At 42.3% G+C, this 57671-nt stretch carries 54 protein-coding genes and 1 riboswitch (2 of these 55 running past the window's edge); of the genes, 17 read left to right on the forward strand and 37 right to left on the reverse strand.

Annotated features, from left to right (window positions below; all coding sequences use genetic code 11):
- The 15 genes from NQZ91_04840 to yaaA all read right to left on the reverse strand — a co-directional run.
- Positions 1-663, reverse strand: the 5' portion of a protein-coding gene (locus NQZ91_04840; GenBank protein ID UUM58697.1) for a glycosyltransferase. Its footprint begins 243 nt before the window's first position; only the first 663 of its 906 coding nucleotides appear in the window; it begins with the start codon at positions 661-663; its stop codon lies off the left edge, out of view.
- Positions 663-1739: an EpsG family protein gene (locus NQZ91_04845; protein ID UUM58698.1), complete on the reverse strand. Its 1077-nt coding sequence runs from the start codon at positions 1737-1739 to the stop codon at positions 663-665. The genes NQZ91_04840 and NQZ91_04845 overlap by 1 nt, the downstream gene beginning before the upstream one ends.
- Positions 1726-2898 carry a glycosyltransferase family 4 protein gene (locus NQZ91_04850; GenBank protein ID UUM58699.1) on the reverse strand — a complete coding sequence of 391 codons (1173 nt, stop codon included), beginning with the start codon at positions 2896-2898 and terminating at the stop codon, positions 1726-1728. The genes NQZ91_04845 and NQZ91_04850 overlap by 14 nt, the downstream gene beginning before the upstream one ends.
- 15 nt (positions 2899-2913) lie before the next feature.
- Positions 2914-3330 (reverse strand): glycerol-3-phosphate cytidylyltransferase, encoded by a 417-nt coding sequence (gene tagD / locus NQZ91_04855; protein ID UUM58700.1) that lies wholly within the window; start codon positions 3328-3330, stop codon positions 2914-2916.
- A 16-nt stretch (positions 3331-3346) separates the two neighbouring features.
- Positions 3347-4450: a CDP-glycerol glycerophosphotransferase family protein gene (locus NQZ91_04860; GenBank protein UUM58701.1), complete on the reverse strand. Its 1104-nt coding sequence runs from the start codon at positions 4448-4450 to the stop codon at positions 3347-3349.
- Between the two features lie 257 nt (positions 4451-4707).
- Complete coding sequence (locus tag NQZ91_04865) at positions 4708-5841, reverse strand: glycosyltransferase family 4 protein (GenBank protein ID UUM58702.1); 1134 nt, start codon at positions 5839-5841, stop codon at positions 4708-4710.
- Complete coding sequence (locus NQZ91_04870; GenBank protein UUM58703.1) at positions 5841-6443, reverse strand: acetyltransferase; 603 nt, start codon at positions 6441-6443, stop codon at positions 5841-5843. Before NQZ91_04870 ends, NQZ91_04865 begins: the two co-directional genes overlap by 1 nt.
- Positions 6440-7057, reverse strand: coding sequence for a sugar transferase (locus NQZ91_04875; GenBank protein ID UUM58704.1), 618 nt, complete (start codon positions 7055-7057; stop codon positions 6440-6442). Before NQZ91_04875 ends, NQZ91_04870 begins: the two co-directional genes overlap by 4 nt.
- A gap of 12 nt (positions 7058-7069) precedes the next feature.
- Positions 7070-8320 (reverse strand): aminotransferase class I/II-fold pyridoxal phosphate-dependent enzyme, encoded by a 1251-nt coding sequence (locus NQZ91_04880; protein UUM58705.1) that lies wholly within the window; start codon positions 8318-8320, stop codon positions 7070-7072.
- A 464-nt stretch (positions 8321-8784) separates the two neighbouring features.
- The gene (locus tag NQZ91_04885) at positions 8785-10581 is read right to left on the reverse strand and encodes a polysaccharide biosynthesis protein (GenBank protein UUM58706.1); all 1797 of its coding nucleotides are present in this window, start codon (positions 10579-10581) and stop codon (positions 8785-8787) included.
- Between the two features lie 26 nt (positions 10582-10607).
- Complete coding sequence (locus NQZ91_04890) at positions 10608-11309, reverse strand: tyrosine-protein kinase (protein UUM58707.1); 702 nt, start codon at positions 11307-11309, stop codon at positions 10608-10610.
- Positions 11310-11318: 9 nt separating this feature from the next.
- The gene (locus tag NQZ91_04895) at positions 11319-12008 is read right to left on the reverse strand and encodes a Wzz/FepE/Etk N-terminal domain-containing protein (protein UUM58708.1); all 690 of its coding nucleotides are present in this window, start codon (positions 12006-12008) and stop codon (positions 11319-11321) included.
- 15 nt (positions 12009-12023) lie between these two features.
- The gene (locus NQZ91_04900) at positions 12024-12752 is read right to left on the reverse strand and encodes a tyrosine protein phosphatase (GenBank protein ID UUM58709.1); all 729 of its coding nucleotides are present in this window, start codon (positions 12750-12752) and stop codon (positions 12024-12026) included.
- A gap of 1 nt (position 12753) precedes the next feature.
- Complete coding sequence (locus NQZ91_04905; protein UUM58710.1) at positions 12754-14196, reverse strand: LCP family protein; 1443 nt, start codon at positions 14194-14196, stop codon at positions 12754-12756.
- Positions 14197-14318: 122 nt separating this feature from the next.
- Positions 14319-15050, reverse strand: coding sequence for a peroxide stress protein YaaA (gene yaaA, locus NQZ91_04910; GenBank protein ID UUM58711.1), 732 nt, complete (start codon positions 15048-15050; stop codon positions 14319-14321).
- A gap of 110 nt (positions 15051-15160) precedes the next feature.
- On the opposite strand from yaaA, the gene NQZ91_04915 reads away from it, so the two are divergent.
- Positions 15161-16411 carry a PLP-dependent aminotransferase family protein gene (locus NQZ91_04915; protein UUM58712.1) on the forward strand — a complete coding sequence of 417 codons (1251 nt, stop codon included), beginning with the start codon at positions 15161-15163 and terminating at the stop codon, positions 16409-16411.
- A gap of 124 nt (positions 16412-16535) precedes the next feature.
- On the opposite strand, the gene NQZ91_04920 is transcribed toward NQZ91_04915, so the two are convergent.
- A complete protein-coding gene (locus NQZ91_04920; protein ID UUM58713.1) occupies positions 16536-17381 on the reverse strand; it encodes a DegV family protein in 846 nt (281 codons plus the stop codon).
- A 129-nt stretch (positions 17382-17510) separates the two neighbouring features.
- On the opposite strand from NQZ91_04920, the gene NQZ91_04925 reads away from it, so the two are divergent.
- On the forward strand, positions 17511-17915 hold the full coding sequence (locus tag NQZ91_04925) for a TetR/AcrR family transcriptional regulator (protein UUM58714.1): 405 nt from the start codon (positions 17511-17513) through the stop codon (positions 17913-17915).
- 172 nt (positions 17916-18087) lie between these two features.
- Here the strand turns inward: NQZ91_04925 and proC are convergent, their stop codons facing one another.
- The 4 genes from proC to NQZ91_04945 form a co-directional block, all read right to left on the reverse strand.
- On the reverse strand, positions 18088-18873 hold the full coding sequence (gene proC / locus NQZ91_04930; GenBank protein UUM58715.1) for a pyrroline-5-carboxylate reductase: 786 nt from the start codon (positions 18871-18873) through the stop codon (positions 18088-18090).
- 9 nt (positions 18874-18882) lie between these two features.
- Complete coding sequence (locus NQZ91_04935; protein UUM58716.1) at positions 18883-20121, reverse strand: glutamate-5-semialdehyde dehydrogenase; 1239 nt, start codon at positions 20119-20121, stop codon at positions 18883-18885.
- Between the two features lie 9 nt (positions 20122-20130).
- Positions 20131-21207: a glutamate 5-kinase gene (gene proB / locus NQZ91_04940; protein UUM58717.1), complete on the reverse strand. Its 1077-nt coding sequence runs from the start codon at positions 21205-21207 to the stop codon at positions 20131-20133.
- Between the two features lie 93 nt (positions 21208-21300).
- Positions 21301-23763 (reverse strand): bifunctional DnaQ family exonuclease/ATP-dependent helicase, encoded by a 2463-nt coding sequence (locus NQZ91_04945; GenBank protein UUM58718.1) that lies wholly within the window; start codon positions 23761-23763, stop codon positions 21301-21303.
- A gap of 103 nt (positions 23764-23866) precedes the next feature.
- Between NQZ91_04945 and NQZ91_04950 the strand changes: the two genes are divergently transcribed.
- Positions 23867-24502 (forward strand): MBL fold metallo-hydrolase, encoded by a 636-nt coding sequence (locus NQZ91_04950; protein UUM58719.1) that lies wholly within the window; start codon positions 23867-23869, stop codon positions 24500-24502.
- Between the two features lie 44 nt (positions 24503-24546).
- Here the strand turns inward: NQZ91_04950 and ftsX are convergent, their stop codons facing one another.
- From ftsX to NQZ91_04995, 9 genes are all read right to left on the reverse strand, one after another.
- A complete protein-coding gene (gene ftsX, locus NQZ91_04955) occupies positions 24547-25476 on the reverse strand; it encodes a permease-like cell division protein FtsX (GenBank protein ID UUM58720.1) in 930 nt (309 codons plus the stop codon).
- Positions 25469-26146 (reverse strand): cell division ATP-binding protein FtsE, encoded by a 678-nt coding sequence (gene ftsE, locus NQZ91_04960; protein UUM58823.1) that lies wholly within the window; start codon positions 26144-26146, stop codon positions 25469-25471. Before ftsE ends, ftsX begins: the two co-directional genes overlap by 8 nt.
- A 125-nt stretch (positions 26147-26271) precedes the next feature.
- Positions 26272-27367, reverse strand: a protein-coding gene (gene prfB / locus NQZ91_04965; GenBank protein UUM58721.1) for a peptide chain release factor 2 whose coding sequence is annotated in 2 segments (ribosomal slippage) — positions 26272-27294 and positions 27296-27367 — 1095 coding nt in all. Because the reading frame shifts where the segments join, the coding sequence is not laid out codon by codon here.
- A 35-nt stretch (positions 27368-27402) separates the two neighbouring features.
- Positions 27403-28530, reverse strand: a complete 1128-nt coding sequence (gene queG, locus NQZ91_04970) for a tRNA epoxyqueuosine(34) reductase QueG (protein ID UUM58722.1) — start codon at positions 28528-28530, stop codon at positions 27403-27405.
- A 38-nt stretch (positions 28531-28568) separates the two neighbouring features.
- Positions 28569-29060, reverse strand: coding sequence for a VanZ family protein (locus NQZ91_04975; protein UUM58723.1), 492 nt, complete (start codon positions 29058-29060; stop codon positions 28569-28571).
- A 187-nt stretch (positions 29061-29247) separates the two neighbouring features.
- Positions 29248-29661, reverse strand: a complete 414-nt coding sequence (locus NQZ91_04980) for a TM2 domain-containing protein (protein UUM58724.1) — start codon at positions 29659-29661, stop codon at positions 29248-29250.
- Between the two features lie 91 nt (positions 29662-29752).
- Entirely contained in the window at positions 29753-32437 is a 2685-nt protein-coding gene (locus NQZ91_04985) for a cation-translocating P-type ATPase (protein ID UUM58725.1), read from the reverse strand.
- Between the two features lie 211 nt (positions 32438-32648).
- On the reverse strand, positions 32649-33035 hold the full coding sequence (locus tag NQZ91_04990) for a DUF1934 domain-containing protein (protein UUM58726.1): 387 nt from the start codon (positions 33033-33035) through the stop codon (positions 32649-32651).
- Entirely contained in the window at positions 33013-33930 is a 918-nt protein-coding gene (locus NQZ91_04995; GenBank protein UUM58727.1) for a sulfite exporter TauE/SafE family protein, read from the reverse strand. Before NQZ91_04995 ends, NQZ91_04990 begins: the two co-directional genes overlap by 23 nt.
- Before the next feature lie 100 nt (positions 33931-34030).
- On the opposite strand from NQZ91_04995, the gene NQZ91_05000 reads away from it, so the two are divergent.
- From NQZ91_05000 to NQZ91_05030, 7 genes are read left to right on the forward strand one after another with little or no spacing between them, the layout of a single operon-like run.
- Complete coding sequence (locus NQZ91_05000) at positions 34031-35344, forward strand: HD domain-containing protein (GenBank protein UUM58728.1); 1314 nt, start codon at positions 34031-34033, stop codon at positions 35342-35344.
- On the forward strand, positions 35334-36143 hold the full coding sequence (gene yidA, locus NQZ91_05005; protein UUM58729.1) for a sugar-phosphatase: 810 nt from the start codon (positions 35334-35336) through the stop codon (positions 36141-36143). The genes NQZ91_05000 and yidA overlap by 11 nt, the downstream gene beginning before the upstream one ends.
- Positions 36143-37360: an aminoacyltransferase gene (locus tag NQZ91_05010; GenBank protein ID UUM58730.1), complete on the forward strand. Its 1218-nt coding sequence runs from the start codon at positions 36143-36145 to the stop codon at positions 37358-37360. Before yidA ends, NQZ91_05010 begins: the two co-directional genes overlap by 1 nt.
- Positions 37360-38595: an aminoacyltransferase gene (locus tag NQZ91_05015; protein ID UUM58731.1), complete on the forward strand. Its 1236-nt coding sequence runs from the start codon at positions 37360-37362 to the stop codon at positions 38593-38595. The genes NQZ91_05010 and NQZ91_05015 overlap by 1 nt, the downstream gene beginning before the upstream one ends.
- Positions 38596-38604: 9 nt before the next feature.
- Positions 38605-39834, forward strand: coding sequence for an aminoacyltransferase (locus NQZ91_05020; protein UUM58732.1), 1230 nt, complete (start codon positions 38605-38607; stop codon positions 39832-39834).
- 59 nt (positions 39835-39893) lie between these two features.
- Positions 39894-41072, forward strand: a complete 1179-nt coding sequence (locus NQZ91_05025; protein ID UUM58824.1) for an aminoacyltransferase — start codon at positions 39894-39896, stop codon at positions 41070-41072.
- Between the two features lie 26 nt (positions 41073-41098).
- Entirely contained in the window at positions 41099-42739 is a 1641-nt protein-coding gene (locus NQZ91_05030; protein UUM58733.1) for a polysaccharide biosynthesis protein, read from the forward strand.
- A 53-nt stretch (positions 42740-42792) separates the two neighbouring features.
- On the opposite strand, the gene tpiA is transcribed toward NQZ91_05030, so the two are convergent.
- Positions 42793-43545, reverse strand: a complete 753-nt coding sequence (gene tpiA / locus NQZ91_05035) for a triose-phosphate isomerase (GenBank protein ID UUM58734.1) — start codon at positions 43543-43545, stop codon at positions 42793-42795.
- A gap of 192 nt (positions 43546-43737) precedes the next feature.
- On the opposite strand from tpiA, the gene NQZ91_05040 reads away from it, so the two are divergent.
- Positions 43738-44691 (forward strand): DDE-type integrase/transposase/recombinase, encoded by a 954-nt coding sequence (locus NQZ91_05040; protein UUM58735.1) that lies wholly within the window; start codon positions 43738-43740, stop codon positions 44689-44691.
- Positions 44692-44860: 169 nt separating this feature from the next.
- Here NQZ91_05040 and tuf read toward each other — a convergent pair whose 3' ends face one another.
- The 7 genes from tuf to NQZ91_05075 all read right to left on the reverse strand — a co-directional run bounded on the left by tuf (position 44861) and on the right by NQZ91_05075 (position 52826).
- Positions 44861-46057, reverse strand: a complete 1197-nt coding sequence (tuf, locus tag NQZ91_05045) for an elongation factor Tu (protein ID UUM58736.1) — start codon at positions 46055-46057, stop codon at positions 44861-44863.
- A gap of 123 nt (positions 46058-46180) precedes the next feature.
- Positions 46181-47134, reverse strand: a complete 954-nt coding sequence (locus NQZ91_05050) for an anti-sigma factor (protein UUM58737.1) — start codon at positions 47132-47134, stop codon at positions 46181-46183.
- Positions 47121-47618, reverse strand: a complete 498-nt coding sequence (locus NQZ91_05055; protein ID UUM58825.1) for an RNA polymerase sigma factor — start codon at positions 47616-47618, stop codon at positions 47121-47123. Before NQZ91_05055 ends, NQZ91_05050 begins: the two co-directional genes overlap by 14 nt.
- A 122-nt stretch (positions 47619-47740) precedes the next feature.
- Positions 47741-50437 (reverse strand): phosphoenolpyruvate carboxylase, encoded by a 2697-nt coding sequence (ppc, locus tag NQZ91_05060; protein ID UUM58738.1) that lies wholly within the window; start codon positions 50435-50437, stop codon positions 47741-47743.
- Between the two features lie 8 nt (positions 50438-50445).
- Positions 50446-51678 carry an FtsW/RodA/SpoVE family cell cycle protein gene (locus NQZ91_05065; GenBank protein ID UUM58739.1) on the reverse strand — a complete coding sequence of 411 codons (1233 nt, stop codon included), beginning with the start codon at positions 51676-51678 and terminating at the stop codon, positions 50446-50448.
- 270 nt (positions 51679-51948) lie between these two features.
- Positions 51949-52341 carry a DUF4430 domain-containing protein gene (locus NQZ91_05070; protein UUM58740.1) on the reverse strand — a complete coding sequence of 131 codons (393 nt, stop codon included), beginning with the start codon at positions 52339-52341 and terminating at the stop codon, positions 51949-51951.
- A complete protein-coding gene (locus NQZ91_05075) occupies positions 52338-52826 on the reverse strand; it encodes a hypothetical protein (protein ID UUM58741.1) in 489 nt (162 codons plus the stop codon). Before NQZ91_05075 ends, NQZ91_05070 begins: the two co-directional genes overlap by 4 nt.
- Positions 52827-53048: 222 nt before the next feature.
- Here NQZ91_05075 and NQZ91_05080 point away from each other — a divergent pair, with 222 nt between their 5' ends.
- From NQZ91_05080 to lysS, 6 genes are all read left to right on the forward strand, one after another.
- The gene (locus NQZ91_05080; GenBank protein UUM58742.1) at positions 53049-53894 is read left to right on the forward strand and encodes a glycoside hydrolase family 25 protein; all 846 of its coding nucleotides are present in this window, start codon (positions 53049-53051) and stop codon (positions 53892-53894) included.
- A gap of 9 nt (positions 53895-53903) precedes the next feature.
- A riboswitch (TPP riboswitch) is annotated at positions 53904-53999 on the forward strand.
- Between the two features lie 48 nt (positions 54000-54047).
- Positions 54048-54605, forward strand: a complete 558-nt coding sequence (gene thiT / locus NQZ91_05085; GenBank protein UUM58743.1) for an energy-coupled thiamine transporter ThiT — start codon at positions 54048-54050, stop codon at positions 54603-54605.
- Between the two features lie 83 nt (positions 54606-54688).
- On the forward strand, positions 54689-55531 hold the full coding sequence (locus NQZ91_05090; GenBank protein ID UUM58744.1) for a DUF368 domain-containing protein: 843 nt from the start codon (positions 54689-54691) through the stop codon (positions 55529-55531).
- A gap of 11 nt (positions 55532-55542) precedes the next feature.
- A complete protein-coding gene (locus tag NQZ91_05095; protein ID UUM58745.1) occupies positions 55543-56022 on the forward strand; it encodes an aminoacyl-tRNA deacylase in 480 nt (159 codons plus the stop codon).
- A gap of 1 nt (position 56023) precedes the next feature.
- The gene (locus NQZ91_05100) at positions 56024-56647 is read left to right on the forward strand and encodes a histidine phosphatase family protein (protein UUM58746.1); all 624 of its coding nucleotides are present in this window, start codon (positions 56024-56026) and stop codon (positions 56645-56647) included.
- 89 nt (positions 56648-56736) lie between these two features.
- Positions 56737-57671: the 5' portion of a lysine--tRNA ligase gene (gene lysS, locus NQZ91_05105; GenBank protein ID UUM58747.1), read on the forward strand. The gene runs 556 nt beyond the window's last position; the window shows 935 of its 1491 coding nt (coding positions 1-935); its start codon is at positions 56737-56739; its stop codon lies beyond the right edge, outside the window.

The following is a 57671-nucleotide window of genomic DNA, read 5'->3' on the forward strand; positions in this document are numbered from 1 at the left end:
ATCATTTCTGGAAAAGACTCTTTTACCAGTTGCATTATTTTCGTGTACTCTATGTTGCAACAAAGGTAAATCTAAGTAATGGATTGTAGAGAAACAAACACCCATAATCTGAAAAAATCTATCATGGCCAATTTGCGGATTCCATAATTCAGAATATTGTATTAGAAAATCCTTTCGGAAGCACATTGCAGCTCCGACACCTTTTGAATAAATAAAATGTTCATCAAAGTAAAACTTATCACTAACAAGTTTTCCAGAATAATTATTTTGACGTATGGGCTGTAAGTCCCGATTTACATATTCCACTGCTGACATTAAAATAGTTAGATTATGACGTTCCATCATATCCATCATATTTTCTATTTTTTTCAAATCCCAAACATCATCCTGATCAGCAAAAAAAACTATTTCATTCGAAACATATTTTATTCCATTTACAAATGAAGTTGCCCAACCTAGATTAGAAGAATTTTTCACAACTTTAATATTTTCATGTTTTTCCTTATAAGATTCTAATATTAACAAAGTATTCCCATCATCAACTGAACAATCGTCAATCAAAATGATTTCATCTGCTTGCCTTGTTTGATTGATTATTGAATCTAACTGCTCTTTCAAAAATAAACTACCATTGTATGCAGATAAAAGTACTGTACTCTTCATTAATTTCCCCCATATAAAATCCAATTACTTTCAATAAACGGCTTAACTATACTATAATAATAATCTGAATATACTGAATTATATCCCATTAATAATGCTAAAAAAATTAATGCTCCATAAACCACAAATGTCGTGTTAATATTCTTTTTCTCAAGAGAATAAACTAAACCACTAACAAAAGTCAAAATTTCAATATTTCTCGTAAGCCTCCCTAAAGTTAGTTGAAACTTAAATAAGGGAAAGAACACAAATGCATAAACATGAATAAATAAAATTTTTCGTAACATTTCTTGACATTTCAATCCTTGAACGACAGACAATCGATATAGAAAATATACGAATGAAGTACTAAGAAGATGAATGCTAATTGGATATAAGTGCCCAAAGTTTGTCCGAGAATTTAAATATGATAAATAACTTGATAATTGAAGAATTGGTAATAATTTCGATAAACTTGATCCTATAAAATCTGCAATTGGCAACAAGGAAATGATAATAAAAAAGGAGAAAAAAAACAAATAGAATTTCATTTTCTCATTATCTATTATCCTATCATAAAAAAATAATAATGGTAAATAAAGGATAAAAACACTATGAAAACTAGTAGCTCCAATCAAACAAATAAAAAAATTTAATTTTCCAAATTTATTATCTGTAATTAAATATGAGATGGCTAACAGTAAAAATGTCATCCCAATAAAATTATAGGTTTGTGTTGAATCAATCATCATTAGTGACAAGGAATAACATAATATCATCATCAAATTACTGACATTCAACTTTTTTAAAAAGATGTAAAAATTTGTCAATCCCAAAAGATATAGTATCAACCTAAAATTTCTAAATGAAATCCCCAAAGATTGTGCGAAATTTTTCATGACCTCGTAGCCAAACGCACCATCAGAGTGCCTATCAAAACCAGTCATTGAATAACTATAAATATAGTTACTGATATCAGGATTATTAGAATTCCCTCCCATTAATATAAGTATCAACATTAGAAAAGCTAACACCAATAAATTACTTATTTTAACTTTAAAAACTAATGAACTTGTAGTTTGATTAATCCTCCTCAAAATCTGACTCCTTTTTTAATTCACTCAAAACGTATTTATAGTAGTTGTTTCTTTTACTATCTAATTTGTCAATTTGATAATTTTTAGAATGCTGAACATTTCTTTCAATGATTAATCTTTTATTTTCTGGGGACAAGGATAGAAAATCCATTATCTTATTAAATATGTCCTTTGCACTCTTTGGTTTCACTAAGTAATCTTTATGAATAAGCTCCGGAATTCCACCTACATCAGTACCAATACAGATCATTCCCTGACTCAAAGCTTCAACAACAGATCTACCAAGTGCCTCGGTTAAACTAGGTTGGACATAAAAATCAATATTTTTCATATTTCTAATTATTTCATCGTGTGCAATTCCACCCAAAAATATAATCTGATCTGATACTCCATTTTTTAAAGCTACCTCTTTTAAATAACTTAAATTTCCGTTACCTGCTAAATATAGTCTTACTGTGATCCCTTGCTGATTTAATAGTGGAATAGCCTTAATAATATACTCTTGACCTTTATACTTTACATCAACTGCACCAGCATGCATAATTGAAATTGATGAATAGCTCTCCCGTATTATTTCAGCAGTCTTTTTTTCTAATTCAGGTTCGGAAATTGGATTTACAATGCAGTCAGAAATTCCTACTGAATAATTTTTACACGGATATCTACTTTGTAGAAATTTTTGACTCACATACAATGCAAAATCTGCATTTAATACTGTTCGTCTTGTCCTAAAAAAAGAAAAAAAAGCAAAGGGTTTCGCCATTATTGAGTGAAACCACAGACTATCGAATGCATCACCAATGACTTCAACGAAGTACGGGATATTATTTCTCATCGCTACTCGAGCTGCTATATCAGCTAACTTCGATGGGGATCTAACAATAATTAAGTCAAACCCTAATAATTCCTGATTAAAATCAACATCTAATAAACCAAATATTATTTGATTTCGACTACCTACAATTTTTACATTTACTGATGAATCTATTATTGAAGTGGATCGAGGAGCAATCCCTTTATCCTTACCGTCCATTCCAAACAAGGTAATTTCTCCAAAATATTTTTGATATCTCTCGAGAACAAAATTTATACCATTATCAATTTTATAATCTTTTCCATCATAAAAAATTCTAGCGGATGTTACAATTGCCGTTTTCATATTTACTAATTCCTATTATTGGTTATTACTTGCAATGTGCTTCTCATTAAGTTCTTTCTTTATTTGACTAGTACTGATTTCTGGTGTTCGGGACAAATAGACAACTTCAACACCTTTCTGTGTTAAATAGTCGAATTTTCCCTTCCAGTCATCACCAATCACAAAGGTATCAATATGAAAATCATTAACATCGGTCATTTTTTGTTCCCAGCTTAATTCAGGTATAACTAAATCAACATATCTAATCGATTCTACTAACAATTTCCTTTTTTCATATGAAAAATAACATTTCTTATTTTTTTCTTCAAAATTAAATTCATCTGTGGAAATAGCAACAATTAAGTAATCTCCTAATTCTTTTGCTCTTCGAAGTAAATTGATGTGCCCGTAATGTAATAAATCAAATGTTCCGTATGTAATAACACGTTTCATAAATTGAATCCCTCGCTTATTCTAATAATTTTTCATATAAATAATCAATTGTTTTTTCTGTAGCATTTCCAAAAAAATTAACATAGTTTTTTCGAAAAGCTACAGTACGTAATTTTTCAGCATCGTAATCCATTTTTTTTATTATTTCAATTAATTCATCCTCATTAGATGAACCATTTATAAATTTTCTAATATCAAAATACAGACCCCTTTCACTACTGTATTTTTCAAAGTCATAAGTATAATGGAACATCGGCTTTCCAGTTATTGAAAAATCAAAAAAAACACTTGAATAATCTGATACCAGGCAATCAGCAATGGAGAATAAATCATTCAAAACTGGATAGTTTGTAACATCTATGATTTGAGTCGAGCCACTAAAATCTAACACTCGTGATACCTCATAATGAGCTCTGATTAGTATTACATACTCCTCCAATTCGCGTATCCATTTACTACTATTAAAAGGTGGGGCCATCAAGATTCCTGTGGTAATATTTCTTTCATACTCACGAAACGTTGGACAGTATAAGATTATCTTTTTGTTACTTTTTATACCTAATTCTCTTTTGATGGCATTAATTTTATCCTTATTAATATTTTGTAACATATCATTTCTTGGCAAACCCACTTCAAGAAATACTTTATGAGGTAGATTAAACGAGCGAGAAAAAATTTCAGTCTCATAGTAACTTTGAGATAACATAATATCAGTATTATTTTTCCCAATAATAGCAAAAGATTTATTATCAGAGGGTAAGTCACTTCCCATAAACTTAATCGGTGTACCATGCCAAGTATTTAAATAGATAGTATTATTTTTCTTGAAATTTAGACCTCTCTCCATTGAGGAGTTTGTTATCCAAACTTTAGCAGACCCAGCGACAATAAAATACTTTAGTGAATCTGTTTTTACTTTCTTTACATTAATATTATTAAAATCTTCTGGTTTATGAAATGCCCAAACTAACTCATAATTTTTAAAACGATTATCAAGTTTTATTTTTTCGTATAGTACCCTAGGACTATCATCAAAATTTCTACCCGCAAAAGAATTAAATAATATTAAATTATTATTTCTAGGAATAAAAAATAGAAAACTTTTAATTAAAAAACTCATTAGATAATAGTAGAAATAATAAATAACTTTATTATACTTTAATAAATATATGATTTTCTTTTTCATTAATCTCAATCCGTATCTTTCTTCAAATAAGTATGATACTTATTAAAAAAACAATATTATTGAAAACTATTTCATTATTAATAATATTTTTTTCAATATCATTCGAAAATGTACAGCCATTATCCAATAATTATGGAATTATCAGTACAAAGTATTTATATTAGAGGAAAACTGATAACCTGCACACTTACTTAGAAAAGCTTAGAAGTATTTTTTTTAACATAGAACTTTAGTAATTCTTTACAAATATTATCTTTAGAATATTTATTACTGAGAACACGAGACTGTTTAGAAAATTTGATATATTCTTCTCTATTATTCATTAAATAATTGATTTTGTTTACAAATGTGTCCAAATTCATTGAGAGAATTCTATACCCATTAACACCATCAGTAACTAAGTCACGATTCCCTCTGCAATCTGTTACTATTATAGGTAAACCAGTCGCCATTGATTCAATAATATTGACTGGTAGTCCTTCTCTCTTTGAACTAGATAATGCTATATCAGAAGCTTTTAGTAAGTCAGGGATATCTTTTCGGTATCCAAAGAATAAAATATTTTTTCCAAGTTTTTTTTCCTTAACAAGCTGTTTTAATTTAGATTCAAAAGGACCACTACCAACAATTAATAGGATAGCATCGTTTCGTTGTCTGCAAAGTGATTCCATCATATTAACTAATATTTGTTGATTTTTATTCGCATTTAATTCTCCAATACAAATTAAATACCTCTTGTCTTGTTCCAACCCCAACTTTTGTCTTACAATTTTTTTTTCTTCGGCAGATGCTGGATAAAATTTCTCCAAATCAATACCAACACCAGGAAGTAATTGTAGATGTTTCATCCTAAACTTATTTTGTGCAATAGTATAGTCTTCAATGTTGATTGTTATCAATGTATCTGTATAACGTGAAAGTATTTTTTCGATTGGATAATATAATAGCCAATTTAACAGGGGACCGCCCTTAAGAAAATGAAATCCGTGGGCGGTATAGAATACTTTCGTATTTTCTAAGCCTCTACATGCCAAACGCACAACAGCAGATGCTATTGGTGTGTGTGTGTGAACAATATCGTACTCTTCCTGCCTAACCAATTGTCTTACCTGCTGAATTAAGGCAACGAAATCATTCTTAATTAGACTTCTATTAAATTGTAATTCAAAAAATTCTCTTGTGTTATTTATCAATTCCTGACTTAATGGTTGTTCGAGTTTACATGCAATATCAACCGTATGACCAGCTTTTTTTAATTCGTCTATATGAGGAACTAAAAAAGAATTTAATGTATTTGAAATTGTTGTAACGTAAAGTATTTTCATCAATTAACCTTCCTACAAGGATTCCCAACATAGGTTCCCGAACGATCAATGGAGTAAATGACAACTCCACCTGCTCCTACGATTACTTCTTTACAAATCGAAATAGATTGAATAATAGTGCTTCCAATTCCTAGCCACGAACCGTGACCAATTGAGACATTTCCCGCAATATGACAACCCGGTGAGAGATGTACAAAATCTCCAAGTTTACAATCATGATCAACTGAAGATGCAGTGTTTATTATACAACCTCTCCCAATTGTTACATCTGAATTTATTACTGCACCAGCCATAATAACTGTACCAGCATGAACATCAACTCGTCTTGAAATTACAGCTGAGGGATGAATCAAAGTCGCAATTCTATCTTGAGGCAACATACATTGTTTACTAGCTCTAATTTTGTTATCACCAATTGCTACAATGAATTCAAAGTCAGATAATTCTTCAATGATTTGTGACGTACCTACAATTGGATAACCTGCGCATTCACCAGTAGAATAATCATCTAAAAATACAATTTCATTGTAGCCATTTTTTTCAGCAATATCAGCAACTACTTTTCCATGACCACTAGCTCCAATAATCGCAAGTTTTTTCATTTGTTTCCTTTAAATTCTTCCATTGTTACCGACTCAGTTGAGGAAATTCCATTTCTTTGTAATACAGCTCGGATCGTTTGAAGAATAATTCTAACATCACCAAAAAAGGTAACATTTTTTACATATTCAACATCCTTCACAAATTTTTCTTCCCAACTTAAAGAATTTCGACCATTAGCTTGAGCATAGCCTGTCAATCCAGGCCTAACCTCATGTCTTCTTGCTTGCTCTTCGGAGTATAATGGTAAGTATTTGGCCAGTAAAGGTCTTGGACCTACTATACTCATATCCCCCTTCAATATATTAAAGAGTTCAGGCAGTTCATCTAAACTAGTAGATCTAAGCCACTTCCCAAATGAAGTTAGTCGGACTTTATCTGGCAATAGTTGACCACGCTCATCTTTTTCATCAGTCATCGTCCGAAACTTATACATTTTGAAAATCTTTTCATCTTTGCCCGGTCTTTCTTGCTTAAACAAGACTGGTGAACCTAATTTAAAATATACTAGAATACAAACCAGAAAAATGATCGGAGATAACAAAACAAGCGCTATTAAAGACAGGGTAAAATCTATCAAACGTTTAAAATATTTTTCGTATAATCCTTTATTCATTTTTCCTAATTTCTATTCAAAGCAAGCTTTTATGGTTTCAATAATGATATCCTGTTCCTCTACAGTCATTTTATTATCACTAGGAAGGCATAAACCTCGTTCAAAAAGGTCTGTTCCTACATCTGAATAGTCCCCTTGAATGTAGGCATTTGTTTGAGCTCTGCCATTTCCATTCTTTGTAACAAATGGATTCATTCTAAAAATCGGTTGAGTATGCATCGGTTTCCAGATTGGGCGACCTTCCGCATTGATTGTATTTAATGCATCTAGTATTTCTGACGGAGTTGTTTTCCCTTTCTCAGATGTGTAGAGGACATCATTGTCCGAACGCACCTGTTTTGCCATGGATTCTGGATTAATAGTCAAACAAGATAACCAATAATTCGGTACTGAATTACATGAATCAAATGGATTCAGTTTGATTGGTAATCCCTTCAATCCTTCTTGGTAACGTTCGTAAATGGCTTTTTTCTGTGCAATATGGTCATCTAAATAGGGCATCTGTCCACGAACAACACCAGCTATAACATTACTCATTCGATAATTGTAGCCAATTTCTTCGTGTTGGTACCAAGCAGCCTGTTCACGAGCTTGCGTTGACCATTTTCTAACTTTATTAGCTGCATTCAAATCATTTGTCAATAAGGCTCCACCACTAGATCCCGTAATAATTTTATTTCCATTAAAAGAAATAATAGAATGGCGTCCAAAGGTTCCTGTTTGTTTCCCCTTATAAGTTGCACCCAGAGATTCCGCCGCATCTTCGACTAAAATTGCTCCGTGTTTATCACAAATGGATTTAATTTCATCAATCTTTGCTGGCACTCCATACAAGTGGACCAATACTACAACTTTGACATTCGGATAGAGTTCAAATGCTTTCTCCAATGCATCCGGATCCATATTCCAAGTATCATACTCAGAATCAATAAAAACCGGTATCCCACCCTCGTATGTGATAGGATTCACAGTGGCTGAAAACGTAACATCCGAACAAAAAACATAGTCGCCACTCTTTATTCCAGCCAATTTCATAGCTAAATGTAAAGCAGATGTTCCAGATGAAAGTGCAACTACTTGTTCACTGTTTGTATATTCCTTTACCATTTCTTCTAGAGCATAGATATTTGAGCCAGCCGTTGTCATCCAATTGGTGTCAAAGGCTTCCTTCATGTACTCTAATTCATCACCATGCATGGTTGGCGAAGCAAGCCAAACCTTATTCTTAAAGGGTTCTACTTCTCTTGAAAAATCAAATGCCATTTTATCTTATCTCCCTTGATAACGTGTATTTACTTAATCCTAAAATACTCCAAATACTGCTTGTATCGATCCTGTGCAGCTTAGCCACGAAAAGAACATACTTTATCTCATCTCCAATGATAAAAGGAACATACCCATGCTTGAGACCTTCCTTAACCAGAATCAGTCGGCCCACTCGACCATTACCATCTTGAAGAGGGTGGATAGGTTCAAAACGAACATGAAAGTGAAGACTATCCTCAATTGGTCTCATAAACATACCGTGTCTGGTCATACGTCAGTTTTCTACCTTCTAACTGGTTTGAGTTGAAAGCCAGCTCTTTCTGAACCTTATGGTAAAGACTATCTTGACACTGTTTTCTTTTCTCTCAATAACGTATGACCCACCTCATGAACGTATTTCAACCTTCCTAGAATCTAAATATTATGTAAACTCTAGGAAAGTAAAAATAACTTTTACTTTCTTAATCTTGTCGTGCAAAGTCAATTAGGGTTTTCTTCAATTCGGTCTTATCCAGGGACAGTAGGCGACTGATGAAGTCTTGGACTTTTTCCTTATCTTGATTGGTCACCCGACCAACGAAGATCTTTTCGTAAACTTGTTCACTGATCCGCTCTTCTGTTGACAAGAGCTCCTCGTAGAGCTTTTCACCAGGACGAATCCCAGTCTCTACAATTTGAATCTCTTCTTCCGTGTGTCCACTGAGTTTGATGACTTTACGGGCCAAGTCCAATATGTGTACAGGCTCACCCATGTCCAGGACAAAGACCTCGCCACCATTGGCCATGTAGCCAGCCTGGATGACCAATCGACTGGCCTCCGGAATGGTCATAAAGTAGCGGGTCATGCGGAAGTCCGTGACCGTCACTGGCCCACCTTTCTTGATCTGTTCCTTGAAGAGCGGAACCACACTACCCCGACTACCTAATACATTCCCAAATCGGACAGCTACAAACTGGGTCTTACCGTCTCCATTCAAGCCGGTTACAATCATTTCAGCCACACGTTTGGTCGCTCCCATAACATTGGGTGGATTGACCGCCTTATCCGTTGATACCATGACAAATTTGTTAACACCTGCTTCTTTTGCAGCCTCTGCCACATTCTTGGTCCCAAAGATATTGTTTTTAACCGCTTCATGTGGATTGAACTCCATCAGAGGAACATGCTTATGTGCCGCTGCATGATAGACAACGTGGGGCTGGAATTCCTTCATGACCGAGAACATCAAGTCTCTGTCTTGGATATCGGCTATTACAGGAATGAGTTCTACTTCTGCACCATAGAGACTCACCATCTCCTGATGAATCAGATAGATCGAATTTTCCCCGTGACCCACCAAAATCAGACGATCCGGCTTGAACCGTGCCACCTGTCTACACAGCTCCGAACCGATAGAACCTCCGGCTCCAGTAACCAAGACCGTCTTATCCTTGAAATAACTGCGTAATTTTTCCTGATCCAAGACCACTTCAGGGCGGCCCAACAGATCTGCAATATCAATCTCCTTGAGGGAGCTAACTGAGATATTGCCCGCAACGATGTCCTCTATACTAGGCATGGAATTGACCTTAACGTTCACTGAATTACAGATCTCGACTAAGGATTCTCGCTCTTTACCGGGTAATGATGGAATAGCGATGGTGACTTGTTCAATCTCCAAATCCTTGACCAAGGCTGGTATGTCGTTGCGATTTCCGATTACCTTAACGTTGCGAATATAGCTATTGAGCTTACTTGGATCCGCATCCACAATACCTACCAATTCAAAATCCAATTTTCGTTCGATAACTGTATTGATGAAAAGCTGTCCTCCGTCACCGGCACCAACAACCAGAGTACGAACTGGCCGTCGTGTATTTGACTTGGACTTAGACTTTCTATCATGGATGGCACGCCAAGTTAGACGGGGTACCACCATCAAGACAAAGGTCAAAATACTTGAAGTGAGAATAAAGCGATAGGAAAACGTTTGCCATAGGTAGAAGGATGAGAGCAAGAGAAAGCCATAAGCCATCGCTACGCTCAATCCAATCTTAAAGAGCGACTCATAGTCAGTGTAGCGTGTAATGAGTGAAAAGACTTTCAGGTAAATAGATAGGGCTAGGTAGACAATGGTCACTAGAACAAATCCAACTTTCAGCTGTTCATTCGGCATGTCTATAATAACCCCTAAAAAGAGCTTACTCAATACAAAGGATAGGGCAATCGACACGAGATCGAATCCCAATAAAATAATTCGTTTTATTGATCGTGACATATCTCTCAATTACCGATTGATTCGGGCTATTTCTTTCCGTAGTTTCCATAATTGCCATAGGCACCATAAGCACCGTATGAACCGTATTTTTCCAACTTGGTGTCAAATTTATTTAAGATAACACCAAGGAATGGAGTCCCTGTTTGCTCGAGTTGTTCTTTGACTTTTTGTAGAGCTTTCCGTTTGATTCTTCCAGCTTCTGCCACTGTCAGTACGGCATCACACTTTTGAGCAATGATGGCTGCATCAATGACCATACCAAGTGGCGGACAGTCGACGATGACATAGTCAAAATAGCGACGAAGGGTCGCAAGGAGGTTTTCGAAATTCTTGCTTTGCAAAAGAGCTGTCGGGTTAGGCGATACCTTCCCTGCCTCGATGACGGTCAAATTTGGAATGTCTGTATCACAGAGTCCTTGGGAAAGGTCCGTCGTTCCTGCCAAATAGTCCGTCAAGCCCGTAATCTTGGTTTTTGGCTTAAAGAAGCCAGACATGACGGAATTTCGAATATCGGCATCCACCAATACAGTCTTATAGCCCGCACGCGCATAGGCCACTGCTAAACTGACTGAAGTGGTTGACTTACCTTCATTGGATTGAGCAGACGTAATGGCCACTACCTTGATATTCTCCCCACTCAACTGGATGTTGGTTCGGATTGCATTGAAATACTCTTCCGTCTTCTTTAAGAATACTTTTTTATTTCCTGATGTTTCTAATACTGCCATGGTTCTCTCCTATTTCAATTTGGCTACATCTGGTACTACACCAAGCAATGGTAAGCCCATTTTTTCTTCAATGTCCTCTGGGCGTTTGATGCGATCATCCAAGACTTCTTTCACCAAAACCAAGGCTACTGCAAGAAAAGCACCAACCAGGAAGCCAAAGACAATATTGCGTTTTGTATTTGGAGTCGACGCTGTTTTTGCTGGTCGAGCCTCTTCGAGTGTTGTTACATCACTAACCTTGGTAACGTCGATGATTTTCTGGGCAGCTACTGTACGAAGGCCGTTGGCTATGCGCGCCGCTTCATTGGCATCCGCATCACGGACTGTGATCGACACGATACGTGTATCAACTGGAATGCTGACAGATACCTTGCTGGCCAAATTTGATGTGAGTTTTAGTTCTTCTGTTACCGTAGAGAGAACATCCTGGGATAGGATAATTTCCTTATAGTCTTTTACCAGATAGGTACCCGCTTGGAGTTCTTGTGCCGTCAAGTTTTGACCACCATCAGCCACCTTATTGACCACGTAGATTCGAGTGGTGCTATTATACTGTGGTGTCACTACGAAAACGGAGTAGGCAAATGCCACGGATACACCCAACAGGGCACTCAGAAGGATTAAAAACTTATTCCGCCATAGATTTTTCAATAGATATAGAACGTCAATTTCCATAACATTCGATTCTTGGTTGTTCATACTGTCTCCTAAAGTTTAAAGTTTATTTTGCATAAGGGCAATTGGGTTTTCTATAAGCAAGACCTTGGCACGGTCTCGCCCGTACTCCTTCTCAATGAGTTGGAAGGCCTGGTCCATATAGGGTGGCCGACTGCTTATATTGTGCATGTCACTTGCCACAAAGTGCACCAGGTCGTTGTCTAAGAAGTATTGGGCCCGTTGTTTATAAGCTTTGTGCCGATCTCCAAATAGTTTGGGTTTCAAGACACTAGTACTATTGATCTGCATATAGGCACCCATGGCGATGAGATCTGCAACTTTTCCACCTTCACCTGCCAAAGCATCGTATCGTTCGATATGGGCGAGAATGGGAGTCAAGCCCAACCGCAAGATGTCACCCACAGCTTCCTGAATTTTTTTGTAGCTAGTTGACCCGCTAAATTCAATCAAGACGCTGCTAGAATTTCCATAGGTCGGTAGTTCTTTTCGTTCCAACTTTTCAATTACACCATCCGTGAAATAAATTTCCGCCCCATAAAAGAGAAACAAATCGTCCGAGATGGTTTTTGCCAGTGCTTGAACTTCTTTAAAGTGCTTAAAGATTGTCTCTTCTGGCGTTTCAAACATGCCTTTTCGGCGATGAGAGGTGGCTACGATACCACGCACCCCTTGTTGATAGCTGAGCTTTAAGAGCTCCAAACTTTCTTCTGCAGTTTTTGGACCATCGTCCACACCAAATATGATATGTGAATGAATATCTAACATCCTATTCTCCTGACATGACTGCCTGCATAGCCGCTTTCATTTGGTTGAGGCTATCTGGATTAACCTCCATCATATACAATTGATAACCTGGCATTGCATAAGAAGGCAAGAGACCTGTACTTCCAGTACCCTGCAAGGCTTGGGATTGAACTGTGTAACTGCCACTGCTTTCCATCTGGGTATTGACCAATTTCATCATGGTTTCCAAACTCATATTGGTCTGGATCGAATCTTGTAGGTTGTTGATGATGGATTGGTAATTGGTTAAATTTTCAGGTCTGCTTAATTTTTGAATGAGAGCCGCAATGACTTTCTCCTGGTTTTTTCCACGGTCATTGTCGCCGCCCTGTAGCGAATAGCGTTCGCGTACAAACATTAAAGCTTTTTCAGAATCCAAATGGATGGTTCCGACAGGGAAATCATGACTCCCTCTGGTAAAGGCCTGGTCGTTGACAATATCTACCCCTCCTACGAGGTCAATTAATTTTAGGAAGGAGGTAAAGTTCACACGCGCATAGTAATGAATATCAATGTCATAAAGATTTTCCAAGGTATGCATGGAAGCTTCTACCCCGTAAACCCCTGCGTGGGTCAATTTGTCTTTTTGATTTTGCCCACCATCTGCAATCGCAACATAGCTATCACGAGGGGTGGTGGTTAAGAGTACCTGTTTGGTCGCCTGATTGATGGTCATGATGATATTGACATCCGAACGGGAAACGGTCGAGATTGGCCCATAGGTGTCAATGCCGCTGATATAGATGTTCAAGACATCACCAGTCGGTTGGTTGACTGCTGTTTCAACCTTTTTTGTCAAGGTGAAACTGTAGATCTTTTTGACCTTGGTGTCAAAGTCTGGATCTTCCGCAGAGAGAATATCTGCAAAGACTCCGTTCAAGACCATGGCCTGACTCTCACCAGCAAGCATCTTCTGATAAGCATCCAGATAGGAATCCGTTTTGGTTGGTGTCAGAGATAGGTTTTTTGTCTGAGACAGGTTGTCCAACAAGGCTTGGATATTGTCACCGTCATTTCCGGTAGGTGCCAACAATTCGGTCACTTGACTGACATCCGAGACCTGGCTATCTGCAGGAACCAGAACACTCATCTCATATTCAGAATAGGTGGCGTTTGAATTCAACTTGTTCGAAAGGTTGACGATACTCTGGACTCCATAGAGACCGACAGAACTAACGACAAGGCCTAGAATAAGCAGGAATGCGGTCACTACTTTAGCTCTTTTTCCTAAAATAAGGAACAAACAAACAAGTCCCAAGAAAATGGCTAACCCAGCCAGGACCAGGTTGAGATTGCGAAAGGCAAGAATGTCATACCGAAACACTTGATACAGTAAGATACCAACTGCACCTGTGTAGAGGATGAGCAAGGCTAAGTTTGCCCAATGCAGCTGGTTTCTTCGGGATGATTTTTTTGTTCGACTCATGGTATTTTAACCCTTTCATTCAAAACTGTAACATTACTATTATATCACAAGTTCTGTACCTCTTCTAACAAATTACTGCCCTAAGATTATAATTTTGTTACAAAACGCACATAAAACGGTTTTCAATTGACCTTTCTGACAAAAACTAGATTCAATTGATCGGAAAGTTCTGCCTGATAAGAAAATCCATCAACGGTAACCTGTTGAAGAGCTACCAATTCAGTAATCCCTTGCTTGGCCATCACAGAAACAAGGCGTCCTCTGCCCTTTTTTGAAATGGTTGAGTGTATCCTTCGTTTGCCATCCTTTTCCTCCATAAAGGTCACCCGGACTAGTTTTTTCTGAATCTGGGGAGAAAATACCTGTTCAAATTCAGAAGAAGCGAGGGATAGGATCCAGTCTTCTTCTTCAACGACTTTGTCAAAGGCCGGTCGCCAGTATTGCTTGAGGGATTTCCCTTCCACTTTGATCCCTGCTTGAAAATCAAGCCGATGGGGAGAAATAAGGTGGTCCGGGCTGATGAGCCCATACAAGGCTGTAGCTAGGAGGACATGTTTTTTTAGATAGACCTCCTCATCTATTGTCAGGTCTCTTCGGTCCATATACCGGTACATCAATCCGTCGTACAACAACCAGGCTGGATAGGTTTTAGCTTGCTTGGCTTCAATCCGCTTCCAGCGATCCAACTCCAATCCAGCACGGTCATGAGAGATTTTATAAAAGGAAGCTAATTCTTCCTGCTGGAATTGGCTACAGGTTTGAGCGACCGCTAAACTGGTTGGGTCCAAGGGCTGAAAGGAATGGTTTTCAATAGTGGTATTGAGTTCTTTTGCATTTGGAAGTATGATTTTCATATTTCTAGTATACCACGAATGCTAGGGGCTGACACTTGAAAACACGCGCCACTTGTTCACAGAACAGTTTTATACTATACTAGGACCATAGATCTGTAGGGGGACAGTTGATGAGTAAATACAGGGACATCGTTGAAGACATCCTAGACGGAATCGAACGACAAGACTATAAGCGGGGAGAAAAACTACCTTCCATTCGCCAATTAAGTCTGCAGTACGAGTGCAGCAAGGATACTGTTCAAAAGGCTATGCAGGAACTCAAGTATCAAAACAAGATTTATGCGGTCGAAAAAAGTGGCTACTATGTTTTGGATGACCACGACATTTTAGAAGAGCCCATTGATCTGGATCTGACTGATTTTGAAGAACTGCCTTATGAGGACTTCCGTATTTGTTTACACCAAAGTTTGATTGGCCGTGAAAATTACCTCTTCAATTATTACCATCAGCAAGCCGGTTTGACAGAATTAATCACATCTGTTCAACAGCTCCTAATGGACTACCATGTCTATAGCCGAAAAGACCAATTGGTTATCACTGCTGGAAGTCAACAAGCCCTCTATATCCTGAGCCAATTGGATTTCGGTCCCGATCGAACCCATATCCTCATTGAGTCTCCTACTTATACTCGTATGGAGGAATTGATTCGCCAACAAGGCCTACCTTACCTGACCATCCAACGTAGTATGGAAGGGATTGACTTGGACCGACTGGAAGGTCTTTTTCAGACTGGAACGATAAAATTTTTCTATACCATTCCACGTTTGCATAACCCACTGGGGACAAGCTACGATAGAAAAACCATGGAGAGGATCGTTCAACTTGCCAAGCGCTATCAGGTCTATCTCATCGAAGATGACTACTTGGCTGATTTTGATGGAAACCGTCAACTACCCTTACATTACCTTGACAAGAACGACTTTGTCGTCTATATCAAGTCTTTCTCACCAACCTTATTTCCAGCTCTACGGATAGGTGCCGTTAGCCTGCCTCCCCTTCTCCTCAATGCTTTTTTAACTTATAAAGGATTGATTGACTACGATACCAACCTGATCATGCAAAAAGCACTTTCTTTGTATATCGATAATGGGATGTTCGCTCGTAACACGCAGCTGCTGCGGGAGCAATCCTTAAATGAAGAAGTTCAAATACAAAATTTGATCAAAAAATATCCTCTTGCTTATCCCTATCAGGTAGTGCGTGACCAGTTAATCATTCAATTTCCAGATAATCCGAGAACTGCAAGACTTGAAGGACGATACCAGCTTATCCGTAACGGTACCTTTGCCTATCTTCTCCTCCGTCTCCATCCACATCTTGAAGACACATTAAAAGAGCTTAGCACCTTCTACAAGGACTAAGCTCTATATTCTTATTTTAAGGATAGCTTCCAGCCTTTCCATCAAGAAAACCCAGTTAGCAATGAGCTGGCAAGTCGGATGCACACCCTCTTGCTTAACCACCAACACATATTGTCCAGTGCTTCTATCTCTCATACCCCATCAATAGGCCGCCCTCTTCTGCATAGAAAGAGCAAAGGCCGGAAGTCGCAACTTCTTCGATACTAGCTTCTGGATAGGTTTCCTTAACCAAATCCGAAAATTGTTGGAAGAACTTATCGTTATTACGATGAGCCATAATGATGCGTCCGCCCTTATAGCCAGCCTTTTTCATTTCTTCCCAAGCTGCGATGACCGATTTTTTGTGACCACGAGCCTTTTGGAGCAATTCCAACTTACCTTCGCTGCTGGCTTCACCGACCATACGGATATTGAGGAGACCAACGACAGCACCAACTAGCTTGCTGAGACGGCCATTTTTCACCAGATTGTCGACCTTAGCAAGGACAAACAATAACTTGCTATTTTCTTGATAAGTAGTGATGGCAGATACGACTTCTTCAAACTCCAAGCCTGAAGCAATCAAACGATTGATTTCCGTAACCAGTAAATCCATCTCGCCTCCAGCTGAAAGACTGTCAATCAAATGAATCTTGGCATCTGGATGTTCTTCCAAATACATGTCGCGAGCAACACGAGCCGCATTAAAGGAGCCAGACAAACCACCGGTAATCGTCACAACGATAACATTTTCTGCACCTGCAAAAGCCTCCTCATAGGCCTGAGTGCTAGGACAGGCAGATGTCGCTGCCTCAGAAGTTGACTGCATGACAGAGACCATCTGATCAATATCCAGACTCGCATCATCAACAAAGGTCTGGTCCCCTATCTGAATACTCAGGGGAACACTAACAAACTCCGTATCCGGCGCAAGCTGAGCTAGTTGACGGTAATCACAGCCAGAATCCGCAACAATTTTCCATTTTGACATTTTCTTATCTCTTTTCTTTTGAATGATTTAATTAGTTGACAAGGTGCTCTATCTTACTCTACAATTATATCATTAAATCATTAGTTATGAAAGCATTTCCAATCGGATGTCACAGTAGAAAGGAAGAATATGACCGAGCGTAAAATCTCACCAAAATCCTTGAAAAATCTCTATCAATCCAACAAGGAGGCCAATCAGCTGACCAAGGAATCTCTCGAGACTGCTCTGCTATTTCTCCTTGAAAAAAAGGAACTCAAGCACATTTCCGTCTCTGAATTAGTGCGCAAGGCAGGTGTTTCGCGCAACGCCTTCTACCGCAACTACAAATCCAAGGAAGAAATTTTGGAAATCTACTACGAACGGACTTCCAGCAACCTTAAAAAGAAATGGCATGATTTGCAAGATAAGGTTCAAAAAGATGGCGTCAAACAAAGTTTTGCAGATTTTGTCCAAGAACAAAAACGCAAGGCAGAGCGTAGTAAGACCCTCTCAAATGTTAGTCAGTGGATCAAGGACAAGACCAAACGAGATTAATGTCTCGTTTTTTCTTTCTCTCAAACGCAAAAAAACTTGACCAATTAGCCAAGTTTTTAAGGAGATTATGAAAAATATTTAGGATTGACTATAGTATACCCCAACTGCCAACCGTTTCCATCGGTCTTAGGACTGAAAAATACGTTGCAACCAAAAATTTTCTATATCTAATCTATTTTTTGCCTAATTTTCTAGTCTTTTTGAGGGCGGCGGCGACTGCCTTAATAATGGCGTAACGGAAGCCTTCTTTTTCAAGAGCTACCACGCCTGCGATAGTCGAGCCTCCTGGCGAGGTCACTTCTTGCCTCAACTGGGCTGGATGCTTGTCACTATTCAAGACCATTTGAGCGGTACCTACTAGGGTCTGAGCTGCCAAAACCTTGGCATCCTGAGCCGTCAGCCCGTTTTGCACACCGGCATCGGTCAAAGCCTCAATCATCTGATAGACGAAGGCTGGGCCGCAGCCTGCGATAGCCGTTGCTGCGTCAATCAGGCTCTCTGGCACCTGCTGGACCTTGCCTGATTTTTCTAGGATTTGTTCCAATAGCGGAGCCAGCTCTTGATTGACCAAGCTATAGGTTGTCATGCCTTGGCCGATAGCAACCGGTGTATTGGGCATGATACGAATGATCTTGTCTGCCGATACAAATGCTGCCAGGCTGTCAATAGTCACACCCGCTGCCATGGAAATCCAGATAGCTGACGGATTCTGGCTAATCTGGTCCTGTAAGCCTGACAAGACTGACTGAATCAGGTGAGGCTTGACCCCAAGGAAAATCACTTCGGCCCGCTCTGCTATTTCCCCATTAGAAAAAAGCTGACAGCCCAACTGGGCTTGAAGAGCTTGGGCTTTTGCTAGGTTATGGTTGCTGAGGAGGAGCTGGCTGTCTGGCAGCTGGCTGACCGCTTGGGCCAGAGCCGCTCCCATATTGCCCAGTCCGATAAATCCAATCTTCATCTTGTCCTCCTAACGAATGTGGCCGTCGCCTGTGATGATGTACTTGTAGGTGGTCATCTCACGCAGGCCCATAGGACCACGGGCGTGCATCTTCTGGGTGGAAATACCCAGCTCACAACCCAGACCGAACTCTCCACCGTCTGTGAAGCGGGTCGAGGCATTGACATAGACTGCTGCTGAATCGACATAAAGCGTGAAACGTTCTGCCGTTTGGCTGTTTTCCGTCACAATGGCCTCGCTATGTCCAGTCGAGTGTTGAGCGATATGACTGATAGCCTCTTCTACATTTGAAACGACTTTGACAGCCAAGATAAAGTCCAGAAATTCTGTATCAAAATCTTGATCGCCTGCTGGTGTGGATTGGTTGAGAAGAGCCTGAGCCTTCTCGTCAGCCCGCAATTCTACCTGACCAGAAAGAGCTTCCTCAAGACGAGGTAGGAATTGGCTGGCAATTTCTTCATGAACCAATAAAACTTCAGCCGCATTACATGCTGAGGGACGATTAATTTTTGCATTGATGGCAATTTGTAAAGCCTTGTCCAAGTCTGCATCCTTGTCCACATAGACATGGCAGATACCTGTACCTGTTTCAATAACAGGAACTGTCGCATTTTCCACAACAGCCTGAATCAGACCTGCACCACCGCGAGGTACCAGCAGGTCAATCTTGCCTTTGGCAGTCATCAATTCGGTCGCAGAGGCACGGCTGGTATCTTGGACCAGTTCGATAACCTTGGGTGACAAGCCGACCTCTTCCAGACCAGCTTTTAAAGCTGAAACAATGGCCTGAGAAGAATGAAAGGCATCCTTACCACCACGCATAATGACTGCATTTCCGCTCTTGATGGCCAATCCTGCAACGTCGGATGTCACATTTGGACGGCTTTCGTAAATCATTCCTACCAAGCCAAAGGGAATAGACTTCTTACTAATCTTCAACCCATCTGCCCGAGTGGATTCTTCCAAGGTCAAACCAACTGGATCTGGCAAGGTTATCAGGGCACGAAGACCCTCAGCCATAGCTTCAATCCGCTCTGCTGTCAGGAGCAATCTGTCCTGCATGACTTGGCTAATCTTGCCTTGGGCATTTTCCATGTCAATGGCATTGCCTGCTAAAATTGCCTCAGTCTGAGCAAGCAACTGGTCTGCCATAGCTGATAGGGCTTGGTTCTTTTGTTCGGTTGTAGCTAGGTTGATAGAGGCCTTATGGGCCAATAAACTGTCTAATAATGCTTGTGTTGTTGTCATATCTTTCTCCTATAGGCTAACCCAATCATTGCGGTGAATAAACACACCTTCCGCTCTGCCATTTGCCAACCGGTCCTGCAAGTCCCGGGACGAGAGTTTGACCCGCCCTTTACCAATCAAGCGGTGGTCTGCCTGACTGTAAACTTCCACAACCTGCCCCACTTCAAAGTCACCTTCGAGGGCTTTTACACCAGCAGCTAACAAACTACGGCCTTGGTGCAACATAGCATCAACTGCTCCTTCGTCCACTTCAACCGCTGCGTCTGTCCGAGCATAGAAGGCCATCCACTGCTTGCGTTGATTCATGGCATGGTCATCTGCTAAAAAGAGGGTGCCACGGTTGGTTTGGGTGACCGCCTGTAAAAGGGCCGTATCCTCTTTTGAAGAGCAGATAAAGACAGGCACGCCTGACTTGGTCGCAATCTGCGCCGCCTGCAATTTTGTGGTCATGCCACCCGTTCCGTTGGACGAGCCAGCTCCTGCTGCCATGGCAAACAAGTCTTCCGTAATTTCCTTAATCTCTGGCAAATGTTTGGCGTTGGGATCACTGTTAGGATTGGCCGTGTAAAGCCCATCCACATCTGTCAAGAGCACCAAGAGGTCTGCTTTCAAGAGAGAAGCCACTTGGGCAGATAAAGTATCATTGTCCCCTACCTTAATCTCCTCAATGGCAATGGTGTCATTTTCATTGATAATGGGAATGGCACGCTGTTTGAGCAAGACCTGCAAGGCCTGTGAGGCATTCTGATAGCGTCTGGCATCCGCAAAATCATCCTGAGTCAGCAAAATCTGAGCCGACACAATGCCATCTTTCATCAAGTTCTGTGTATATTCTTCAATCAGCAAGCCCTGACCCACGGCTGCAGAAGCCTGTTTCTCCGCAATCTTGGTCGGTCGTTTATCAAAGCCCAATCTCCGAAAACCAGCAGCAATCGAGCCTGAGGTCACCAGTACAATCTGATAACCCTTCTGGTGTAACTGTGCCAACTGATTGGTAATCCGAGCAATCTTAATGCGGTCCAAACTACCATTTTCTTGGGTCAGGGAGCTGGTTCCTACCTTAAATACAATCGTTTTTTCTGTCATAGTAATCTCTTTCAAAATGAGTATATTTGAAAAATTATACCATAGAATGCATGAATTTTCTATGTTCATGTTAGAAGAAAAGAGCCTTTCGGCTCACTCACTGAAAAAATAGCTCAGGGCATCCATGATTGCCGTCTCTTGCACCCCTTCTACCGGGTAGTCCTGCTCTAGAAAATCAATAACCTGTTGCCCATATTGCTTGGTCTGGAGGCGATTGTCCAGGAGAAGGACAGCAGATTCTTGGCGGTCATAGCGATTGGTCCGACCAATAGCCTGCTTGAGCTTTATCATCATCATAGGTAAATGGTAATCATAAAAAGGATTTTTCCCCTCTTGAATCAGTTTCCTATTTACCTTTTGAACAAAGGAATCCTTGGGATTTTCAAACGGCAGGCGGGGAATGACTTGAATCATCTGGTCCTGGTCGGCAAAATCTGCACCTTCCCAGAAGATGCCCGTTCCCAGAAGAATTTGACATTCTCCCCGTTCAAATCGTCGTTTTAAACTGGCATCTGTCCCATGTTTATGCTGGGCTAGATAGGGCAATCCTGCCTCTTCCAATAGATCCGCTACCTCCAAGAGCAGGGAAATAGATGTAAAGAGAACCAATATCGGTCGTCCCAGCTCTGCTATTTCCCCCAAACGCTCGGCAATAAATCCAGCATACTCCTCCTTGGTCAGGCTCTGAATATCCGGCAGCCCACGGGGAACGATAATCTGCTGGTTGGTGGTCAGTTGATGAGGGAGACGGTCAAACGTGACTTCCTGAAAGCCCAGCAAATCCGCCAGGTTGACCTTACTACTAATGTCCAGTGTGGCACTGATACAGAAAATCTTACCCTGGGGCAGGTAGCTACTGACATCTAGCAAATCCTCCTTGGTCCCACGTAGGTAGGTCAGTCGCTTGTCGGCCAGGCGATGGTCTTCCAGCCAAAAATGCTCATAGTAGGTCAACAAATCCGTCAATTCCTGCAAATCATAATCCTGCAACTCCAGCAGATTCTGACGCAACTGGTCCAAGTCTGTCCGAGTGATTTCGCGGTCAGCCTGCTTGCGGAAATCTGTCATCAGATGCTGCAGCTCAAATTGGCAGGATTCATACAAGCGCTGGTCCAGCAGGTTGCTGGTCCTGTCTTTCTTGCTCTGCAGGGTTTGCAAAAGCTGGGTCATATTGACCTGCCCAGTTGCCAAATTCTCCGCTGCCAATAGCAATTTTTGCGCTTCATCAATGACCACCAGGCGCTGGTTCATCAAGGGGTCCTGGTCCTTAAGATGGCTCAAAAAATAGGCGTGGTTGGTGATTAAGAGCCGACTGTCTACAGCCCTTCTCTGCACCTTTCTCCAGAAATCCTGGTCCCAAAAAAGGCTATCCTCCGACAACTTGCCATCATGGGCAATTTCATCAAAATAGGCCTGGTAACGCTGTTTCTGCTTGAGCTCGTCCAAGTCCCCTGTCTGCGTCTCACTGAGCCAGACCAGGACCTGCATTTTAAACTGATTGACCAGACGGTTGTCATCCTGGCGTTGCAGGGTCTGCCAATAGTTGTCTAGCTTAATAAAATGCTGGGGTGCCTTGAGGGAACTAATAGAAATGTGAAAAACTTCTGCTAAGCGCTTGCCTTCCTTGGACATAATCTGTTCCTGCAAGAGCTTGGTTGGCACGGAGACCAGTAATTTTTGGTCAGTTTTAGCCAGGAGCGGCAAGAGATAACCGTAGGTCTTCCCAAGACCAGCCTGGGCCTGGATAAAATGAACCTGTTGTTCATCACTTAATCGTTCCTCAACCAAGCCTGCAAAGGCCGTTTGCTTTTTCCGCTCATAGAGACCCAGCAGTCCCAGATTGGTCACAAAATCATCCGAAAACTTGTGCGAAACCGGAACTTCAATAGATCCTTGCAAAAACAAGCCGTGGCTGTAAACCAGGTCTAACGAGACCTGCTCCGACAGCTGTGGTAGCAATTCCTCAATGACTAAGCGAGACTCGTAGAGCAGGCAATCAGATAACTGCACTAATTGTTCCACCATGGATTTGGGTAGGGAGAGGATTTTTTCCTGGATTTTCAAGAGCAAGTTGGCTGTCGCAGTAGCATCTGCCAAGGCCGTATGGGCCTGATCCAAACCCAGGTCCAATTTATCAGAAAGATTGCCCAAGCTGTACTTGTCAATGGTAGGGAAAAAGACCTGGGATAGCTCGACAGTGTCTACCCGCGGTGTGCGGAGTTCATAACCCTCAAAAAACAAGGCTTCCGCCAGCAAATTGGCATCAAAGGTCACATTGTGGGCGACAAAAATAGCATCAGCCAGCAATTCATAAATCTGACCGGCCACCTGGCCCAGACTGGGTGCCTGGGACAATTGCTTGTCCGTAATCCCCGTCAAATCGACAATATGTTCATCCAGGGGCTCATAGGGATTGATGTCCGTTGAAAAAGTTTCGACAATCTGACCATTTTCAACAATGACAATTCCTATTTGAATAATTTTAGCCTCAATACCCGTACCCGTTGCTTCCAAATCAACAACAGTATACCGATTGCTTGATTTCGTCTCTTTCATAAAAACATTATAGCATAGATAGGCCATGAAAAACAAAATCCATGAAGGATGCCCCATTTTCTGTTAGACTATTAGATAGAATAAGGAGAGAAAGCGAGCCCCCATGAAAATCCACAAATCTGTCAATCAAGTTGCCACCCAAAACACTTATTATATCGAAAACGATAGCCATCTGCTGGTGGTCGATCCAGGCAGCGATTGGAATAAAATCCAGGCCACTATCGAAAAAATTGGCAAGCCTATCACAGCCATCCTGCTTACCCACACCCACTATGACCACATCCTAAGTCTAGACATCCTGCGTGAGACCTACGGTTTTCCACCCGTTTATGTGGCCGAAAGCGAGGCTAGTTGGCTCTATACTCCGGAGATGAACCTGTCTGGTCTACCCCGTCACGATGATATAGAAAATGTCGTCTGCAAGCCCGCAGAGCAAGTTTTCCAATATCAGCAAGACTACCAGCTTGACGGCTTTCATTTCAAGGTTGTTCCTACCCCTGGCCACTCGATTGGCGGTGTTTCTTTCATTTTTCCTGAAGCCAAAGCTGTTGTCACCGGCGACGCCCTCTTCCGGGAAAACATCGGCCGCACAGACCTTCCAACCAGCAATTTTGATGATTTAATTGCCGGCATCCAGGAGCATATTTTCACCCTCCCCAACCACTACACAGTCCATCCAGGCCACGGTCAAAACACTACCGTTGCTCACGAGAAAAATTTCAATCCCTTTTTTAGATAAGCAAAAATCCTAGGAAGCCAAACTTCTTAGGATTTTTAGTATTCTTAAATTTTTAAATAGCGGTTCATTGAGATAACCGATCCGATTGAACCAATCAACACACCGATGACAACCAGCGCTCCCACCATGATGGGAACAAAGATATCAACCGGAAGTAGGGATAGGTCTTGACTAGCCAAGCTCGCATTCACGGATTTGTAAACCATTTGATAGAGGAAATAGACCAGAGCTGCTGGAAGAGCCGCTCCCAGCAAACCTACCCAAGCTCCCTCCCAGAGGAAAGGACCACGGATGTAGGAATTTTTCGCTCCAACCAGTCGCATAATCTGAATTTCACGACTGCGGGAAATGATGGTAATCCGAATGGTATTGGAAATCAAGAAAATTGCTGTAAAGAGAAGCAAGGCTGCTGCAGCCAGACCCCAGGTCCGAACCATCCCAGCCAACTTAAAGATACGCTCCGTCTCAACCTCTCCATCTCGAACCTCTGTCACACCGTCAATTTTGGCAATTTCAGCCGCCACAGACTTGACATATTGTGGCTCAGTCGTATCAATGATATAGGCATCATAGAGCGGATTGGCATCCCCCTGGAAGAGATTCCAGGTATCACCCAAGGTCGCTGTCAACTTCTGCAACTGCTCATCCTTGCTAGAATAAGTCACCGTCTCAACGTTTGGCAGGGCTGTGATTTTATTGTAAACAGCCTTGAAGTTAGGATTGGCAACTGTCTTACCTTCGTCATCTACTATGGTTTCAGCCTGGTCTGTCGAATTGGCCCGCAAGAATACATTGATGCGGACATTGTTTTCCAAATCCGAAGCCAACTTAGCGGTATTGATAATGACAGAAGCAAAGATTCCCACCAAGGTCAGGGTAATGGCAACAGAAGAAACCGCCGCAACCGTCATCCAACCATTTCGTTTGAGACTCTTGAGCGACTCCCATAGATGTCTAAAAAATCGTCTAATCATCGTATCCGTAGTCTCCTTCCGCTTCGTCACGAACCACTCGACCATCCTCAATCGCAATAACGCGATGACGGAGAGTGTTTACAATCTGGCTGTTGTGGGTAGCCATGAGAACCGTTGTCCCCTGCAGATTGATGCGCTCCAGCAAGCTCATGATTTCCCATGAATTTTCCGGGTCCAAGTTACCTGTCGGCTCATCCGCAATCAAGACTTTGGGATTGTTGACAATGGCACGCGCAATGGCAATCCGCTGCTGCTCACCACCTGAAAGCTCATTCGGGAAAGTACGGATCTTGTGCTTAAGTCCCACCAGGTCCAAAACTTCCATGACACGTTTTTTGATGTTACGCGGTTTTTCACCGATAACTTCCATGGCATAGGCGATATTCTCATAGACCGTTTTCTTAGGCAAGAGCTTGTAGTCCTGGAAGACAACTCCCACACTACGGCGGAGGAGGGGAACATCCTTTTTCTTGATCTTAGCAAGGTTGAAATTCCCAACCGTCAAGCTACCTTTATCCAATTTTTCTTCACGGTAGAGGAGTTTGATGAAGGTAGACTTCCCTGCTCCTGATGGTCCAACGATGTAGGCAAACTCGCCCGCATCGACATTGATGGACACACCGCGAAGAGCAGTCGTTCCGTTACTATATTTCTTGGTAACGTCCTTCATTTCAATAATACGTCTTGGAGCGGCCGGCTGATCTGAGTCTAGATAGCGACCACTCGCATTTCTTCTATTTTTCTTTTTAAAAATTCCCATAGAATTTCCTGTCTGTGACAGTCCTTTCTGTATTCTTAGCTAATCCGCCATTTGAGATAGGCATCGATGAAACCTTCAATGTCTCCATCCATGACCTTATCGACTTGAGCCACTTCAAATCCCGTCCGATGGTCTTTGACCATAGTATAAGGCGTAAAGACGTAGGAGCGGATTTGGCTTCCCCAAGTGATTTCTTTCTTGTCACCCTTGAGCGAGTCGACTTCTGCCGCCTTCTTCTCCTGCTCCAATTGATACAATTTAGCCTGCAGGAGTTTCATAGCCCGGTCACGGTTGCCATACTGGGTACGATCCACGGTTGATTGGGTCACAATTCCTGTCGGAATGTGGGTCAAACGCACACCGGTCGACACCTTGTTGACGTTCTGACCACCGGCACCACCCGATCGGAAGGTATCCATCTTGACTTCATCATCACGGATTTCAATTTCAATAGTATCGTCCAACTCAGGCATGACTTCAACAGACGTGAAGGAGGTATGGCGACGCTTGGCTGAGTCAAAGGGAGAAATCCGCACCAAACGGTGGACACCCATTTCTGACTTAAGCAACCCGTAGGCATTTGGTCCTGTGAAACTAAGCGTCACAGACTTGATACCAGCCTCGTCACCCGCTTGATAATCCAGCGTTTCGACTGTAAAACCTTTGGCATTACCATAACGCTGGTACATGCGCAAGAGCATCTCACCCCAATCCTGTGCTTCTGTTCCACCAGAGCCCGGATGGATTTCCAAGATGGCATTGTTGTGGTCATAGGGCTCTGACAGGAGCAAGGTCATCTCGTAGCTGGTCATGAGCTTGTCTAGCTCCGCCAATTTTTCAACCAATTCTTCACGAACCGACTCATCCTCCGCTAGGAAATCCAAGAGAATTTCAGCCTCGTCGTAGAGGTCAATCATCTGATGGAAATTTCCATAGGTATTTTTCAGTTCATTTAATTCTTGAGAGGTTGTCTGAGCCGCCAAATTATCATTCCAAAAATCTGACTCCGTCATCTTATTCTCAAGAATGGCAATCTCTTCTTCCAGACCTTCTAAGTCAAAGAGACCCCCTAAATGATGTTAATTTGTTACCAAGCTCTTCCAGCTTTTGGCGAATTTCTGCTGTATCCATAAGTACCTCGTTCAAAATTTTATCTTTTCATTATATCATAGTTGCCTAGATTTCACCAGTTCTAAGAAAGCAGCCTGCTCCGCACGCACATCCTCATGATCAGAAGTCAGACTTGCGATAAAGTCTACCAGCTCCTGATTGGGTTGCTTAACCAGCTGGCTCAGAGCCCAAATCGCTGTCGCCATGTGGATCGGATTTTGCTTCTTATCTATGATTTCAATCAGTTTGGGAATGGCAGAGCGGTCATTGGCATTGGCCAGTGCAATAATAGCATTGCGCTGGAGAATATTTTTCCCCCGCCAAGAGCCTGCAATCATGCCAAATTTTTCCTTGAATTGCCCATTGGACAAGTCCAGAAAGGGAATTAACTCCGGCTCAGCCAAATCGGGATCCACTTCTACTACAGGGGGACTGGAAATTCCCTTGTTGTAAGGACAACAAATCTGGCAAATATCGCAACCGTAGATAACGGTCTTGATTTTCTTGCGAAATTCCAAGTCCATCATGCCCTTGTCCTGAGTTTGAAAGGACAGACATCGTCGCGCATCCATGGTCGAATCTCCAATCAGGCAGGAGGTCGGACAGACCTCAACGCAGCGGTTGCAATCACCACAGTCATAATCAACTGGCTGGTCGGGTTCAATGTCTAGATTGGTCACTAATTCCCCAAGAAACATATAGGAACCAAATTCCTTGGAGATGACCAAGCCATTTTTGCCGATAAAGCCAATACCTGCCCGTCTGGCTACAGCCGTATCAACAAGGGCGCCCGTATCTACCATGGCCTTGTATTCCAAGCCCTCGGTCAGTTGTTCGATGCCACGAGCCAAGCGCTCCAACTTATCTTGGAGAATATAATGATAATCCAAGCCCCAAGAATTAGGCGTAATCTTACCGCGCTTGTACTGGGTTTTGACCGGCTTGACCGGCAAGTGACGTGGATAGGCTACAGCAATGGAGATAATGGTCTTGGCGGATTCTAAACTTAATCTTGGCCGAATCCGTTCCTCAATATTCTTATGCTCAAAACCTGTTGTTCGCCCCTCTTCGACTCCAGCCCTCAGGGATTTTTCCAAATAATCAAAATCATCCGCTGTGGTGAAGCCAATTTTAGAAATGCCAATTTCTTGGGACAATTTGATAATTTCTTCTTTGATTGTCATTATGTCTATTGTAACAAATTTAGTATATGCTTTTCAAGCTAGTAGATATAAAAATAAGTTAAAAGAATGAAGAAAATTGTAGCCAGGCCAGCAAAAATAGTCATTCTCCAGTAGGCCTTTTCCCGCCAAACAGCCGTCGCCTGGTACATGAGGTTAATCCCAATGGCTCCGCCCAGACCATTTGCCAGCAGGTCCGTGATGTCTGCCACCCCCAACAGGAGCAGGTATTGCACCACTTCAAAGCCCAGACTGGCCAGCAGAATGACAGCTAAATTTCGCTCCCACTCGGCCTTCCGAAAGATTATTTCCATGTAGAACCCAAAGGGAATAAAGCTGGCAATATTAAAAATGATTTCTGGATAATCCAGAACACCATTATAAACAGCCGTCCCAGCAAAAGGAATGAGATTGAGACTGGCATAGCCATAGCGACCGTACAAAGTGGACAAATCCATCTTAAAAACGATAATCCAAATCAGCACCAGCAGATAGATAATAAAAGAAATTCGTGCTATCTTTCTTGTCATCATGACTCCTCCCTTCAATCTACATATCAAACCCGAGTTCACCGTTAACTGATATAAAAGTGTCCATCTGTGAACACAAGCTCTATCATTATACCACAAATAGAAGGTTCAAAAATGACACTTCTGTGACAAAATCAGCTCAAACTTTCCACACCTGTAAAGAAAGAAAACCCGGTCAGACCGAGTTTCGCTAAATATGATGCCCTTCTTGAAAGGCCTTAAATTCATAAATCTGTTTCATCAGACGCTGGTAATTGGCCTCCTTACAAGCCTTCATAATCAAAAAGCAGTCGATTAGTTTCCAGAGGTAAATCAAAGGCAAAAGTAGAAAACCAATCAAGACAAACATAAGGACAAAGGTAATGCCCATGGCAGCAAGCTTGAGAAATCCTAATTCCTTATTTCCAACATAAAAACGGTCCACTCCCAATTCACCAAAGAAAATAGCCAACAAGAGAGCCACCAGAGGATTCTTCAAGGGTACCATCATCAAAGCATTGAGAGCTGAATCGTCAAGACCAGCCAGTTCCTGCTGCAAGAGGGGCAATTTTTCACTAGGGAAAGACGAGCTGTTGTTCAAAACATAGGTTTGTGGGTAATTCATAAAAACTCCTTTCCTCTAGTTTACCACTCCCTTATGCCAACTTCAACAAAAAAACTAACCCAGTTTCCTGAGTTAGCTCATTCTATTCAAATTAGATAGCTTTTTCATCCAAGCCCATCTTGCGTTGAACAAATTTGACAATTTCAACAACAACAACCATGAGACCTGAACCAATAATTGCTACCAACCATTGAGTTGGTGTCAAGATTGAAACCTTGAAGAAGGTATTGAATCCTGGAATTACCAAAGTTGCCATCAAGAGCAAGAAGGCAGCTACGATAGACCAGTTAAAGAGTTTGTTCTTAAATGGACCAACGGTAAAGATAGATTGGTAAACAGACTTAACGTTGAAGGCATGTACCAACTGGATCAAACCAAGTGTCAAGTAAGACATGGTAAGCGCATCTGCGTGAATTTCTTCATAGGTGCTGTGTTCTGGGAATAACAAAGCATATCCGTAAACACCCAAAACAAGTACAGTTTGAAGGATACCTTGGTAAACGATAGAGCTCAAGACACCACCTGAGAAGAAGCTTGAGTTACGACCACGAGGTTTGTGCTGCATAACACCTGGCTCAGCAGGTTCAACACCAAGGGCGATAGCTGGAAGTGTATCTGTTACCAAGTTAATCCAAAGAAGATGAACTGGCTCCAATACGTCCCAACCAAAGAGGGTTGCAAGGAAGATACACAATACCTCAGCCGTGTTAGCTGACAAGAGATACTGAATCGTTTTTTGAATATTTGAGAAGACTTTACGCCCTTCTTCAACCGCCACGATGATAGTTGCAAAGTTGTCATCTGCAAGGACCATGTCAGAAGCACCTTTCGAAACCTCTGTACCAGTGATACCCATACCGATACCGATATCCGCTGTTTTCAGAGATGGCGCATCATTCACACCGTCACCAGTCATGGCAACAACCTTACCGTCATTCTGCCAAGCCTTAACGATACGAACCTTGTGCTCTGGAGACACACGCGCATAAACTGAATATTGCTTGAAGACTTTTTGGAACTCTTCGTCTGTCAATTCGTTGAGCTCTGCACCTGTAAATACGTGGTCCTCTGTATCGTTTTCGTCGATGATACCAAGACGCTTGGCAATAGCCTCAGCTGTATCTTGGTGGTCACCGGTAATCATGATCGGACGGATACCCGCTTCTTTCGCGACACGAACCGCCTCAGCAGCCTCTGGACGCTCAGGGTCAATCATACCAACCAAACCTGAGAAGACAAGGTCATTTTCCACAATTTCAGATTCCAATTCTGGGATAGCATCCACATACTTGTAAGCCATCATGAGGACACGAAGAGCTTGCTTAGCAAGTGATTTGTTGGTTGCAAGAATAGCATCCTTGTCCGCATCTGTAATCGGACGGATAGTGCCGTTTTCTTCGATCTGAGTCACACGTTTGAGCAACTGATCTGGTGCACCTTTTACCGCTACAAAGAAATTGCCTGCAGCTTGTTGGTGAATGGTAGACATCAATTTACGTGTTGAGTCAAATGGCAATTCAGCCACACGTGGCTCGCTAGCCAAAACTTCACGAACATCGAAGGATTTGTCCAAACCAAATTGAACAAGAGCTGTTTCAGTTGGGTCACCAATCAATTTACCAGTTGGGTCAACCTTTGTATCGTTGGCGAAGTTCATAACACGAAGAGTCGTGTTTGATGCATCGATTGCTTCGCTTGCATCCACCAATTGACCATTTGTGTAGACTTTTTCTACGGTCATTTGGTTCATGGTCAAGGTACCAGTCTTATCTGATGCGATGATTTCTGTTGAACCAAGTGTTTCAACCGCTGGCAACTTACGGATAATAGAATTCCGTTTAGCCAATACTTGAGTACCAAGCGAGAGGACAACAGTAACAATAGCTGGCAAACCTTCTGGAATCGCTGCAACCGCAAGGGCAACGGATGTCATAAGGGCTGGCAAGATACCTTCACCACGGACAAATACAGATACCAACATGGTGATAACTGCAATAATCAAAACGGCGTAGGTCAAGACCTTAGACAATTGGTGCAAGTTTTGCTTGAGTGGTGTGTCTGTCTCATCAGCATTTGCCAACATGCCCGCAATATGACCAACCTCAGTAAACATACCTGTGTTGGTTACCACACCAAGACCGCGACCGTAGGTCACGTTTGAGTTTTGGTAGGCCATGTTGACTCGGTCACCGATTGGCGCATCTTCTGCCAATTCAGCACTCAAGTCCTTATCAACAGGAACAGATTCACCAGTAAGAGCGGCTTCTTCGATTTTGAGGGAGTTAGCCTCCAAGAGACGCATATCGGCTGGAACAACATCACCTGCTTCGAGCAAGACGATATCACCTGGAACCAATTCTTTTGAATCCACCTCAGTGACATGGTTGTCGCGAAGGACACGCGCCACTGGGCTAGACATGTTTTTAAGAGCTTCGATGGCTGCCTCAGCTTGACCTTCTTGGTAAACACCGAAGGCTGCGTTGAGGATAACAACGGCCAAGATAATGATGGCATCTGTCAAACCGTGTGAACCTTCAGTGATAACTGTAAGAATGGCTGCACCGATCAAGATGATAATCATCAAGTCCTTGAACTGGTCTAGGAATTTAGCCAGAAGGGTACGTTTTTCACCCTCATCCAATTCGTTACGACCATATTCTCCCAGACGCTTACCAGCTTCGTCGCTGGTCAAACCGTCCAAGGATGAGCCTAAGCTAGACAATACTTGCTCTTCGCTTTGAGTATAAAACAAATCGCGTTTTTGTTCTTTTGACACTGTTTTTCTCCTTTTCGATCCCCTTTTTACTTAAAGAAATAAAAAAGAGACCTGTTTTATTAAAACAAGTCTCGCTATTTAAGATAGTGCCGGAAACGATTTTCGGATTGACGACACTATCACGGACAAGTCCGTTAGCTACTCCCTCGATTTGTCCTCTATTATACCAAATTTTTTTGACAGGTCAAATAGATTTACACTTGAAAACGTTTTATTTCCAAGAAATTTCCATTTGATAGGAAGCAAAGAGTTGTTGGTTCTCTAGTCCCTTCAAATCGTAAGCCAGTAAAACCGATTGATTTTCCCTATCCAGCTGGTATCCTTTGGTATGGGTCACAAAATGCTGGATACCCATGGGCGTGGGAATGGTCACGATAGCCTCACCATCCGCCAGAAAGCGCATAATGGACTTGGGATTGGAAAAGCGCGTCATGGTTAGCTCGGCCTCACCACATTTAATCGCTACTTTTTCCTTCTCGTCATTGGTATAGAGCAGATAGAGGGAACCGTCTTTTTCCTTGACATCTACCGGAAAGACCTGATCTACCACTTCTAGCTGACCGTCCAGGTCAATTTCATTTCTCAAGCGAATCTGCATATACTTTCTCCTGTTTGGCATTTTTGATAAAGGATGAGCGGAGCAACATGAGGCCTGTATAGGCTGCGATGAAAACAACCAGCACTTTCAGCTTATTTATATCGAGATTGGACAGGAAGAAGGCCGCTGTCAGAACGCCAAGCACTCCTCCCAGGATAATTCCTGGAACGCCTGGCCAATTGACACGACCAGACTGAATAAATTGTCGTGCACCTGCTGATAACATGACTGCCGCATTGAGCATCATAACAGGCAGAGCTACTGCTGGACTGATACCCATCAAGGAAAAGAAAATCAATTCCGGTGCATAATTTCCAAGGCCCATGCTAAGCAACATGCCAATGAAAAAGTCAAAGATGATGCCGACCAACAATTTCCAGCCCGTCAAACCACGAACGGCGTTATCTAGGTCAGCACCAGGATTAGTTATCATACGATAGACCATGATGCCCGCCGCCACTAGCAACAAAATCCCCAAGACACGCTGAACCTTGCGGGTATCCCAATCTTGACTCACCCGTGCACCAACCGAGGCTCCTGCAAAGGCTGCTATCGCGAGAGGTACTAGGGTGGTCATTTCCACCTCAACAATAGTGATGAAAATTAAGGCCTCTATCAAAATTGGAATAATGTGGGCCGTAGTCATAGTTGCTGGAATTTTCCGGTCGTCCTGGATGATTTTGGTCGCCTTGAGGAGACTGGTGGTCGTCGCAAAGGTTCCAATACCCAAGGTATCCAACAAGTCCGTCACAAAGCCAATACCAAACCCTGTCCAAAAACGGTCTGTTATGGATATTTTATGCTTGCGGATATGGGAAAAAATCAAATAAAGTATGTAAATAATCAAGCCCATCAGCAAGAACTGAATGGCACGCAAAATAAGTTGATCTGTCATTCCTCCATTATACTCAAAAACTGCACCGGGGTACATCTCAATATCCTTGTAGTGCCTCAAATTGAAGAAAAAAATCTATTTTTTTGCTATAATGAAGGTTATGATTGAAAAAGTTTTTCGTGATCCGGTTCATAACTACGTCCATGTGGACCATGAACTTATCTACAAACTAATTAACAGCAAGGAATTTCAACGACTGCGCCGCATCAAGCAATTGGGAACCACTTCCTATACCTTCCATGGTGGTGAGCACAGCCGTTTTTCCCACTGTCTCGGTGCCTATGAAATTGCCAGACGGATTACCCAAAAATTTGAAGACAAGTATGCCGAACTCTGGGACCCGTCTGATTCTCTACTGACCATGGTGGCTGCTCTCTTGCATGATGTGGGCCACGGGGCTTATTCCCACACTTTTGAGCGCCTCTTTGATACCGACCACGAGGAAATGACCTGCGCCATCATTAGCAGTCCAGAAACAGAAATAAACAGCATTCTGAGGCAGGTATCCCCTGATTTTCCAGATAAAGTCGCCAGCGTCATTAACCATACCTATCCCAATAAACAGGTGGTCCAGTTGATTTCCAGCCAGATTGATGTGGACAGAATGGACTACCTCCTTCGGGATTCCTACTTCACAGGAACCAACTATGGGGAATTCGATTTGACCCGCATTCTCCGAGTTATTCGTCCGACTGAAAATGGCATTGCCTTTAAGGAGTCGGGGATGCATGCGGTGGAAGACTATGTCCTCAGCCGTTACCAGATGTATATGCAGGTCTACTTCCACCCAGCCAGCCGCTCTATGGAGGTCCTGCTGCAAAACCTGCTCAACCGTGCTAAATTGCTCTATACTAGCGAGCAGGATTTCTTTGCCAGAACCTCACCACGACTGCTGCCATTTTTCGAACATCGCATTACCCTAGCAGACTACTTGTCCTTGGACGACGGGGTTATGAATACCTACTTCCAGTCTTGGGTTGACGGACCAGACCGCATTTTGTCGGACCTGGCCCAGCGCTATATCAATCGTAAGGTCTTCAAGTCCATTACCTTTAAGGCCGAGCAAGAGGCTCAATTAGACTCTCTTCGCAGCCTGGTGGCCGATGTAGGCTTTGACCCCGAATACTATACAGCTATCCACCATAATTTTGACCTGCCTTACGATATCTACAGGCCCAATGCCGAGAAAAAACGGACCCAGATTGAAATCCACCGCAAGGATGAGATTTTGGTAGAACTATCTGCCCTCTCTCCTATCGTCGCTGCCCTATCTGGAACCATTCATGGCGACAGCCGCTTCTATTTCCCCAAGGAAATGCTGGATGAGTCTGGGATTTTCTCCCAGCAAACAGTGGCATTTATCAGCCATGTTCACAATGATCAATTTGTAATTGGAGACCAACATGACCATTAAACTAGTTGCTATCGACATCGACGGCACCCTCTTAAACAGCCAACACGAAATCACACCTGAGGTCTTCCAGGCTATTCAGGATGCTAAAAAAGCAGGTGTCAAAATTGTTATCGCCACAGGACGACCTATTTCTGGTGTCCGTGCAATCCTAGACCAGCTCAACCTGACAGAGGCTGGTGATTACGTAATCACCTTCAACGGTGGCTTAGTCCAGGATGCAGCTACCGGCGAAGATATTGTCAAAGACACGCTTTCATACGATGATTATTTGGATATTGAACTGGCTGCCCGCAAGCTCAACTTGCCTATGCATGCCAGCACCAAGGAAGGTCTGTTTACTGCCAACCGTAATATCGGAAAGTACACAGTCTATGAGTCCATGTTGGTGAGCTCGCCGGTCTTTTATAGAACCTCAGAGGAAATGGTGGGCAAGGAAATCATCAAATGCATGATGGTCGATGAGGCTGAAGTACTAGATGCTGCTATTCCACAACTACCTAGCAACCTGACAGATAAGTACAATGTCGCAAAATCAGCTCCATTTTACTTAGAAATCACACCTAAGACAGTCAATAAGGGCCAAGCTATTATTCAGCTGGCTGCTAAATTAGGCCTGACTATGGATCAGACCATGGCCATCGGCGACCAGGAAAACGACCGCTCTATGCTAGAGGTGGTTGGCAGTCCTGTTGTCATGGAAAACGGTAATTCCGAATTGAAAAAAATCGCCAAGTACATTACCAAATCAAATGACGAATCGGGCGTTGCCTACGCCCTTAGAGAGTGGGTATTAGACTAATGTTTACATATAAAATCGGCATCTCCGCCGAGGAACACGATCAATTTGTAAAAATCCATGAACAGGTCAACCTCCTGCAAAGCAGCTCCTGGGCAAAGATTAAGGACAACTGGGGAAATGAGCGCTTGGGATTCTACCAAGATGACAGTTTAGTGGCCGTTGCTTCTGTCCTAATCCGCCCCTTACCTGCTGGCCTTAGCATGCTCTATATTCCACGTGGCCCGATTATGGACTACTCAAACCAAGACTTGGTTCAATTTGTCCTTGCTTCTCTAAAAAAATTCGGCAAAATCAAGCGAGCCCTCTTCATTAAATTTGACCCAGCCCTCCTACTCAAACAGTACAAAATTGGACAAGAAGTTGAAGAAAACCCTACAACCCTTGCACAACTAGCCATTCTCCAAAAGGCAGGCGCTGAATGGACAGGACGGACTCAGGATATGGCACAAAGTATCCAACCCCGTTTTCAAGCTAATATCCACAGGGACTACTTTTCCGACGAAACTCTGTCGAAAAGCACACGCCAAACCATTCGCACATCCTTGAATAAAGGACTTGTAGTTCAAGTTGGGGGCGTCGAATGGCTAGATGAATTTGCTGCACTCATGAAAAAAACTGAGAAACGCAAATCAATCTCTTTGAGAGATAAAGCCTATTATGAAAAAATACTGACAACCTATCCAGAACATTCCTTTATAACCATTACGCAGTTGGATTTAGATAAACGTTATAGCACACTCCTTGCTCAAAAAGAGAAATTGACACAGGAAGCTCTTAAATTTACAGAAAAGACTAAGCCAGGTAAGCGATCCCAAAATAGGGAAGATACAGAAAAAACATTAGAAGAACTGGCTTTCCTGGAAAAGAAATTAGCTGAGGGGCATCACCTTGCCTCTCTTGCTGCAACACTTTCAGTTGATTTTGGCCCAACTTCTGACAATCTCTATGCTGGAATGGATGAAGAATACCGCCGTTACCAACCTGCCATTCTGACTTGGTATGAAACAGCAAGACAGGCGTTTAATCGCGGTGCCTCATGGCAAAATATGGGAGGGATTGAAAACCAACTAGATGGTGGACTCTTTAGTTATAAATCAAAATTCAACCCTCTCATTGAAGAGTATCTTGGGGAATTTACCGTCCCAGTAAATCGCTTCCTCTACAAATTAACAACCACCGCCTATACAATCCGAAAACAATTAAGGAACCGACACTAATGCAGCTAATTGAACTGAATTTAGTAGATTATCAGAAACATGCCAATCAAGTTTCACAGCGTTCATTCATGCAAACGGAGGAGATGGCTGAACTCCTAAGAAGACGTGGCATGGATGTTCGCTATATCGGCCTGACTGACAAAGGGCAAACTCTTGTATCTGCTATTATCTATGCAATTCCGATGACCGGTGGCCTCCATCTGGAAATTAATTCTGGACCTGTTTGCCAAGACCCGGCATACTTGCACCACTTCTACCGCTTGCTCAAAACCTATGCCAAAGAACGCGGTGCCTTGCAAGTCTTAGTCAAACCCTATGACAGCTACCAAACCTTTGACAGCGACGGAAAGGCTACTGGGCCTGAACAGCCAGATCGTATCAAAGACTTGACCGACAACGGATTCTTACACGACGGACTTTTGACAGGTTATCCAGGAGGAGAACCAGACTGGCACTATGTAAAAGACCTGTCAACCTTGACTCAAGATAGCTTGTTTGCGTCCTTTAGTAAGAAAGGAAAAACACTCGTCAAGAAAACCAATAGTTTTGGACTAACGATCCGTGAGTTGGACAGAGACCAACTGGAACGATTCAAAGCCATCACTTCCGCCACCTCAGAAAGAAGAGAATACCCAGATAAATCTCTAGACTATTACCAAGACTTTTTCGATGCCTTTGGCGAAAAGGCTGCCTTCACTATGGCTAGCATTAACTTCCGCGTCTATCTCCAACACTTGGAAGATAGCCAAAAGCAGGTCCAACAAAAATTGGATGCTGTCCAAGAAGAACTAGATAAGAATCCAAATTCTAGAAAAAAACAAAACGAACACCGCGAGTTGACCAGCCAGGTAATGAGCTTTGAATCCCGCAAAGAAGAAGCCTTGAAATGGATTGACCAGTATGGCGAAGCTGATATCGATCTAGCAGCCAGCCTTTTCGTCTATACCGACCATGAACTTGTCTATCTCTTCAGCGGTTCACTGACAGAATTCAATGCTTTTTATGCCCCTGTTGCCCTTCAAGAATTCGCTATGCGAAAAGCCCTAGATAAAAATATCCCTTTCTACAACCTTTTAGGCATTCGTGGAGAATTTGATGGCTCCGATGGCGTTCTCCGTTTCAAACAAAACTTTAATGGGACAATCGTACGAAAAATGGGAACCTTTCGTTACTACCCACATCCTATAAAATATAAACTCATTCGCTCCTTAAAAACTATTTTAGGCAGAAAATAAAGGAAAACTATGACATTAAGAGTAATCACTGAACAAGAATTTCAAGCCCACATTGATCAAGCAAAATCCCAACTTTTTGAGCAATCTCCAGAAATGGCCAGTCTGTTAAAAAAGCGGGGCTATGAAGTGACCATCCTAGGTTATGAAGTAGAAGGAGATTTGAAAGTATCCGCTATCTTATTTAGCACTCCAATTGCTGGTGGACTCCATATGGAACTTCACAATGGACCTATTTGTACTGATGAAACCTATCTTCAGGATTTTTATAAGGGATTACAACACTTCGCAAAAAAAATGCAGGCTATTGAACTCAAGGTAAAACCCTACCAATCCCTACAGGAATTTGATACCAATGGCAATCCAACTACGGACATCAATCATACCATCATTGACCAATTAACCTCTATTGGATACCATCATCAAGGATTACATGTCGGCTATTCTACAGGGGATTGGTACTACATCAAAGATCTGACCGGTCTAACTCAAGAAAATCTATTTCAATCTTTTAGTAAGAAAGGGAAGCCACTCATAAAGAAAGCTAAAACATTTGGCATCTCCATTCGTAAGTTAGAGCGGGATCAATTGGCACTTTTCCAAAAAATAACGGTTGCAACTTCCGATAGACGAGATTTTAATGACAAACCGTTAGAATATTATGAGTACCTATATGATAGTTTCGGTGATAAGGCAGAGTTTCTTGTCGCTAGCTTGAATTTCAAGAACTATTTAGACAATTTGGCTCGAGAACAAGGGGGGCTATCAGGCAAGATCGATCAACTCCAAGCTGACCTGCTCCAAAATCCAACTTCAGAAAAAAAGCAAAATCAATTACGCGAACTCAAGAGTCAGTATGAAACATTTGAAATCCGTAAAGAAGAAGCACGAAACATGATAGAAAAATATGGGCAACAAGATGTCCCACTTTGTGCAAGCCTTTTTGTCTACCTAAAAAAGGAAGCCTACTATCTCAATAGTGGTTCCTATCCTGAATTTAATAAATTCTATGCGCCAGCAATACTTCAAGAACATGTAATGCTTGAAGCTATCAAGCGCGGATGCCAGTCCTATAACTTCTTAGGGATAAGTGGACAGTTTGATGGAAGCGATGGTGTGCTACGATTTAAGCAGAATTTTAACGGCTATATTAAACGTACACCCGGAGTATTCATGTACTATCCAAATCCACTTAAGCACAGTCTCATTCAAGTTGTCAAGAAAGTTTTAGGTCGATATTGATAAATCTAGGAGGACTCCTATGTCTTTAGAGCTAATAACTGACGAATTGTTCCAGGAACATATCAAAACAATTTTACGAACAATCACCCCAAATGGCGACTCATTTACGGAAAAGGGGATATACGGTACAAATTCTTGCCTACGTAGTCGAAAAGGAGATACAGATTTCTGCGATTGTGTACAGTCAGCCAATTGCAGGTGGCTATCGAATGGAGCTACACAATGGTCCCATTGTAACCGACAGCGCCTACTTGCACGATTTTTTTAAACAACTCCAGGATTTTGCAAAAACAAACAATGTGATTGAATTGGTTGTCAAACCCTATATCCCATATCAATACTTTGACAGTCAAGGTACACCAACTTCTGAACCAAATGATCTCTTCATCGAACAACTGACTAGTATTGGTTACACACACTCGGGTTTGCAGAGAGGATTTGATAGTGGCGATTGGTACTACCTTAAGGACCTTTCTCAACTTGATTCTAAAACCCTGCTGCCTTCCTTTAACAAAAACGGTCAACAGCTAGTAAAAAAAGCTAGAGGGATGGGAATTCAGATTGAAAAATTGCCAAAAGAACGGTTAGAACTTTTTAAAGCGATCACTAATGAAACAGCCGAACGAAACGGCTTTTTAGACAAGGATCTAGAGTATTACCACTGTATTTTTGATGCCTTCGGAGAAGATGCCTCATTCCTAAGCGCCTCAATCGATTTTCAAGAATACCTCAACATATTATTAAACGAAAAAGCAGACTATGAACAGCACCAAAACCAAATCATATCTGATTTTGGTGCTGCCCCAACCGGAAAAAAACAAAAAAGTAAACTAGCTAATCTTAACGAGCAACTTCGTAAAATCAAAGAAACTATTGAAGAGGTCAATCGTATTATTGAGAAACATGGAAATGGAGTGACCCCACTAGCAGTAGGACTTTTCGCTTATCTCGACAAGGAAGCCTACTATTTACATAGCGGATCCTCTCCTGAATTTTGTCATTTTCCTGCACCTTCCCTTTTACAAGAATTCGTCATGTTGGAAGCCATAAAACGCGGTTGCCAAACGTATAATTTTCTTTGTTTTAGCGGTCAGTTTGACGGTAAAGACGGCGTCCTACGCTTTAAACAGAATTTTAATGGCTATATCATGAGAACACCTGGTGTTTTTACTTACTTGCCTAGACCCTATAAGTATCAATTCTATCGATTGATCAAAAAACTATTGCGACGCTTGTAACCCTAGTAGAAATTTTGAGAAAACACATGTCACAAACACAAAAACAACTTACACAAAAAGATCAAATGCTTCGTGGAACTTTTTGGTCCACAATCAGTGATTTCATTAGCAGATTACTCGGAGCACTGTATATTATTCCATGGTATTATTGGATGGGCCAATTTGCAAATGAAGCAAATGCCCTCTTTTCCATGGGTTATAATATTTATGCAACCATCCTACTTTTTTCAACATCAGGTATAAATGTCGCGCTTTCTAAACAAATTGCGCGCTACAGTGTACAGAATCAAACCGAAACAATTGCAGCATTGATAAATGGCTTTTTGAAACTAATGGTTGTCTCTGGCCTCTTCTTTTCCACCTTGATGTACTTCACTTCTCCACTATTATCTGAAGGTATGGGACTCGGGCACGATTTAGTCCCAATTCTCCATAGTCTATGCCTTTCAGTCCTTGTATTCCCAGCAATGTCAACGATTCGTGGGATATTTCAGGGCTATGCCAATTTGAAACCAAATGCACTTAGTCAAATATGGGAACAAATTATTCGCGTCATCTGGATGTTACTGACCACATATATGATTATGCAAGCGGGCAATGGAGACTATAAAGTTGCAGTTATGCAATCAACATTGGCAGCATTTATTGGTATGGTCGCCAGTGTTATCGTATTGCTTTATTTCCTAAAAAAAGAAGGACTTTTTCACCTTCTAAAAAAACCAAAAACGTCTACATTGGAAATTGATGTTACATCCTTAGTAATTGAAACCTTTAAAGAAGCTATTCCATTTATCATTATCGGATCTGCTATCCAAGCCTACCAGTTGATTGATCAAATGACCTATATACGAGTGATGGAATCCGTAACAAACTTTGATGTCAAACGGTTAATGGTTCTCTACTCCTATATGTCGGCCAATCCCAATAAAATTGTCATGATTTTAATTTCAATTGTCAATTCAATAGGTGGTATTAGCATCCCACTTTTAACGGCTAATTTCTTGAAAAAAGATCACGAAGCTTCCGCTAGTTTATTGCAACACAATATAAAATTGATGAATCTGTTCATTATCCCAGCTCTTACTGGTGCCCTGCTCCTTTCAAATGAGCTTTATACGATTTTCTATTCCCAACCTGAATCAATCGCCCTGCAATTATTCAACCATGCACTAATTCAGACATTATTCTTATCCGTGTATGGACTTTTATCACCAACTCTATTAGCATTTTTCGAAGGCAAGCGAGCGATTAGTTACTTCCTTATTGGTATCATCGTAAAACTTATTTTACAGATTCCATTCATCTACCTATTTCATTCAAATGGTCCCCTTGCAGCTACTAGTTTGGCTTCCTTAACCGCCATCATTCTTATGTATCGCCGTATCCACCAGTTGGTGGGGCTTGATCAAAGCCGACTCATAAAGCACCTTATCCAAGTTCTATTTGCCACAATCCTAATGGGAACACTTGTCTTCCTTGGGAGAATTGGTCTGGATTTATTCCTAATCGGTACTGGAAAACTAACCATGTTGATTAAACTAGTGCTCTTATCTGGTATTGGTGTTCTTACTTACGGCTACCTAACTCTAAGATCACAGATTCTTGATGATATTCTTGGGACGAAGGCAAATTCTCTACGAAGAAAATTCAACATTACACCCAAATAATAAAAATAGGATTTCCCACCATCACGTCGTAGGAAATCCTATTTTTTATTTTATTAAAAATTTAATAATGCTAAGAAGCTTTCCGCTTCAAGTGACGCACCACCAACGAGGGCACCGTCAACGTCTGGACACGCCATGTATTCAGCAACGTTTGATGGGTTTACAGAACCACCATATTGAACACGAACCTTGTCAGCCACTTCTTGACCGAAGTCAGCAGCAACAACGTCACGAACTGCTTTACACATATTTTGTGCATCGTCTTTAGTAGCTGATTTACCAGTACCGATTGCCCAGATTGGCTCATAAGCAATCACAAGTGATGCTACCTGTTCAGCAGTCAAGTCTTTCAAAGCTGCAGAAACTTGAGCACCTACAAATTCAACTGCTTTACCAGCTTCGTATGTTTCAAGTGACTCGCCACAGCAGATGATTGGTGTCAAACCATTACGGAAGATAGCGTGTGCTTTCTTGTTGATGTCTTCATCTGTTTCATGGAAGTAATCACGACGTTCTGAGTGACCAATAACCACATAGTTAACACCCATTTCAGCCAATACTTTTGGAGATGTTTCACCAGTGAAGGCACCAGCATCTTCAAAGTAGCAGTTTTGAGCAGCAACTTTCAATTCAGAATTCTTAGCGAACCACAAAAGAGCGTTCAAATCAACAGCTGGAGCTGCGATAGCTGCTTCGATTTTATCGCCAGCAGGCAATTTACCTGCAATCGCCTCAACGAAAGCTTGTGCTTCTTGAGGATTTTTGTTCATTTTCCAGTTACCGGCAATGATTGGTTTACGTGACATTTCACATACCTCTTCTATTTTTATTGTACAAGGTTCATTATATCACAAAGTCATGGAAGATTAAAGTATTTCATGCCTTTTATGAAAGCATACAGTGTAGCGTTACAATAGATGTGAGACTTCTAGAAGTCAAAAAGAAGATTCCCTGATATGATAAGAGTACCACCTACTCATCAAAAAGGAAATCTTCTCATGACTAGTATACCACAAAATCTTCGCTATTTGCCACACACTCTGGAAACACGCTACCACGCTGTTAAAACCTATCGAAATGGAGCTTCTGTCACCTTCATCTGTCGACGCTACAAGGTCTCAAAAGCCTCTCTCATGCGGTGGAACAAGCGATTCGACGGCACCAAAGAATCGCTGAAAGACCGGTCGCATCGACCTCTAACACCTCATCCAAAAGCTCATACCGAACAGGAGCTTACCTGGATTAAAAATTGCATCCGAAGAAATCCACAGGCAACCCTCATCGAAATATTCTACAAGCTCAAAACTAATAAGGGCTATGACCGCCATCCCTGCTCTCTCTTTCGAATCTTGAGAAAACTTGATTTCTTCAAATCCCCTAAAACTAAGCAGAAAACCTATGTGCCTAGGCCTTACCATACCCCAACTGAACTCGGTATCAAGTGGCAAATGGACGTCAAATATGTACCGACTCACTGCTACACAGGCAAGCTACCTGACAAATTCTATCAATATACCGTCATTGATGAGGCCAGCAGGGAACGTTTTATCTTCCCTTTCAAAGAGCAATCTTCTCACTCAACTGTTCAGTTTGTCAAAATGGCTATGAGATACTTTGGATACAAACCCAAAATTATTCAAACGGATAATGGTTTTGAGTTTACCCATTTCAAAGAGACCAAGCAAATTCACCCCCTAGACCTACTTTGTCAGGAACTTGGTATTGAGCACAAACTAATTCGTCCTCGAACACCCAGACATAATGGCAAGGTTGAGCGCAGTCATCGAAATGATAACCGACGTTTCTACCAGCACTTGACCTTTTACTCCTATGACGATCTGATCAAGCAGATGAAAACCTATCTTTATCGTTCTAATCGACTCCCTATGCAAACTTTAGGCTGGAAATCTCCTATCGATATCAGAAAAGCTTTACTAGAAGCTAGCTCCTAGTAAAGCTTAACAAATGGATAACTTCAAAATCACCTTTTTGGTCTCACATCATTGACAAAGGTACATTCATGCCTTTTATGAAAGCATACAGAAAAACTCCCTGCCAGAGACAGAGAGTTTACAATTAAGTTGTCTGACTATAATTGTTATATCTGGGAACGTAATCGAATTAAGCTTCGATTTCTGTAACCATACCTGAACCAACAGTACGTCCACCTTCACGGATAGAGAAAGTAGTACCTTGTTCAACGGCGATTGGGTGGATCAATTCAACGTCGATAGTAACGTTATCACCAGGCATTACCATTTCAGTACCTTCTGGCAATTTGATTGAACCAGTTACGTCAGTTGTACGGAAGTAGAACTGTGGACGGTAGTTGTCGAAGAATGGAGTGTGACGTCCACCTTCTTCTTTAGTAAGGATGTAAACTTCACCTTTGAATTTAGTGTGTGGGTTGATAGAACCTGGTTTAGAGATAACTTGACCACGTTCGATTTCATCACGTTGTACACCACGAAGAAGCACACCAACGTTATCGCCAGCAAGACCTTCGTCAAGTTGTTTACGGAACATTTCAACACCAGTAACAACTGCTTTAGATTTTTCTTCTTGAAGACCAACGATTTCGATTTCGTCGTTGACACGAACTGTACCACGGTCGATACGTCCTGAAGCTACAGTACCACGACCAGTAATTGAGAATACGTCCTCGACTGGAAGCAACAATGGTTTATCAGTGTCGCGTTCTGGTTCTGGAATGTACTCATCAACAGTGTTCATCAATTCCATAACGATGTCTTCGTACTTAGAGTCACCTTCAAGGGCTTTAAGAGCTGAACCTTGGATAACTGGAAGATCATCACCTGGGAAATCGTATTCTGAAAGAAGGTCACGGATTTCCATTTCAACCAACTCAAGCAATTCTTCATCGTCAACCAAGTCAACTTTGTTCATGAAGACGATAAGGTGTTTAACACCAACCTGACGTGAAAGAAGGATGTGCTCACGAGTTTGTGGCATTGGACCGTCAGTTGAAGCTACTACAAGGATCGCACCGTCCATCTGAGCAGCACCAGTGATCATGTTTTTAACGTAGTCCGCGTGTCCTGGAGCGTCGATGTGAGCATAGTGACGTTTTTCAGTTTCGTACTCAACGTGTGCAGTGTTGATAGTGATACCGCGCTCGCGCTCTTCTGGAGCAGCATCGATAGACGCATAGTCTTTAGGTTGGTTAACTGATGAAGGCAAGCGACGTGCCAATACAGTTGTGATAGCTGCTGTCAAAGTAGTTTTACCGTGGTCAACGTGTCCAATTGTACCAATGTTAACGTGGGGTTTACTACGATCGTATTTTTCTTTTGCCATTTTGGTAAAAGCCTCCAATAAAATATATTTTATAGATAGACAGTAGGCAATACGGTCTAACTTTACCTTACTATTCTATCAAATTGTAGCAGAAATGCAAGCATTTTCTATTTTTTTTGTGATTTATTCCATGTAGAGCTGATAATAGGGCTGATTTTGGATGGAAGCACCGATGCTTGAGGATGCAATCCAAGTTTGATTTTCTAAGGAAACAAAGTTTTCTGCCGGTCCTGTCAGGATGACACCAGCAAATTCTAGCTTGTCAATTTCCTCCTGCTTGGTGAAGTCTGTATCGCCGAATTTAGCAATGTAGTCTTCTACATCATTGAGAGGAAATCGGTCAAAACTTCCCTTATCTTTTTTTGAGAGTTCAATATATTCCTTCATCATCTGAATACCAGACTTGAACTCCACCTGGTGTTCTGCTGGAATATCAGCTGGAAAACTTCTCAGACTCTGCTCTTTGAAGCCGAACAGCTCATCCGGGGTCACCAAGGTACGGTCCCTGTGACAGGTCCCAATCCAGTACCAATTTTGCTTAAGATTTTCTGGAATCATCTGCTTAATCTGACCCAGTGTGTACTTCTTATCAAATCGAATGGCAACTTCTACCAGCTGACCGTCCATGTCCTTAAGATATTTGAGCTGATTCTTTTCTCCCCATTCCGTAAAAGTGGGAAGCTTGGTATTGCTTGAATAATCATAGAGAAAATCTAAACTAGCCCCTGGGGAGTTCTGAGTAGGGTCATAGTGCATACTAAAGAGGGTAAAGTAGACTTCCCTTTGACCAAAAGAAATAGGGACACCAGCTATATCCTTGCTCAAATTATAGTAGATTTTACCTGAAAAAAATCCCGTTTCTTGTATTTTTATCCCATCATGGCTAATGTTGGGATAGGCGATTTCTGTCAGCAAATTGTACCGTTCTCGCTCGCTATTAATGCGTGCACCGTAAATCATTTTAACCATCCAAGAACCAATAAAAAGAAAAACAAAACCAATGAGCAGGGATAAGCTGATTGTTTTTAGCAGGTGTTTCCTTCTACTCTTCTTGGTTACAATTTCAAAAGTCTTCATAGTGATACCCCTTTTCTGTCAAGGTCTTGGCCAATTGTTTCCGCCCTCTGTGGAGATTGATTTTAACTAAGCTTTGAGATTGACCTAAAATTTTGGCAATCTCCTTGGTTGTCATCTCCTGAAAATAGTAGAGGTCCAAGACTAGCTGATACTTGCTCGGCAGCTCTGCTATTGCCCGATAGAGCGGCTCATAAGACCTGTCGTCAAATTTTGTCCAACCATTTTGGTGGAAAAATTCCTTCTGTAAGATGTCATGATAATGTTTGTCCCGCCTGTATTTGTCAATGTAAGCTCGGACAGCCGATCGATAGAGCCAGGCCCTGAGTTTCTCGAAAGGAAGGACAATATCGGAGGTGAGAATTTTGACCAGGACATCCTGGGCAATATCCTGGCTATCTGCAGGATTGGCGCCTGACTGTTGCAGATAGTAGGAAATTTCCTCAGCTATAGCAATGACTTCTTTTTCATAATCATCTAGTTTGATACTGCTCCCCTCCCTTCACTAATATAACGAATGAATCTGCAATCGGTTACACAACTTTTCTATATCCATTATACATTTTTTGACAAGCAAAAAACAACCTCCGCAGAAGTTGTTTTCGTCTCTTATCCTGAATTTCGGAGGCCTGTCGCCACACCGTTGATGGTGATGTGAATCAGGCTTTCCTGCTCTTTGCTGAGCTCCCCACGACGGAGGCGGTTAATGAGCTCAATTTGGATATAGTTAAGAATATTGAAGTAAGGCATGCGGTAGTCCAGACTGGCCTTGAGGAAAGGCAGTTCGTCTAGCAACTCTTCATGTTGCTCAATAGACAAAATCATGTCTTTAGTCAGTTGCCACTCATCTAAAATGGCATGGAAGATATTACGAACTTCCTCTGTCTCACACATTTTGGCGTATTCAAAGGCGATGTTCATGTTGGACTTAGATAAGACCATGTCTACATTTGACAAGAGTGAACGGAAGAAAGGCCAGCTCTCGTACATTTTTTGTAGTTTAGCTAGATTTTCAGGCGCCTTGTCAATATAGCGTTTGAAACTAGAACCAACACCATACCAACCTGGCAGCATGACACGGTTTTGTGACCAAGAGAATACCCAAGGAATGGCACGGAGCCCACCGATTTCAGTAATGGTCTTACGGGCTGCTGGACGAGAACCGATATTCAAACTGGAAATCTCACGGATTGGCGTCGCGGCAAAGAAGTATTCGTAGAAACGAGGATTATTGAAGACCAGGTCGCGGTAAATAGTATAGCTATCCGCCACAATCTCATCCATGGTTTCACGGTAACTACCAATTTCATCCGGATCCGTAATCATCTGCGTTACCATACGATCCAGCGTTGCAGACACCAGCATTTCCAAATTGTAGTAAGCTGCGTCCTTGTTACCATATTTATTACCAATCACCTCGCCCTGCTCGGTCAAACGGATACGGTCTTTGATAGAACCGAATGGCTGGGAGGTAATGGCATCATATGATGGACCACCACCACGACCAACCGTACCACCGCGGCCATGGAAGAAGGTAATCTTGACACCATTTTCTTGACCGATTTGGGTCAATTCATTCTGGGCCTTGTAGAGGGTCCAGCCTGATGACAGATAACCACCGTCTTTATTGGAATCCGAATAGCCCAACATGATTTCCTGGTAATATTTATTGCCAGCAATCCAGCGTTTGGTCAGATCTAATTTCAGATAATCACGCATGGTAGCAGCAGCATTGTCCAAATCTTCAATGGTTTCAAAGAGTGGAACAATCTGAACACGGGCCTTGTCGACATCAACCAGACCAACCTCCTTGAGTAAGACTGCCAATTCTAGCAAGTCTGATACGCTCTCTGAGTGGGAAATGATGTGCTGTTTGATGACCTCTTCACCTAGCTTATCCTTGAGTTCACGCGCTGTAGCAAAGATTGCCAACTCTTTTTCCAACTGCTCTGACTTGGCTACATGGGTTGCTGACAGGATGCGTGGGTCTGTTTCCAATTGTTTGAGGAGCACATGGCACTTAGCCTCTTCTGACAGGCTTGAATAATCTTCAACAATCCGTGCAGATGCTAGGAGCTCTCCTACACTTGCTTCTAAGATAGATGAATCCTGGCGCATGTCGATGCTGGCCAAGTAGAAGCCGAAGGCTTCAATCGCTTCTAAAATCTCTGTCAAATCTCCCTTAATCAGTGCCGCTGTTTTATTTTCTTTCAGGGATTTCTTGATAGCCAGCAGGTCAGCCTTGAAAGCAGCAACGTTTTCATAGCGATCATCAGTTGGTTTGTTGTGCACGAGGTAATCACGCGTGTTTGCCAACTTCATCTGGATATAATGGAAGGCACGGCGGTAGGGTTCGTTTTCACGATAGACAGACTGATCCTGTGACAAATCAGCCAATTGCTGAACTGCCGGACTGACCTTGACAATAGTGGTCGACAGTGAGAAATTACGGTAGAGCTTGTAAAGCTGCTCATCGTAATAGTTCATAATCACTTGGCACTGGGTCAGGGCTGATAATTTCAAGGTTTCGGCCGTCACAAATGGGTTTCCGTCACGATCACCACCAATCCACATACCCATGGTAATAGGACGCGGATTATCCAACTCAATGCCCTTCTCGGCAGCCAGACGCTTGTACTCCCCTTGGAGCTTGGTCACTGCCTTAATGAAGGAGGAATTGTAATACTCCATGACATTGGTAATTTCATTGGTAACCTTGAGTTTCTTCTCCCGCGTCATATCCGTCTGCATGATGATTTCGATATAAAGACGCAGTTGGTCTTCCCACTTGGTCCGGTTCATCAAGCCCAATTTGACATCGCGGTAACGACGGAGCAATTCGTGGATATGCTTGGTCAAATCCAGCATGGACTGGCGTTGAACCTGAGTTGGGTGGGCCGTCAAGACAGGAACGACATTGAGTTTCTCAAGGATATCAGCCGCATCTTCATGTTTGGATACCATATCAATTGTTGTGGACATTTTTCCTAGATAATCATGACCAATATTATTTTGATGGTTGATTTCATAGGCCAAGTCCACATCTTCAGAGATGTTAATCAAGAGAGGTAAGACAGCGAAATAGCGAGAAATCACAGCCAATTCGTCATTGTCTAACTGACCGATAATATCAATCAAGGCCTGGTAATCATCCTCATGTGAGAGCTGAGAAAGCTCCAAAATTTTCTGAAAGGTCTCTGCAGACATCATCTGCCCAGCTACCTCTTCAAGGATAGTGGTTAGGATAGCAACTTCTTCCTTGATAGCATCCTTGTTGTTGTAGTTTTCTAACTTCTGAATTTTCATATTTCTCCCTAACTTTCTGTTTTAGCCATAGTCTGCTCTATTTCCTCTTCCCAGAGCTCCCGTTTTTCATTTGCATCAATATTTAAAACAAAGGCAATTCCTATAGAAATAACCAACAAGCTATTCCCTCCTTGTGATAGGAAGGGGAAGGTCACTCCCGTAGCGGGAATCAAGCCGGAAATACCACCGACATTGACAAAGGTCTGAATCAGCATCATCCCTGCTACTCCCAAAGCCATCATGGAATTGAAGGGGCGTCTAGCCCGGATACCCACCACAATAATTCTCAATATCAAAAAGAATAAGAGGGCGAGAATCAGGGAGGCTCCGACAAAGCCTAATTCTTCGATGACAATGGAAAAGACAAAGTCTGTATGGGCTTCTGGCAGATAGCCATTTTTCTCAATAGAATTTCCCAAGCCTCTACCCAGCCAACCGCCATTACTCATGGCGTAGTAAGAATTGGTCAGCTGCAAACCTGATTCTGTCGCGTTTTCAAAGGGATTGAAGTAGGCTGAGAAGCGACGGGCAATATAGCCAAAGACGGGAATCTGTGCCACCAAATCAACCCCTAAAATCCGAATGGAGCCCAACAAAATGGTTGCTCCCAGGACCAAGGCCATCAGGACTGTTGAGAACCAGCGATAAGCCACACCACTGACCGTTACCATGACCAAAATAATCAAAACTACAATCGTAGCATTCCCCAAATCGGGTAGGCTGGCTACCAACCCCAGGAAAAACAGGCTGACAATCCGCCAATCATTAAAGGCCTTGGGCATCCAGCTTCCCTTAATCAAGGCCTGGTAATCATAAACCTGGATATCCCTCTGCATAGCGGAAAATCGTGCCGCCAGGTACCAGACAATCAATAATTTCAAGTATTCCGCCGGTTGGAGACCGATGATCCCCCCCGGTCCCAAGCGAATCCAACCGTGGGCACCATTGACCGGATCAAAGAAATGCGACGCGACCAACATGGCTACTTCCAAGAGGAGAAATAAGCGAATCAGCCCCCTCTTCTTCAGGACCGTCAATTTCATCCGGTAGATGATAAACATGGCTACCAAACTCAGAATCCAGAAAAGTCCCTGGCTAATGACCATGCTAAAAGGATTTCCGCCCTTTTGTATTTGTAAGGCACTGGTTGTTGAATAGACAATAATCAAGCCAATCACTGAAAGAATCAGATAGGGCAAAAGAATAGAATAGTTCAGCAAATGCCGTTTATCAATCTTCATTGGTTCTCCTATAAAAAACAAGTTCTATGCTGTATATTATTTCTATTATAGCATAGTTTCATCAAAAAACGAGAGAATAGCCAAGCAGATTCAAAAATAAGGAACATTATTCTGTTCACTCAATTTTAATAAAATATACCGGCCTATTTCTCTGCAAAATCAGGAATGTCAATTGACCATTTTCACAACTATAATTTATTCTTCAAAGCATATAAAAAGCCAGAGGCAATCCTCTGACCTAGTTTGTTTAAGTGCTCTAGCTATTTGAGTTTATTGAAAGCTTTCAAGGTAGAATTCAACATCGTCTCCTTCTTGTAGAATTTGTTCTGCAGCACCTTTTTCTGCCAAGCTACCATTGACCTTATACATCCAGTAGGTATTACTGGCTGGATCCTGACTTTTTCCGTCGATGACCGTAACCATGCCGTTTTCTTCCTCGATATCGTGGTACTCTTCCAGGACATCCATGACAGAATCACTAGCTTCAAATCGGACATTTTTGGTAGAATTCTGACCATCACTCGTAATCCTCAAAGTGGCCTCAAGTAGCTGACTGGTTTCCTCTACCTGACTGCTAGCTGTAGGCTGGTTGCTCGTTGTCGAACACCCTAGCAAAACCAAGGCGGTTAGGACACTAACACAAATTCTTAGTAACCGTTTCATTTTATAAACCTCCGAAAAATCCCGTCAATAATTGGGTAAAATAAGGCAGTTGATACTGCATGGGCCACATCAAAACTCAAGCCATTTAGCCAATAGACCCATGGATTGACCCCAAATTGTAGGGCTGACAGAAGACTAATGACCAATCCATATAGAAAAGTGACTACAGCAGCTAACAACATAGGTATGAGGACTGAATTCCAATAGCTCAACCGCAGGCCGGACCATACCCATTTCCACACTAGCATGATAGCTGCAAAACTGAGAATCTGCCACAAAACAACTATCCCAAACCCCATATAAATAGCCGTCCCAAACATGGTCAAAGCCATGATGAGGAAAGCATCTGCCATGGGCAAAAAAAGGCTGGAGACTAAAAATATAGCTGTAATGGGCTTGATATTAGCAAAAGGAAAAAAGGCAAATCGAAGTGCTATGCAAACGCTGGCTAAGATAGCAATTCTACTAATTTTCTGGGTAGTCATGCAACTCCTACTTCATTTTTAGGACCTGTATTCTCATGCAAGAAACTTGTTGGACAAATTCGCAACGGAGAAAGGTTCCGCCCTTTAATGACAGGTTCTTATATCCATTAGTAGCATACCCCAATAGCCAGGATATGTCAAGCGGATGAAAGTTAGCTATTTCCTGCATAAATGAGACTATTTTTTTTGATTTTTCCAGATCTTTGAGTTAAAATAAAAAAGATGAGAAAGAGAATTAAACCTATCATTGTGATTGTTTTCTTTGCTCTATTCACTTCCTTGATTCTCTTGACTCGGACCATGGCTATCCAAGCTGAAAAACGGGCGGCAGCAATTCAAGAAGCTCAAATAGAAAAGGAAGCAAAGAAGATCACAAGCGCAAGCTCTACCTATGTCATAGAGAATGCTTTAGAAATGAAGCCAATCATTGACGTTTCCGCATGGCAACGACCTGAGGATATCGACTACGATACGCTCAGCGAACAGATTTCTGGAGCTATTATCCGGATTCAGAGTGGTTCCCATACAAAGAAAGAAAACTCTGCCACCGATAAAAATGGAATTGACAAGTCCTATAAGCAACATATTGAAGAATTTCAAAAGCGGGGAGTTCCCATCGCTGTCTATGCTTATGTGACAGGAAATTCTATAGAAGCCATGAAAAAAGAAGCCCAATCCTTCTACAAGCTGTCTTCACCTTACAAGCCAACCTTCTATTGGATGGACGTTGAGGAAAAGACCATGGGCGATATGGATGCCGGCGTCGAGGCTTTCAGACAGGAGTTAGTAGACCTTGGTGCTAAAAATATTGGACTCTATATTGGTACCTATTTTATGGATGAACATAGCATCACAGTAGATAAGTTTGATGCCCTGTGGATTCCAACCTATGGGACGGACTCGGGTTACTACAATGCCGCTCCCAACACTGATTTGCCCTACGACCTTCACCAATATACTTCACGAGGTTACTTGAATGGCTTTAAATACCATCTGGACCTCAACCTCATCACTAGCTTAAAAGACCCTAACGAGGTCTATCAAAAGCTCTTTACCGTTCCTGAGTAACAACTAAATAATTTCACAAAGGAGTGCTTCGGCTGAGATCGCATCTGCGAAATCCTCGAACCTGATCTAGGTAAGACTAGCGTAGGGATTGTGTTTTATGGATATCATAAAAAGCCAACCCTCCTTTCATTGCAACCATAAAGGAGGTTTTTTATGTCCCATACTAAATTACGTACCCTGGCTGAAGTAGCCATCTTCTCTGCCATTGCCCTGGTCTTTGACAAACTACCGCTCTTCACTATGCCTCAAGGTGGATCGGTTTCCTTGGTCATGCTGCCCATTCTCTTTCTGGCACTCAGACATGGCCTGGCTATCGGTGTGCTAGCAGGTGGAATTGTCGGTACCATCCAACTCTTCTACGGAGGCTACTTCCTCAATCCCTTCCAGGTCTTTCTGGATTACGCCTTATCCTATGCTGGAATTGGGTTGGCAGGGCTATTTACAAGACCTTTTAAAGCCAGTAAGACCAGCACAAGTGCAATCAGCTGGATTGGACTAGCCAGTCTACTTGGAGGCAATATTCGTTTCCTGGCCAACTTCCTGGCCGGAATCATCTTCTATGCTGACTACGCTACACCTGGTATGCCTGTCTGGCTCTACTCTCTTCAATATAATATCAGCTATATTCTGCCATCGACCCTGATTGCAGCAGGTCTGTTGATTATTCTCTACAAATCAAGACCTGCCTTCTTTAAAGTCAAATCATCCTAAGTCTGTCCGTTTTGGCAGGCTTTTTTCGACGAAATTCGGTCTATGTGCTATAATGGGTCCATTACATAATTTTGGAGGAATTTATGTCATCTTGGATTTCAAGAATTATCAAGGGAATGATTATCGCCCTTGGATTTATTTTGCCCGGTGTTTCTGGTGGTGTATTGGCTGCGATTTTGGGCATCTATGAGCGGCTCATCGGCTTTTTAGCCAATATTCGCAAGGATTTCAAGGAAAATTTGCTCTATTTTATCCCTGTTGGAATCGGGGGAATTTTGGGTATTGCCCTCTTCTCCTTCCCGGTTGAATTCCTGCTCAAGCACTTCCAGGTACCCGTTCTCTGGGCCTTTGCCGGTGCCATTGTAGGAACCATTCCTAGCCTGCTCAAGGAATCTACTCAAAAGAGCCAGCGTGACAGTATTGACTGGATTTGGCTGGTTGCAACCTTTATCGTCTCTGGTCTTTTGCTCTACAATTTGAACAGTTTGGTCGGAACCCTGCCAGCTAGCTTTGCTAGTTTTGTCTTGGCTGGTGCTCTGATTGCTCTGGGGATTTTGGTACCTGGGCTCAGCCCGTCTAACTTGCTTTTGATTTTAGGGATTTACACGCCTATGCTCAATGGATTCAAGTCCCTGGACCTGCTTGGCACTTTTCTGCCTATTGCTATCGGTGGGGCCCTAGCTATGGTGGCATTTTCTAAGTCCATGGACCATGCTCTCAAGGTCTACCACTCCCGCGTTTACCACTTTATCATCGGTATCGTCGCTTCATCCACCATTCTCATCCTTATCCCACAAGCAGGTAATGAGGAAGCCATTTCCTATGCTGGAGCTGGCATCGGAACCTGGCTTGCTGCCCTTGTCCTCTTTGTTCTTGGTGCCTGGCTTGGCCTTTGGATGAGCAAACTCGAGGAAAAATACAAGTAGGAGGTTATCCTATGGCAAAGAAAGAAAAAATCAAGAAAACCTTGGTCGACCAGATTCTGGACAAGGCCAAAATTGCCCACGACAGTCTGGTCATCAATGCCCTTGAAGGCAAGGTACCTGAAGGTATCCAAATGGAACAAATCTACAAAACCCTGGCCCTAAAAGGTGATAAGACAGGGCCCATTATCGGAATTGTTCCCATTACCGAGCACCTGTCCGAAAAGAAATTGGCCAAGGTCTCTGGCAACAAGAAGGTCACCATGATTCCACAAAAGGATCTGGAAAAGACAACCGGCTATGTCCACGGTGCCAACAACCCTGTCGGTATCCGGCAAAAGCACAATTTTCCTATCTACATAGACCAGTCAGCACTGGAAACGGGCTACATGATTGTCTCTGCTGGTGAAGTGGGCCGTTCCATCGGCATTGATAGTCAGGTCCTGGCTGATTTTGTCAAGGCTAGTTTTTCCGATTTGACCGAGGGAGACTAGCATGAGGATTTACTTTATCCGCCACGGCAAGACCGAGTGGAATCTGGAAGGTCGATTTCAGGGTTATTCTGGAGATTCGGCTCTCTTGCCTGAATCTTATCAGGATTTAGAAAAACTAGGCAAATACCTTGCTGAAATCCCCTTTGATGCTATTTATTCTAGTGATTTGCAGCGCGCACATAGCACTGCCGTAGAAATTGCCAAAGCCAATCACCATTGCCAAACCGTTCTAATCACGCAACAATTACGTGAATGGAATTTTGGAACGTTAGAAGGAAGCAAGATGGCAATTTTTCGTGCCATCTACCCCAAACAAGCCTGGGCACTCAAACATAATCTAGCCCTTTTTGACAATGACCTATTTGAAGCAGAAAGTGTCCATCAAGTTACTCAACGGATGGTGGATTTTATCCAATCATTAAAAAGACAGGACATGGATAGGGTCTTAATTGTCAGCCACGGAGCTATCCTAACCGCTTCCATCCACCGGCTGCTCGGATTTACACCCGCCCAGCTCCGTCACCGCGGTGGTTTGGATAATGCTTCCATTTCCATTTTGGAAACGACAGACTTTGAACACTTTACCGAGCTGGTTTGGAATGATACTCGCTATAAATCTCACTAAGAAAGCAGTTTCCTGCTTTCTTTTTTGCTGATTTTTTACCTCTTCTATGATAGAATAGAAGGAACAGACTTTGGAGGAATGAAAATTTTATGTCTACTGAACATTTTGAAGAATTGAATGACCAACAACTTGTCCGTCGTGAGAAAATGACAGCTCTTGCAGAACAGGGCATTGACCCCTTCGGTAAGCGATTTGAACGCTCTGCTGATTCTGCTCAGTTGAAGGAACAATACGAAGACAAATCAAAAGAAGAATTGGAAGAGCTGGGTCAAACGGCTATTATCGCTGGTCGTATCATGACCAAACGCGGTAAGGGTAAGGCTGGCTTTGCCCATATCCAAGACCGTGAAGGGCAAATTCAAATTTATGTCCGTAAGGATGATGTTGGCGAAGAAAATTACGAAATCTTCAAAAAAGCTGACTTGGGTGACTTTGTCGGTGTTGAGGGCGACGTCTTCAAAACAAACGTGGGCGAATTGTCTATCCACGCTCGCAAGCTGACCCATCTGTCTAAGGCGCTCCGCCCATTGCCAGAAAAATTCCACGGTTTGACAGACATCGAAACCCGCTACCGCAAGCGTTATTTGGATTTGATTACCAACCGTGAGAGCTTTGACCGCTTTATCACGCGCTCAAAAATCATTTCTGAAATCCGTCGTTACCTGGACGGACTTGGTTTTTTGGAAGTGGAAACGCCCGTTCTCCACAATGAGGCTGGTGGTGCTGCTGCCCGTCCATTTATTACCCACCACAATGCACAAAACATTGATATGGTCTTGCGTATCGCGACTGAATTGCACCTCAAACGCCTGATTGTCGGTGGTATGGAGCGTGTCTATGAAATCGGCCGTATCTTCCGTAACGAGGGTATGGACGCCACTCACAACCCTGAGTTTACTTCAATTGAGGTCTACCAGGCCTATGCTGACTACCAAGACATCATGGACTTGACCGAGGGCATTATCCAACATACTGCTAAGGCAGTTGTCGGCGACGGTCCTGTTACTTATCAAGGAACTGAAAT

This window comes from Streptococcus suis (assembly GCA_024583055.1).
In the GTDB taxonomy this organism is placed as follows: Bacteria; Bacillota; Bacilli; order Lactobacillales; family Streptococcaceae; genus Streptococcus; species Streptococcus suis_V.

What these genes read in the sequence shown, in the direction of transcription:
- NQZ91_04850 (UUM58699.1), bottom strand. Translation starts at nt 2,898, where the DNA reads ATGAAAACGGCAATTGTAACATCCGCTAGAATTTTTTATGATGGAAAA.
- tagD (UUM58700.1), bottom strand. Translation starts at nt 3,330, where the DNA reads ATGAAACGTGTTATTACATACGGAACATTTGATTTATTACATTACGGG.
- NQZ91_04860 (UUM58701.1), bottom strand. Translation starts at nt 4,450, where the DNA reads ATGAGTTTTTTAATTAAAAGTTTTCTATTTTTTATTCCTAGAAATAAT.
- NQZ91_04865 (UUM58702.1), bottom strand. Translation starts at nt 5,841, where the DNA reads ATGAAAATACTTTACGTTACAACAATTTCAAATACATTAAATTCTTTT.
- NQZ91_04870 (UUM58703.1), bottom strand. Translation starts at nt 6,443, where the DNA reads ATGAAAAAACTTGCGATTATTGGAGCTAGTGGTCATGGAAAAGTAGTT.
- NQZ91_04875 (UUM58704.1), bottom strand. Translation starts at nt 7,057, where the DNA reads ATGAATAAAGGATTATACGAAAAATATTTTAAACGTTTGATAGATTTT.
- NQZ91_04880 (UUM58705.1), bottom strand. Translation starts at nt 8,320, where the DNA reads ATGGCATTTGATTTTTCAAGAGAAGTAGAACCCTTTAAGAATAAGGTT.
- NQZ91_04885 (UUM58706.1), bottom strand. Translation starts at nt 10,581, where the DNA reads ATGTCACGATCAATAAAACGAATTATTTTATTGGGATTCGATCTCGTG.
- NQZ91_04890 (UUM58707.1), bottom strand. Translation starts at nt 11,309, where the DNA reads ATGGCAGTATTAGAAACATCAGGAAATAAAAAAGTATTCTTAAAGAAG.
- NQZ91_04895 (UUM58708.1), bottom strand. Translation starts at nt 12,008, where the DNA reads ATGAACAACCAAGAATCGAATGTTATGGAAATTGACGTTCTATATCTA.
- NQZ91_04900 (UUM58709.1), bottom strand. Translation starts at nt 12,752, where the DNA reads ATGTTAGATATTCATTCACATATCATATTTGGTGTGGACGATGGTCCA.
- NQZ91_04905 (UUM58710.1), bottom strand. Translation starts at nt 14,196, where the DNA reads ATGAGTCGAACAAAAAAATCATCCCGAAGAAACCAGCTGCATTGGGCA.
- yaaA (UUM58711.1), bottom strand. Translation starts at nt 15,050, where the DNA reads ATGAAAATCATACTTCCAAATGCAAAAGAACTCAATACCACTATTGAA.
- NQZ91_04915 (UUM58712.1), top strand. Translation starts at nt 15,161, where the DNA reads ATGAGTAAATACAGGGACATCGTTGAAGACATCCTAGACGGAATCGAA.
- NQZ91_04920 (UUM58713.1), bottom strand. Translation starts at nt 17,381, where the DNA reads ATGTCAAAATGGAAAATTGTTGCGGATTCTGGCTGTGATTACCGTCAA.
- NQZ91_04925 (UUM58714.1), top strand. Translation starts at nt 17,511, where the DNA reads ATGACCGAGCGTAAAATCTCACCAAAATCCTTGAAAAATCTCTATCAA.
- proC (UUM58715.1), bottom strand. Translation starts at nt 18,873, where the DNA reads ATGAAGATTGGATTTATCGGACTGGGCAATATGGGAGCGGCTCTGGCC.
- NQZ91_04935 (UUM58716.1), bottom strand. Translation starts at nt 20,121, where the DNA reads ATGACAACAACACAAGCATTATTAGACAGTTTATTGGCCCATAAGGCC.
- proB (UUM58717.1), bottom strand. Translation starts at nt 21,207, where the DNA reads ATGACAGAAAAAACGATTGTATTTAAGGTAGGAACCAGCTCCCTGACC.
- NQZ91_04945 (UUM58718.1), bottom strand. Translation starts at nt 23,763, where the DNA reads ATGAAAGAGACGAAATCAAGCAATCGGTATACTGTTGTTGATTTGGAA.
- NQZ91_04950 (UUM58719.1), top strand. Translation starts at nt 23,867, where the DNA reads ATGAAAATCCACAAATCTGTCAATCAAGTTGCCACCCAAAACACTTAT.
- ftsX (UUM58720.1), bottom strand. Translation starts at nt 25,476, where the DNA reads ATGATTAGACGATTTTTTAGACATCTATGGGAGTCGCTCAAGAGTCTC.
- ftsE (UUM58823.1), bottom strand. Translation starts at nt 26,146, where the DNA reads ATGAAGGACGTTACCAAGAAATATAGTAACGGAACGACTGCTCTTCGC.
- queG (UUM58722.1), bottom strand. Translation starts at nt 28,530, where the DNA reads ATGACAATCAAAGAAGAAATTATCAAATTGTCCCAAGAAATTGGCATT.
- NQZ91_04975 (UUM58723.1), bottom strand. Translation starts at nt 29,060, where the DNA reads ATGATGACAAGAAAGATAGCACGAATTTCTTTTATTATCTATCTGCTG.
- NQZ91_04980 (UUM58724.1), bottom strand. Translation starts at nt 29,661, where the DNA reads ATGAATTACCCACAAACCTATGTTTTGAACAACAGCTCGTCTTTCCCT.
- NQZ91_04990 (UUM58726.1), bottom strand. Translation starts at nt 33,035, where the DNA reads ATGCAGATTCGCTTGAGAAATGAAATTGACCTGGACGGTCAGCTAGAA.
- NQZ91_04995 (UUM58727.1), bottom strand. Translation starts at nt 33,930, where the DNA reads ATGACAGATCAACTTATTTTGCGTGCCATTCAGTTCTTGCTGATGGGC.
- NQZ91_05000 (UUM58728.1), top strand. Translation starts at nt 34,031, where the DNA reads ATGATTGAAAAAGTTTTTCGTGATCCGGTTCATAACTACGTCCATGTG.
- yidA (UUM58729.1), top strand. Translation starts at nt 35,334, where the DNA reads ATGACCATTAAACTAGTTGCTATCGACATCGACGGCACCCTCTTAAAC.
- NQZ91_05010 (UUM58730.1), top strand. Translation starts at nt 36,143, where the DNA reads ATGTTTACATATAAAATCGGCATCTCCGCCGAGGAACACGATCAATTT.
- NQZ91_05015 (UUM58731.1), top strand. Translation starts at nt 37,360, where the DNA reads ATGCAGCTAATTGAACTGAATTTAGTAGATTATCAGAAACATGCCAAT.
- NQZ91_05020 (UUM58732.1), top strand. Translation starts at nt 38,605, where the DNA reads ATGACATTAAGAGTAATCACTGAACAAGAATTTCAAGCCCACATTGAT.
- NQZ91_05030 (UUM58733.1), top strand. Translation starts at nt 41,099, where the DNA reads ATGTCACAAACACAAAAACAACTTACACAAAAAGATCAAATGCTTCGT.
- tpiA (UUM58734.1), bottom strand. Translation starts at nt 43,545, where the DNA reads ATGTCACGTAAACCAATCATTGCCGGTAACTGGAAAATGAACAAAAAT.
- NQZ91_05040 (UUM58735.1), top strand. Translation starts at nt 43,738, where the DNA reads ATGACTAGTATACCACAAAATCTTCGCTATTTGCCACACACTCTGGAA.
- tuf (UUM58736.1), bottom strand. Translation starts at nt 46,057, where the DNA reads ATGGCAAAAGAAAAATACGATCGTAGTAAACCCCACGTTAACATTGGT.
- NQZ91_05050 (UUM58737.1), bottom strand. Translation starts at nt 47,134, where the DNA reads ATGAAGACTTTTGAAATTGTAACCAAGAAGAGTAGAAGGAAACACCTG.
- ppc (UUM58738.1), bottom strand. Translation starts at nt 50,437, where the DNA reads ATGAAAATTCAGAAGTTAGAAAACTACAACAACAAGGATGCTATCAAG.
- NQZ91_05065 (UUM58739.1), bottom strand. Translation starts at nt 51,678, where the DNA reads ATGAAGATTGATAAACGGCATTTGCTGAACTATTCTATTCTTTTGCCC.
- NQZ91_05070 (UUM58740.1), bottom strand. Translation starts at nt 52,341, where the DNA reads ATGAAACGGTTACTAAGAATTTGTGTTAGTGTCCTAACCGCCTTGGTT.
- NQZ91_05075 (UUM58741.1), bottom strand. Translation starts at nt 52,826, where the DNA reads ATGACTACCCAGAAAATTAGTAGAATTGCTATCTTAGCCAGCGTTTGC.
- NQZ91_05080 (UUM58742.1), top strand. Translation starts at nt 53,049, where the DNA reads ATGAGAAAGAGAATTAAACCTATCATTGTGATTGTTTTCTTTGCTCTA.
- thiT (UUM58743.1), top strand. Translation starts at nt 54,048, where the DNA reads ATGTCCCATACTAAATTACGTACCCTGGCTGAAGTAGCCATCTTCTCT.
- NQZ91_05090 (UUM58744.1), top strand. Translation starts at nt 54,689, where the DNA reads ATGTCATCTTGGATTTCAAGAATTATCAAGGGAATGATTATCGCCCTT.
- NQZ91_05095 (UUM58745.1), top strand. Translation starts at nt 55,543, where the DNA reads ATGGCAAAGAAAGAAAAAATCAAGAAAACCTTGGTCGACCAGATTCTG.
- NQZ91_05100 (UUM58746.1), top strand. Translation starts at nt 56,024, where the DNA reads ATGAGGATTTACTTTATCCGCCACGGCAAGACCGAGTGGAATCTGGAA.